This window comes from Radiobacillus sp. PE A8.2 (genome assembly GCF_045635475.1).
In the GTDB taxonomy this organism is placed as follows: Bacteria; Bacillota; Bacilli; order Bacillales; family Amphibacillaceae; genus JBJGXI01.
This window is the reverse complement of the sequence record NZ_JBJGXI010000012.1, coordinates 57,672-110,487: the sequence shown is the minus strand read 5'-3', so window position 1 is coordinate 110,487 and position 52,816 is coordinate 57,672. Positions and strand designations below refer to the sequence as shown.

The following is a 52,816-nucleotide window of genomic DNA, read 5'->3' as shown; positions in this document are numbered from 1 at the left end:
GAATGAACGACACAATGGGCTCATTCGGAAGTTTATCAAGAAAGGGCAGCCTATCCATAAGTACGCTGATGAAAAAATTGACGATGCCGCCAACTGGATGAATACACTTCCCAGGAAAATATTAGACTATCAGACCCCATCTGAAGCGTTCGCAAAATTTGTTGGTGTTGGGGCCGAGGCCCCAACACCAACAAATTAAAGGAAAACCTTATATGGCGGTTTCACAAAGAGTGTTGCATTTACTATTGCAATTTAGGGATTTTATATTTTGTTCCGTACGGATATTCACCACAAGCTAACGCTTCATAATCAGAAGTAGCTATAGACTGTATTACTTTTGTCTTCGTTTCATTCGTAGTAATATCCCAATCACCGACATCATTTGTTAGTCCTAAGCTATATAATAGCCCACTTCCACCAAGTGCATAAGCTATATCATAGGTTTCAAGAGCTTGTACTACTTTTGTAACTTGTTTTAGTGCATCCATATTCTCCTCCAATTATCGGCAAAATAATTATAGTTTTATTTCAAAATCAGTATATCCTTTTATATCTTCTGAAGTTGTTACGCTTAAATCATGTACCATAATAAACTTGCTTGGCCCTTCTTTAACAGCCTCTATGAAATCTTCTACGTCTTCTGTTTCTCCTTCAACTTCAATTTCAACAGATCCGTCATTAAGGTTGCGAACCCAACCATTTACACCAATCTCAGTTGCAAGCTGCTGTGTATTAAAACGAAATCCTACACCTTGAACCATGCCGGTTACAATAATGTGTGCGTTTAACATAAAATCACCTCTATTCGTTATTTATCCGATATATATTAAGTCAAAACATAACCTTCAATGATTTAATTATACATCATATATAATTAGGTTTCCTCTAATGATGTAAATTGAGCATTTAGCAAAAACTGCATTCTTATTAATTTGGTAAACTAATGTAGCGTAGCGTTTTTTAAAACAATGAAGTGTAACCTGAACTAGTTACAACTGGAAGAGACGTAGGGGTTAAACTACTATGGAGTTAACAGAAAAAGATCAGTTTTTCGGTAAGTTAAATTCAATTCCGAAATATGAATTTTAGAAATATTGTATCGATGAGATACGCCGTCATAAGGTTTGCTATTTAATTTGAAACAAAAGATAAAACAGTACATGAAATTAGCGTTACTAGCAAAACCTAGATAAAAGTTCGTTTCTAGGAGGAATAGTTATGAGTAATGATAAAGATTTAGCACGTATGCCTGAGTTTCCAGAGTCTTATTGGCGAGAATCAGTAGAGATTCCGTCTTTTGAGTCATTGAAGGAAAATATACATGTGGATGTCGGGATTGTCGGTGGAGGGATCACCGGTATTACTACAGCATACTTATTAGTGAAGCAGGGACTAAAAGTGGCATTACTTGATTCTGGTAAGCTTTTAAATGGCACAACTGGACACACAACTGCGAAAATTACAGCCCAGCATGGATTAATTTATGATGAACTGATTCAACATCTTGGTGAAGAAAAAGCAAGCATGTATTATCAAACAAACAGCCAAGCGATTGAATTTATTAAAGATACGATAGATGAGCATAACATCGACTGTGATTTTACGAGGCAGGATGCATTTGTTTATACGAGCTCTGATAAATATGTTAAAAAAATGGATAAAGAAATGAAAGCCTATGAAAAGCTAGGTATTAAAGGAGAGTTATCGGATTCCGTTCCATTTGGGTTTGCAGTCAAATCTGTTATCTCCATGAAAGACCAGGCACAATTTCATCCACTACAATATTTAATGGCTCTAGTTAACTATATTACCGAAAACGGGGCTCAGATTTATGAAAATACTACTGCTGTCGATGTAGAAAATAGCGATCATCCTAACATTATTACGCGTGAAGGAAAACGAGTAATCTGTGATCGTGTCGTAGCAGCCTCTCACTTTCCATTTTACGGTGGCCAAGGGTATTATTTTTCTCGGATGTATCCGGAAAGATCTTATTTAATAGCTGTAAAAGGTGAAAAAGAATACCCTGGTGGAATGTATATAAGTGCAGAAGAGCCGACAAGATCGTTACGTTCTGCATCGTTTAACGGTGAACAGTTATGGTTAATTGCAGGAGAAAAGCATAAAACAGGCCAAGGTGAATCAACAGAAAAGCATTATCAGGCATTACAAGAGTTTGCGGAACAACACATAGGAATCAAACAATTTGTATCTCGATGGTCGGCACAAGATCTGACTACGTTAGATAAAGTGCCTTATATAGGACCAGTAACGCAGGATCAATCAGAGGTATTAATAGCTACCGGTTACCGAAAATGGGGTATGACTAATGGAACAGCGGCTGCTCAAATGATTGCAGCTTTAATAAAAGATGGAAAGCATCCTTATCAAGAGTTATTTTTGCCTTCTAGATTTCACGCAGATCCAGATTTGAAAAAATTTGCGCAAATCAATGCAGATGTATCGAAGCAGATGGTAAAAGGTAAATTGGAATTTACTTCATTAACGATTGACGATATTAAAGAGGATGAAGGGAACATTGTCCGTGTAAATGGTAATCGAACAGGTGTATATCGGGATAAAGATGGTGAAGTACATCTAGTTGATACGACTTGTACACATTTGGGATGTGAAGTGAATTGGAATCAAGGAGACCGAACTTGGGATTGCCCATGCCATGGATCTAGATTCAAAATTGATGGAGAGGTAATAGAAGGTCCTGCACAAACACCGTTAAAGAAATTTGCGTATAAACATGGAAAGGACGATGAATAACGTAATGAATCAGGTGCAAATTGATAACGGAACCATCTATTATGAACAAGAAGGGGAAGGCATCCCTATTATTTTCATTCATCCACCAGGAATGGGGAGAAGGGTGTTTGACAATCAAAAAAGACTTCGCCAGTATTTCCAAATTATTACGCCAGATTTAAGCGGCCACGGGGCATCCACTTCTCGTTTAGCAGAAGATATTGTTAGTATGTATGTGGAAGAAATAAGAAAAATCTTAAAACATGAAGCTATTGGTAAAGCTGTAATTTTTGGTTATTCTGCAGGGGGAGTGATCGCACAGTCGTTTTCTATTAAATATCCAGAAATGACAAGCGCACTCATATTATCAGGGGGATATCCGATCGTAAAATCGATCGGATTACATTTAGAATATAATTTAGGAATGCGTTTATTTGAACTAAATTCGGAAGCTTTAGCAAGAATTTTAGCAATCAGCCATTCCAATGATCAAGCGTACCGAGAAATTTTATTCGATCATATGAGGCAAAGTAATCATCACTACTGGTACCAATTTTATTTGCAAACGCTACACTTTAATTGCGTAGAAAAACTTCCGATGATTAAAGTGCCAATTTTATTACTGTATGGAGGGAATGCACATTGGATCCATTTCCATAAGCGCTATTATAAGGTGTGCCCAGATGTTAAAATTGCGATGATCGGAAACGCATTTCATCAGCTGCCTACGAAAGAATGGAGAGTCGTAAATCATCTAGTAAAAAAATTCATTGAAGAACGAATTGCTCAGTAAATTACATGTGATTATCGAATATTCATTAATTTAATATGTACTTACGGTAAAATTATGGTGTTTTTTCTGAATTTAAGGGGAATATATTTTTCAATTATGCAAAAATGTCTTATAATGAACAACGAATGTCTCACTAGTAAACATATTCTTTCTGGGAGAGGAACAAAAATAAAGATTAGAAACAAATGTTCAGCACGATCTCTTGGAAGTGAAAAAGGGGTTCTTAGTTTTGAAAATCGTAATGATCACGGAAACATTTTTGCCTTCTACAGATGGTGTTGTTACACGGCTAAAAGAAGCAATAAAATACTTAAGAAAACAAAATCATGAAGTGGTTGTCATTGCACCGGATCTAGGTGTGTATCAGTATGAAGGTGCTATAGTTGAAGGTGTCAAAGCAACAACCATGCCTTTTTACCGTTACCGTCCATTTGCATTACCACAAAGAAAAGTAAAAGAAATCCTGCAAAAGCATAACCCTGATCTAGTGCACGTTGTAAACCCAGCCTTGGTCGGTGCAACAGGGGTGTATTATGCAGAGAAATTAGGGTATCCATTACTCGCATCTTACCATACTCATGTACCGAAATACTTAGACTTTTATAAAATTTATAAGCCATTAAAGCCGATATTTTGGAGCTATTTTAGGAAACTTCATAACAAAGCTAGCTTAAACTTGTGTACGTCAGAAGCGATCCAGAAAGAGCTCGTTGCCAAGGATTTCTTTAATGTTCACGTATGGAAACGCGGTGTAGATATTGAGAAATATCATCCGAGTAAATACAGTGAAGCAATGAGAGAGCGATTGTCAAATGGTCAAAAAGATAAAAAATTACTCTTATTTGTAGGGAGATTAGCGATCGAAAAAGAAATCCATAAATTAAAGCCGCTGCTTGAGCAAAGAGACGATGTATGTCTTGCTATCGTAGGTGATGGGCCAGCCGGTGAGGAATTAAAGCGAGTATTTAAAGGTACAAACACGCTTTTTACAGGTTTTTTTCATGGAGAAGAACTAGCAGAAGCATTTGCATCGGCTGATGCACTAGTATTTCCGTCGGTTACAGAAACATTAGGGCTCGTGATCTTAGAGTCAATGGCGTCAGGATTACCAGTAATAGCAGCGAAAAGTGGTCCAACAATGGAGCAAATTGAAGATGGTAAAACTGGATTATTATTTGAAAACGAAAACACGCAAAGTATTGTTGATGCTGTAGATCAGTTAGGAAATCCAGAAACATTTAAACAGTTAAAAGAAAATGCACGTGAAGAAGCTGAAAAATTTAGCTGGACAAGACCATCACAGCAGCTGTTGGATTTTTATCAGCAAACATTACAATTAAATGATGTAGAAATTATAGCTATGGATAAAAGTGTTTAATCGTAAATTTTTTTGAATATCTCAATATCTCAAGTATACTTTGCATTTGAGATGTGAGATATTTTCATTTTACTAACTTCGGATAATATATATTATGTCTACTAGGAAAAACGTGAATAGAACAATAACAAATTGAGTTACTTCCGGTAATAATCATTATCAGGAAGTTCCGCTTCTCTCCTTGACGATTAATATATGGTGCCGTCCAAATAACTTCTGCTGTCGTTACGATAACTTCCTGGGTTGGGATGTAATTGCTTGGTTCGTCCAAATAATAAAACTTTTTGGAGGTCGTTACATGCAATTGCATACTGCAGCAGACGAATTTCTCATGTATTTGAAAATTGAACTAAATTATTCGGATCATACGCTTCGTGGCTATGATTATGATCTAACTGTATTCCGGCATTTTTTAACGCGCCACGATCGTTCTACCGATTTAGATGATCTGAACCGGTCTGTCGTGCGACGGTTTGTTCAGGATTTCTCGACAGATTGTTTTTCTTACATACCCACACCATCTTGTTCAGAAACGTCATTTGGATAAGCACCAGAAAAATCATTTTCAGAAACATATAGTGATCATTTAGGTAGTTGGTTTCAGTATAGAGGTAATGGAGTAACAACGAGTGTAGAAGCAGCTCCTAAGAAAAGTAAAGGTAAAAAGAGGTTGACGGGACACAGAAACAATCCATTGTACAGCTTGTTAAACAAGGCGTAGGCATTAGAAAGATAACAAGGCAATTAGATGTAGCTGCTGGTTCGGTGGCCTATTACAAGAAGAAAGCAGGATTATAAAAGGGATAGGTAAATTATTCTATCCCCTTAAAGTTCATATGGTGCTGTAGGTGGCTGGAATGGCTTCTCCTCAATACCTTTTAGTTTAAGAATAGTATTCCGTAATTCATTAAAATGTCCAGTTAACTTCCCCATTTTCTCTAATCTTACATAGCTTTTTCCACCATCAGCAGAAATATAATCTATAGTTATGTCATGAAAATAAGGTTTAGTCATGTATATGTGTCTAGGATTAGGGCTAGTTTTACGAATAAAAGTATGAACATGACTAACCTTTTCTATGTTCTCTAGGCGTATAGTAGCTAGATCATTAAAAGTAATCTTATCCTTATATAACTTTATTGTCACAGTTTGTTTCCACGGTATTCCCTCTACATGATCGGCAGAATTTGCGAATATTTTCATCAAGTACCCTTGTCTTTCCTGTTCCTTAGCTGTATAAATACGTCCACCAATAACTATTGCAGATAATAAAACAAGCACTATAACAAAGAATATCAATCCATTATCCCCCCCTTACCTTACCCCGCTTAACCATAGGAGTCTAAATAACACTATTGATGTGTCATATTATAGTCTATATTCTACGATTTCATTGTTAATTCCTTCTACGTACAGTGAAATGAGTAAGATGATTACCCCCACAAAGCAATAGTTAATTGCTTTGTATAAGACCGTATTATATAAACCTTTCTGGGATTGTTCCCAATTCTTTTATTATTTCTTGAATATTTTTCTCAGTATTGGGGGCAGCTCACATTTTCGGATATAAATAACCACCCTAATTAATGCTTGCTAGGCTTTAGGGTGGTTATTTCTTTTGATCTGACAGCACAATAACCATTAAGGTTCCAAATCAAATCATTATTAGGTAACTTCCGGGAAATTGGCCGGCCAGCTTAATAAAAGAAAACCACCCACAATATATGCTATATTACGGGTGGTTACTGCGCTATTTAACTTTAATCACAATTTTGCCTTTAGCATGATGTGTCTCACTTAATTCGTGTGCTTTTTGTAACTGTTCTGCTGAAAAACCAAACGTACTACCGACTTGAGGCTTAACAATGCCTTTTTCAAGTAAGTCTCCTATCTCAGCTAGCTGTTTACCATTTGGCGTTAACCAATAGGAACTTGCCGTTACTTGATGTTTTTCTGCTAATGCTGGATCAGGTTGTCCGGCTATAGTGACGAGTCTGCCACCAGGCTTTAATACTTGGAAGCCTTTATTTAAAATCTCGTCGCCCATTGTATCAATGACCACATCATAATCACTTAATTCTTCTTCAAATTGTTGTGTGCGGTAATTGATGAATACATCTGCACCTAACTCTTTTACATATGCCTCATTTTTTTCACTTGCTGTTGTAGCGACATAGGCTCCGAGGTGTTTTGCCATTTGAATAGCCAAACTCCCTACACCACCAGCTCCAGCTTGGATAAGTACTTTATCTCCCTGCTTGACCTGAGTATTATCTACTAGACACTGCCAAGCGGTTAAACCAGCTAATGGAATAGAAGCAGCTTCTTCAAATGTCAGGTTGCTCGGTTTTTTTGCTAGCAATTCCTGATCCACTGTCGTGAATTCCGCGTAAGTACCTTTAGCGGTAGTATCTGGTCGCGCAAAAACTTCATCTCCAACCTCGAAATTTTTCACGTCACTTCCAACTTCAACAATCTTACCCGCAACATCCCATCCAAGGATAATCGGGAATGACCAATCAAGCATTTGTTTCAAGTAACCTGCACGAAGTTTCCAATCAATCGGATTGATGGAAGTTGCATGAACTTCAACAAGTACTTGGTTTGCATTTATTTCTGGTTTCGGTAGCTCCTGTTCCACTAAAACATCTTTACTACCATATTCATTGATGACAACTGCACGCATGAATAGCACTCCCTTTTACATAATATATTTGCAAGCTCTAGTTTTTCTTCTAGTCAGAGCTTGTAAAAATCAAACTTACACGTATCTATTTGATACAAATATATCTTAGCTTCTAACAGCTTAGAATAAAATTAATATGCTCAGAAGCTGTAAACCCTTGCTTTTGTTTATCACAAACTAAAGTTCTCTAAACTTTGATCAACGATATCTTGGTTTATACCAATATATCTAAGTGTAATATCAGGCGATGTATGGTTAAAAATATCTTGCAACAATGCTACGTTTTTGTTGATGGTATAATGCCAAAAACCAAATGTTTTCCTTAAACTGTGCGTTCCAAATTCCGATATTCCCACATTAGTTGCAGCTTGATTTAGAATTTTATATGCTTGAACTCTCTGAATTGGCAAGTCTGTTTTATGTGATGGAAATAAATAGTCTTCTTCATCCTTGCCTTCTATGTATGCTGCAATAATGTTTCGTAATTCTAAATTGATCAAAAACCTTTTGCTCTTCCTTGTTTTGGTTTCTCTTAGAACAATATGCGTTTTATCGAGAACATTACTAACCTTAAGTGGTAGTAGGTCACTAATTCGCAATCCTGTGTTAATCCCCATAACAAATAAAAAATAGTTTCGGTAAGAAGACTTCTTTAATTCTTCTTTCATTGCATGAATCAGAAAGCGATCGCGTAATGGTTGAACGGTTTGCATCCCTTTACTAATGATTGCATGATAATCTGAGCTTATCGTTTCTCTTCGTTTTGAATCTTTCATTTTTGAGCGATTCAGTTCTTGTATTTTCCGATTTAGTTCATATTCCCCGTATTTTTCTAACAGATAACTGTATTGTCCTTTTGATAAAAACACATGCGCTGCATACGGCAACTTTTCCATATTTACTTCACACCCTTATAAAAACATATAAATTCATAGAATCGCTCTCAGACGAAATTAGAATGATTTTATGTACTGTCCTCCTTCTTAATTTCACTGTAGAAGCTTCTGATTTCGATTTGAAAAGCTCACACGATATAAGACAAAAATAACTATATTTTACATATTATTGATGAACGTTTTTACTCAATATGTATTATACCGTTATTTTACAACAGTTTGATCGCATTGGAAACCCTGATACGACTTGTTTTCATATAATTTCACAATGAAACATAATACACATTTTGTTTCTTTCAATATAATGTAAGTAAAATTGAGCGCGCATATTTAGATATTAGTTATTAGGAATTGATGTCCTGCTTCGAAAATGCTAACTCGCTATCTTTTTGTACAAAAAAACACACTTACTTCAAAGCAAGTGTGTGTTCCAAATTATGCTCTATTAATTTTTAAAACAAGTACAATACCAACTAATAACAACAAAGATATTCCGATTGATAATAGTACACTACCTGCTAATCCGAGCACCAAATATCCGATAGCTGATATGACAGCGGCGATGATGGCGTACGGTAATTGCGTGATTACGTGATCGATATGGTTACTTCCTGCACCAGTTGATGATAATATCGTTGTATCGCTTATTGGTGAACAATGGTCACCAAATACGGACCCTGCTAGTACGGCAGCTAATGCTGGAAGTAATAAAGAGATATCGGTTGCTCCAGCAATGTCACCCGCTATTGGAAGCATAATACCGAACGTTCCCCATGATGTTCCTGTTGCAAATGCCATAATGCCGGCAAGAATAAAGATAATGAGCGGTAAATAAGCCACATCCATATTGATATCTTTTACTAGTTGAGCTAAGAACTCTCCTGTTTGTAATCGTCCGATAATGTCAACAATCATCCAAGCAAAAATTAAAATAATGATAGCAGACAACATGGAGCGAATTCCTTCGAAAATACCTCTACCTAAAATATTCGGAGCAATACGCTGTTTGATTACCGTGACAAGCGTCACGATAACTCCTATCAAACCACCATAAACCAAAGAACCAGTTACGTCGGTGTTTTCAAAAATAGTTATTGCAGTGATTGCCCCATCTGTAGCTAATATTCCTGTAACAATCATGCTACCTACCGTTCCAACGATTAAAGATATGATTGGAATAATAAGATCACCAACGGTTCCTTTATTACTAACCGGCAAGCTATTTTTCAGCTCACCAGGAACCACTTTTCTTGGATCTGTGAGCTGATTATGCTCGATTGCAAGCTGTTCGTGCTTCTTCATTTGGCCTATATTGATATTATAAACAGATACTGCAAATACAAGGCCGATGGCGATGATCACGTACAAATTCATCGGGATCATTTGAATAAATGCAGATAGTGCTCCATATTCCGTGATACCTTGTGCTGCTAAGATAGGAACAAGTAACCCGATAATATAGGCGCCCCAACTGGAGACGGGTGACACAACACAAATCGGTGCCGAAGTCGAATCTATGAGATACGCTAATTTTGCTCGAGAGATTTTGTGGCGGTCTGTTAATGGTCGAGATACTTGACCAACGGCAAGACTATTAAAGTAATCATCAATGAAAATAAATAAACCTAAAAGTGTTGTAACAATATGGGCGCCCGCCCGTGTTTTTACTCGTTTAAGAGCCCATTCCCCAAACGCCCTGCTACCTCCAGTAATCGATACAAGCGCAGTAATGATTCCTAGTAATAATAAAAAGATAATAATATAAACATTCCATGTATTAAGCTCCCATGCATTCGTCTCTTCATTAACAGATCCGAAAATGATTCGAAAGCTTTCGAATACTTGACTGATTGCTCCTGTTACAGATAAATCCTTAAGTAACCATGCGCCTACGATAATACCGATACCTAGTGATAATAATACACGCCTCGTTAAAATAACTAATAATAGTGCTAGTAATGGCGGAATTAATGAATAAATCGTCGCTTCCATTTGCTCTGTACCTCCATAATTATGAAATTCTTGTTGTATACAAAAAAAGAGTGACAATAGGAAAAATAACCTATCATTACTCTTGTAATGGTAGTTATCCTCTATTAGATCAGTAGCGCACCGTTTTTATATAACGGCAGTATTACCCTTATTAAAAGTAATACCAGCAATGGCTTAGTTGACCTAAACCGTTACTTCGGCAATAAACCCTTTTATCCGTGGTCATTGTTGTCATCCTCCCACAGATTACTTATGTTTTATGCACCTCTACCTCATCATAATGATAAGGTAACTCTCTATTAAATTGTTGGCAACTTTTATATTATATTAATAGCTTTGTATTAGTTCAAGTGTTTTAGAAAACAATTTAATGTTCTTAGACAAGTTTGTACCAGAATAGACTTATTTAAAATGAAAGGAGAATGATCATGTTAAGAGGCATAGATTGGTCACTCGTTATGTTTGTCGGTACATCCATGTTGCAAGAATATTGGACAGTTTGGGGACTTCCAAAAATGTATTATTGGGAGGTTAAAAAACAACATATGAGTGAATTGAACGAAGATGATAATAATAACAAAGCAGCTTGAAAGAGAAAAGAATCTGAACCGTGATAAATTTTTGTTAAGGTTCAGACCCAGATAAAAAACATATTCCTTCCCCATAGCACGTGGTAACGAAAACTCAGACACTAATATTTGCTCAAGAATGGCCACAAACAAAATATACAATCTGAAATTCGATAGGGAAAATTGTGAATAGGTACAAATCGGATATAAACTTCCTTTATGTTCGTTTTCAATAATCCCCCTAATCTATTGCAAGATTAAGGGGAAGTTTATAAAGGTGCCTAATTATTTAAGGAGCCAACCTTTTCTCCATTTGGATTCCGTAAAATGATTTGTCCATCCTCTAAAATAACTTGTAATTTGTTCGTATCTTCAATGCCGATTGAATCTAAGTAATCTCTTGGGACTTGAATTCGTCCAGCACGATCAAGTACTGCTAACTCAACATGTGTATCATTTTGATCCTCGTCGTTATCTGTTTGTTCGGTACTTAGTAGCTCTGAATAGTGGGAACGTCGCAAAATCTCGCTGGAGGTTTTGCCATCTCTGATTGCAACAACGCGATCCATTTTTCTAGTAAGTAGCGTATCATGTGTTACGATAACAATTGTTACCCCTAGCTCGCGGTTCAGTTCTCTAAAAACATCTAAAATAATGTCAGCTGTTTTTGTATCAACACTACCGGTTGGCTCATCTGCTAATAACAAACTTGGATTATTTGCTAACGAGATGGCAATGGCTACTCGTTGCTGTTCACCACCGGAGAGCATGTTAAGCTTACTGTTGATCCTGTGTCCGAGACCAACTCTCTCTAGTAGCTCTTTTGCACGATCTCGTTTTAATTTCCCTTTTAACAGCATAGGTAGTTCCACATTTTCTACAGCAGTTAAATACGGAATCAAGTTTCTTGCGTTATTTTGCCAAATAAACCCGACCGTTTCTAGACGGTAGCGAACGAGATCCTTGTCGGTAAGACGAAGTAAATTTTGATCATTAATAATTAACTTTCCTGCTGACGGTCGATCTAATCCACCAAGCATATTTAACAAAGTGGATTTACCACTTCCGCTGTTGCCAATGATTCCCATCATTTCTCCGTCCTCTACTTGCAAATCGAGTCCTTGTAAAGCCATTACCTCATGGTCATCATCTATTGTATATATTTTAACTAAGTTTTCGCATGTAATCATTAATCTTCACCCAACTTTATCGCTTGATGTATCTTAATTTTTCGTAATAATATAACTAAAATAGATAAGCCAATCACTAACATAAATGCTACAAATAAATAAATCTTCATTTCATCCCTAGGATCAAACATTACCATGAATGGTGGTACGATTGACTGTGGATTAAATGACAATTGGAAAAGTGGAACGAATAGTCTGCTTGTTATCCCACCAATAGCGATACCTAACAGACAAGCAATCCCCGAGGTCATCACTTGTTCCCAAATCAATATAGCAATTAGTTTAGGCATTGGGATTCCCATTGCCCGGTAAATGCCATACTGTAAAGTGCGGGATTTAATCGTAAGAATCCAGTACAGTAAAAACCCGATAAACGTAATCATGAGTGAAATTATAAACCCGAGTGACATGGTCCCATTAAGTCCGAGTAAGAAGGCACTATTTTTTAATTCTATTAGTTTAGGCTGTACGTCATCCATGTTTGTTACAGGTAGGTTTAGTTGTTTCATGTTTTCGTAAAGGCCGTTTCTTTGGGTTCCAGTATCTGTCTGTAGCCAAATTTGGTATGGTTCAAGTCCCATTAAATTTTGAACATAAGAAAGATTTGCTACAATCAAAGTGGGATCACTCCCATCCTCACTTTTTAGCAAAGGATTAAACGACGGCCAATAATCGATGACACCGTATACAACAAATTCGGCATAATCAGATCCCTCCCACTCCATCGTCAAATAATCGCCTTCTTTAACACCTAAAGATGTTGAAACAGACTTCGATATGAGTACTGCACTAGGTTCACTAGCAATTAAGTTCAAGTAGTTGAACCAATGGTGTGGAAGCAAGGTTGATTTAAACCAAGCAGTCTCTCCAAATGCATTCGGTTCAATCGCCATAAGCTCAGCAGAAAAAATACTACTTCCCTTTGCTTCCACTTTTACTGGTGCTTTGTTAAATACTCTTGTAGCATGCTCGACGCCATCTAACTGAAGAAACGGGTCAAATGGTGGTTCTGTATAAACGATGCTTTTCCCTTGCTCTACCTCTGTTCCATCTTCTGTGTTGCTTGGTTCATTACCAACAGATGGAGATGTGGCAATTTCACTGCTTGCCCATCTAACATCTACCGTTATATCTGCCCCATTGTTGTAGCGGATTTGTTCTTCAAGGTTAGTGTTAATAGTTCTTGCTGCACTTGCGCTGTAAACACCGATCCCAATTGTCATCACTAAAAATAACATGAGAAATTGATATTGCTTCGCAGAACGACTTACTTGTACAAAGGTTGTATACAAGGAAATCGGCCAAATTTTCCTTCCAAGCAAGTAAATTCCCATCATTAGAATTGGATATAATCGCAAAATGAATAGTCCTAAGCCAATGATGAAAATAGCAGGTAAAAAAAACAAAACTGGATCCACATAGATACTATCTGCTTGTGGCGACGATGTATTTGATAACTCTTGTGTTTGAACAGAATATAACCCGTAGATAGCTAACCCGATTAAGCCGAGACTGAACAGTATTGAATACCATTTGTAGTTCGCCATATTTCTAGCCTGCTTTTGCTTATGATCAACAATACTTTGTTTGGAAGCAAAATAGACTGGTATCATCGTCATTACAATCGACGCGATAACGGCTATACATCCATATAAATAGGATTCTGGTCTTATATTGATTGGTAGGGCTGTTCGTTGCACAAATTCTAGAAATCCATTTGTTGCTCCTAGTAAGTTACATAAATAAGCTCCGATGAATGGACCGAATAGAAAAGCAATACTCCCTAATATAGAAACTTCAATAAAATAAATTAACATAATCTGTGTTCTTTTTGCACCACGACTTGCCAAAATAGCGATCTCATTTAATTGTCGATTAACGATTAATCGCGATACCATATAAAGATAAATACTTAACATAACTAGCACAGGTACATTTAATGACCACAGCATCGTCCGCAGTTGTTCTTCCTTTTGTCCATATGTAGAAAGAAGTGTCTGTGCAGGGAAATCAGTTAAAATGATCGTCTCCATCATCGAACTGACTGTCGCATTTACTTTCCTTTCCAAGCTAAGCAACGTCTGGATGTTTTCACTTGTAATCGATTGATAATCAAAGTTTGTAATGAATCTGCTCGTTTCTAACAGTTGCGGATTGTTTGGTAAGAATTCCTGTCTGTACAGTTGTTCAGCAATGATAAAATCGTTACGGTACACTTCAGGTGATAATGTCCAGTACGGATCATAGTTGTCTTTAGCCTTAAAAGTAGCAACTGGTTTAACCAGAAATTGTGATTCACCTTCCCCGACTAAAAATGTAGTACCTAGCACAATGTCTCTTTCCAATAATGCTCTTTCTGGAACGATTGCTTCATAAGCACCATCAACTAATTCGTCATTTGGCAATCTCCCATCAGTAATGTTAATATGCTGCTCGATTTCTGTGAAAGCAAGAAGCTTTCCGCTTTGCTGTGTTTGTGTCGATGCTGTGCTTTGTTCACGTGTAACCTGTAAAGGTATAGAACTTAAAATAGAAACATCTGTTTTTACAGGTATCGTTGTCGCTGAGATTAATTGTTTATTATACGTTTCAACCTCATCCAACATCGTTAACTGATTAATTTCATCGTCTTTAGTAAAATTCACGGAAAAAGAAAACATGCTTGGATATTGACTGTTTTCGAGTTGATAATTTTCTAAATCACTAACAAGCAACTTTTGTAAAACACTCGAGGTATAAGTTGGTATGCTGGAAACAAGTGCTACCGTAATCAATAATCCGAGGAACAAGCTACCAGTAAGCCAGCGATTGTTGAACATTTTTCTGATAATAATCTTTAACATTGCCATCGCTCATTCCTCCTACTTCAGAATAACTTGCTCTCCCTCGTTTAATCCTTTTAATATTTCGACTTCAGTTGAAGTAACGATACCGGTTTCGATGTCGATTTCTCTTTTACTGTTATCCTGAAGAATTTGCACATAATTTCTTCCAAATGAAGTTCTTAGACCGTTTTTAGGAATAATTAGTGTGTCTTCTTTTTTTGCTATAACCACTTCAATTTCAGCAGAACCTCCTATCGTTAAATTATCAGGAGGCGTGTCTATACTTATGATTAAGCTTGACTCATATAAATCTGGATTTTGTTGATGCATTTCATCTGGAACTGTATCCGGTGTTTGAGCTACTTTTCCTTTCAATTGTTCCTTGTTGATCGTGATTGCAACGTCCATCCCGAAAGTAATATCATCGAGATCACTTGCCGTCGGCGCAGAATAAATTAACTGTAAGTTAGACGTATCTGCGATTTGGACCATTGACTGAAATGGCTCTACGAACTCACCTGGTTTAACATCAGTTACAAAAGTTACGATGCCATCCATCGGTGACTTAATTTGAGAAGAAGCTAATTGTTCTTTCATATGGGTCAGACGAAGTTCCAATCCCTTTTTATCTAAATTTGCCATTTGAATAGAATAGCTGTCTGCCTGCTGTGCTTGTAACTGTTCGATCCGCAGTTTCGATTTTTCATATTCTAATTGTAATTGTTCCAAGTCAAAAGCTAAATTACCACTTTCTAACTCAACTAGCAGTTGTCCTTCCTCCACTACATCACCAGCTGCTATTAAAACCTGATCGAGACGTCCACCATCTTGCTTATAAGTTAAATTTTCACTTGTTGCTGGTACAAAATTTGCTATTCCAGTTAATTGGTGAATTATTTCGCCTTTTTGCACTTCAGCGATATTATAGTCGACTGTAGCAGGCTCTACCAAAGGTGGGGCGAGTACTTCCTCTTCTTTTGGCAAAAAAGAACATGCAGACAATAGTAGAGTAATTGAAGTTCCAAATATTATGAAGACCAGTTTAAATGCGGATTTTTTATTGATTTGCAATTTGTCCATCCTCCAATGTATACACATGATCTAGTATTTCCATAATGCCAGGGTCGTGCGTTGTCATAATAATCGTTGTTTGTTGATTGTTCGTAAGCGATTGAAATGCACGTATAATTTGAAAAGCCATATTCGAATCTAGTTCAGCTGTTGGTTCATCTGCTAATATTAATGCGGGTCTTGGAGCAAGTGCTCTTGCGATTGCAACTCGTTGCTGCTCCCCACCAGAAAGTTCTAAAGGACGGTGCTTGGCTCGTTTTTCAAGACCAACAATTGCAATCGATTCTCTAATTCTATCATTCCAATCGTTGCGAGGAACTCCTGCTATGCGTAAGCCAAATTCAATATTCTCTTCCACAGTCATTAAAGGGACTAATCCATAGGACTGAAAGATAATTCCGATCTTCACTCTCCGCAGTTCTGCACTTTGTTTTTCAGAATACGAACTAATTGGATTTCCATTAAAATAAATCTCTCCGCCCGATGGTTTATCGAGTGCACCGATTAAATTAAGTAATGTCGTTTTTCCAGAACCTGACCTTCCCCGCAGGGCCGTTAATTGATTTGTTGGGATTGTCATATTTATCTTTTTTAACACTTTTACTTCCTTGTTACCGTTTCCAAAGCTTTTCTCAACGTCTTCAATATGTATGAGTGATTGCATTCCTTTCACCTCTCTTTATGGTATCACAATAATCTATTAGAATTAAAACGCTTTCACATACAACTCTTTAATTCTACCAAAAGATTGTTGAATATTTAACCCTAATTGTAAAATTTTAGATTTTTAAAATAAACAACTACCCTCAGAACGTTCTGAGGGTAGTTGAGTCAGTTTCCTGCGCCTCTATATTTTGTCACGCCAATATTCCATAATAAAATTGAAATGCTAAAGAAACCTATACCCATTACAGGTGTTAAAAATGCATACATGTACCAATTCTCTCTACCAAGAAAATAAGCAGCTGGATACACACCTACAAACGCGAATGGTAATATCCAAGTTAAAACAAAGCGAATTATTTTATTGTAAATATCTACAGGATACCTTCCATAATTACCTATGTTGTAAATCATTGGCATAATACTCGTTGGGCTATCTGACCAAAAGCTAATACTAGCAAGCATCACAAAAATACCAGCATAAACTAACGCACCGCCAATTACCATTATGATAAATAAGACAGGATCATACCATGCAAAACTTAAACCGAGCCGGTTCCCTGCATAAATCATAACACCGATTCCTGTAAACATTCCGAATAAGGATTCTAACTCCATCCGTTCAAGAATGATTTGAAATAAGCTATGCACGGGTCGTGTTAAGATTCGGTCCATCTCGCCTTTGACAATATAACGTTCGTTAAAATCCCATATATTAAAAAAAGCTCCGAACAACGCATAAGGTACGAGGAAAAATCCGTATATAAAGATGATTTCATCTCTTGACCAGCCGCTTAAAAATTGGGTATGACCAAAAACAACAAGTATAAAAACCAAGTTAACAGCTTGAAATAGCAGGTCTGAAAATAACCCCATTACGAAATCAACGCGATATGTAAAGCGTGTTTTTATATATTGAGCAACATATTGAAAAAAGATAATACTATATTTCATACCTTATCCCCCCTGTACGATCAATCGTCTTTTCGCCAACGTCCAGAGCAAATAAATTGGAATAATTAACAAAATTGACCAAATGAATTGAGATAAAATTGCTTGATAAACTTCCTGTTGGGTAAAGCTATCTGTAAAGATCATACTTGGCACATAGCTAATTGCTTGAAACGGCAAAAAACCCATGATCTGTTGTGCCCATAACGGATAAAAGCTAATCGGCAGCAATAACCCAGAGAATAAGTCAATAACAACACGCTTTGCTTGAATTAAACCATCATTATTAAAAAAGAAAAAAGTTAACACACCGGTTAATAAATTGATTTGCGTATTAATAATAAAACTAAACACAATTGCAATGGCAAAAAACAACCAAGTATCCGGAGAAGCAGATAGAGAAATTGGAAAGATAAGTGAAACAATGATCATACCTGGCACAGAGAAGAAGCCTAAGCGAAATATACCTTCTCCAAGTCCTTGCATTGTTTTCATGAATAAATAGTTATAAGGACGAGTAAACTCTACCGCAACTTTTCCCTCTTTAATTTCAACTGCAATCTCACGATCAATATTATTAAAGTAAAAAGCTCTAGCCATCCATGCAACTGCGATATAGGTAGTCATCTGTAAAACAGACATACCTTCGATGGTGCCTTTATCGCCATAGATTGCCGACCATAAAAAATAATACGCCCCAATGTTAATGCTATAAATTAATATGCCTGTATAATAATTGGTTCGATAAGCAAGCATCATTAAAAAGCGAATACGAATCATCTCAACATATTTACCCATGGATAATGCCCTCTTCATAAATGTTCCGGATAATTTCTTCGATTGATATTTCATGCACTTTAAGATCAATAATTTTATGTGCAGCGACAACTCGTCCAATTACATCAGAAATAACTGATTCGTCATTAATAACATTCGCAACCCATACATTGCCACGGTCCCCTGCTGTCCATTCAGCCTCTAAACCGTCCAATAAGGGTACGAGCAATGATTTCGAGATTTGATTATTTGTAAATTGAAATTCAATTTGCTTCCCTTCACCCCAGCTTGATTTTAGATTTGTTAGTTTCCCATCATAAATAATCTGACCTTCGTCCAACATAATTACACGTTCACAAAGTGCCTCAATATCCGTTAAATCATGAGTTGTTAACAATACCGTTGTTTGGTACTTTTGATTTATCTCTTTTAGGAAATTACGTATTTTTAATTTAACGAGTACATCGAGCCCAATAGTAGGTTCATCTAAAAATAGCAAAGTAGGATTATGTAACAATGCAGCAGCAAGCTCACAACGCATCCGCTGTCCGAGTGACAGCTTTCTAACAGGTTTATCGAGCAATGGTGCGATATCAAGTGATTCAATCACATAACTCATGTGACTTTCATACAAATGATCAGGCACATTGTACACCTTTTTTAACAAGCGGAATGATTCTTGTACAGCAATATCCCACCACAACTGTGAGCGTTGACCAAATACTACACCAATCGACCGGACAAACTTCTCTCTTTCTCTATGTGGATCCATTCCCAAAACACGGACCGTACCAGAAGTTGGTGTAAGAATACCAGTTAACATCTTAATAGTAGTCGATTTTCCTGCACCATTTTCACCTATATATCCGACCATTTCCCCTTTGCTAACCGTAATATCAATATCTTTAACTGCAGGAATTACCTTATAATTGCGGGTAAACAGGTCGCGAAAAGCCCCTTGCAAACCAGAACGGCTTGAATAGGATTTAAACTCTTTTCGTAAAGCTTCAACTTGTATGATATTTTCCATCGTTGTATCCTCCCTAAATTGCACTAGTATAGTTTACCTAACTGTTAGGAAAGAAACAATTTTTATACTTGCTGTTCTGAATACTATGTCTGAGTTGGAGCATATCGTTCCGAATTTTTGTGATAGGAGTGAATGAGTGGAGGTTGGAATTAACAAGATTAAGCGGCCAGAAGCGCACTTTTTGTCCCAAATTACCGTTTTGATAATTTGCCCGTCCTGGAGAGACCCTATCTGCTAAAAACAACCCATTGAATTAAAGTAAAATAATAGTGATTGTTGTCCGCACGCAACGTATCGTAGGTATGTGGAATTACAAAAAAATAACAAAAAGCCAGTATGTACTGACTTTTTTGTTATCCACTCAATATTAAAACGGCCACTTTTCCAAACTATAGCCCATTTCCCAAAAACCATACTCGTACTGACTACTTATAATAAAGTGTTGTTTCATACGATCACGATCTTCATCGGTTACCGTTTCTGCAATTTCATCTAATCTTGCAATCTGTTCTTCCACTAATGTCCTAAACCATTCTCCGCCGTAAGCGGCGATCCATTCTTTATATATCGGTTCTTCGGGTGTATGTTCTTTTAATCGCTCACCAATTTCATAATAAATCCAATAGCAAGGTAAAATCGCAGCAATGATATCACCTAAATGACCATTATAGGCAGCGCGATACAAATGTGAAGTGTAAGCGTAAGCGGTTGGAGTGGCAACAAAGTTCTCTTGCTCCTCCTCCGTGATGCCAAGCAACTCCGAAAATTTTCTATGTAATCCTAGTTCGGCTTCATATGTGCCTTGAGCATGTGCAGCTAATCTGTTCGTTGTATGTAGATCTTTTGCCTTTGCTGCACCTAATGCTTGTACTCTTGCAAAATGGGATAAATAATAAGAATCTTGCATTACATAATGACGAAAACACTCAACCGCTAATGTGCCGTCACCGATTCCTTTTACAAACGGATGGTTAAAGCTTGCTTTCCAAATGTCCTTCGTTTCTTCTCTTAAAAGCTGTGAAAATTTCATTTTATTCATCTCCTTTTTTGTGTTTGTAATCATTTATTGACAAACAAAAACACTTCCTACTGAGATAGAAAGTGGAGACGTAATGAAACAGAGTCAAATAGACAGCTATTCCCTACTCCACTTCCCTACGCTGGTTTGACCAGATCAGGTTCTAAGGGTCTTAAAGTAACACTTTAATCTCAACCTTTAATTGCAATATGCTGCATAAGGCACCCCTAGCGGAAAATAGTACTATTAAATTGTGCTTTGAAGCTTATCATAACATGCGTACAAATGTTGTCAAACGGAACCGATAATAAAAAGCCTCTTGATCAGTATGTCAAAAGGCTCAATCAATTGGAGTGATTATTTATGAAAAGCTAACACTGCAGGTTGCACTTGCTTGTTGTTAGCACGAAATTTTTTCTTGCGCGTGAAGAATCTTTCAAGCTTTTCAACGAACGACAATACAAGAAACGTCAACAAAACAGTTAAGGATACCACGTAAAGTGAAAATAACATCTTTACTATCCCCTTTCTTCCAAAATTTCTTCATATATTAATGAATGCATCTATATAATACCAAATATAGCTAAAAAGTAAAGGTTAAATTAGAAATTCTTTAAAATTCATTTAGTTTCTTTAATAATTATCTATTTGCTCTAATTTTATCTTAATCATAAGAGGGGTGAATTGTTCTTTTTAAAAGAATTAAATCATAAAAAAATGAGCTCTCATCATTATTTGAGCTCAAAAATTTATCCGTCTTTAACTTGTACTTTTGCAACCAATAGTTTAATCAATAGTCCAATGCATAGACCGAGTACTAAGAACAACATTGGTAAGAAAACAGGACCAATCAAATGATCAAATATTTTTATCTTCGCAGAAAAAATTAATCCTACTGTTAAAAAATAAGCGCCAAATACAAAAGGAAGATAACTTAAACTGTTCATCTCTCCCTCAGCATCTCGATAAGCATCCCACATGGCAAACATATATAAACAAGGGTAAAACATCAGCCATTGATAATCAGTTACTTCAATGGCTTTGATTATTTCTCCTGTAAATGAGTATACAATTGCTAAGTTAAAATTGCTCTGCACGTTAACAAGAAATTCTAAAAAGATGAATACTATTCCCTTTAAAAACTGACCGTTTAGTATTTGACCAAAACCTGGTAAAGCAATACTCCACAATAAAGCTTCATGCTTTTTTGGTTTGTATTTTATCATCGTAAAGACCTTTCATCTGTCATTAACAATCAAACATTGATGACTGTTTTTTTATTTAGCTTTATCAAGTTTAGTATCCCACTTAATTGTAAAAAATATTACAGCGTTATCATTTTCCTATGGTAGTTCTAATTATTCATATTTTTCCCATAATAGATCTCGTCCATCTCTTTCGTTAGCCGCTCTGTAATTTGCTGTTGTTCTTCTTCACTTATTTTTTCTTTACTAGATCCGAATAAATATTGATCAAGCTCAAATTTCTTTAGTTTACATTTTGTGTGAAATATATTTTCTTGATAAATGTTGACATCGATCATGTCATAAAGTGCTTTAACCTCTTCAGGTATGTAATTTTGAATCGAGCTAATATCGTGATCAATAAATAATTTATTGCCATTAATATCTCTTGTAAACCCTCTGACACGATAGTCCATCGTCATTACATCCGTCTCAAAGGAATGGATTAAATAGTTCAGTGCTTTTAATGGAGAGATTTCACCACATGTTGACACATCGATGTCAGCTCTGAATGTACTTATTCCTTCATTCGGGTGATATTCGGGATACGTGTGAACAGTTATGTGGCTTTTATCAAGCTGCATTACTACAGAGTCTGGTAACGGTCCTGGTGATTCATCGAATGACTCCGTTGGTACTTCTACTACAGGGCCTTCCGACACTAACACAGTAACACTAGCACCTTGAGGCTCAAAATCTTGCTTGGCAACATTAAGCACATGTGCACCTATAATATCTGAAACGTTCTTTAAAATTTTGGTTAATCGTTCGGCATTATATTGTTCATCAATGTATTCAATATATGCTTCACGTTCCGCTTTTGTATTGGTATAACAAACATCATACATATTAAAACTTAAAGATTTTGTAAGATTATTAAATTCATGTAATTCGATTCGTTGTTCATGTGAAAGTGCCATCTTGTTCTCCCCTTTCCTCATAAATAAAAAGTATATATTGCTTTTAACCTTTTCTTCAAAAAACTAAACATTTCTACAGTTATTATTAACTATTACTACAGAACCATGCACGCATAAAAGAAAACGTACAGGGAAAATTAACTGTGGAGGTGAAACTATTGACTACTCAACCGTATCTTTGCCCTAACTGTAAAACCAATCGATCCCGCTTTAATATAATTGAGCAGGTTGCGAGAGCTGTGAAATTAGATCCACAATCAGGAGATGTAGTGAATGAATATACTAGTGACAATTTAGATCCATTTCACATTGCATACAAGGGGCCTTCTCAAAAGATTCAGTGTGCTGCATGTGGACTAGTTGAAAATGAAATAACTTTTATCAAACACGCAGAGAACCATCAAAGACCCTAACCAAGTACAGCTTTTCCGTGCTTGGTTTTTTACTGATTATTCTAGGGATTTAGTGATGATCTCCAGTGTTGATTTAACATCTCTATTTCGTCCTTATGTGAAATGCCAAATTCATCAGGAGTTTCCAATATAAGAGGAACTTCTTGAACAAATGGTGAAGTCATAATTTCATGCCATTGTGCTTCGTTAATATAACCGTGTTCGAAAATGTTGGCATGTCTGTCCTTACCAGAACCAGTAGGATAACGTGAATTATTCAAATGAATAGCTGCTAAATCATCAAAAAATCCAAGCTCTATTGCTTTTGTTTCTATTTCTGCCCAATTATCGCCATCCCATAGCCCACTAGCATACGCATGACACGTGTCTAAACAAAAACCGATTTTCTCAGGAGAATCACATAATTCTCTAATTTGGACTAATTCTTCTAATGTTGTTCCCATTGCTCCTGGTTTCCCAGCATTATTTTCAAGTAATAACTTACACGCTCCGTCCCAATGTTCAAGTACTTGGTTTAAAGTGTTTATCATGACTTGATAAGCGGCTAGTGGATCGTTTCCTTCTATTGATGATCCGAAATGGACGACTACGCCGATGGAGCCACATGCATCAGAAATAGCTAGGTCATTCAACAAGGAATCAATCACTTGTTGTTGCTTGTCTTTTTGTACAGTTAATTTTGTAGGATAAGGAGAATGGGAAATGGATAGTATATCGTTTTCTTGGCAATAGACCTTACAGGCGTATGCGTCATCCGTATCGAATGATTTTAAAGACAAGCTTCTAGGGTTTTTAGGAAAATACTGGAATGATTTAGCATTTAATTGAGCTGCGTGTTTTGCAGCTCCAAGATAGCCTTCTCGTATACTGACATGACAACCAAATCGCATAATATCCCTACCGTTCTGTTTACTTCTGGCATTCTGCACAAAAAAATGTTTTCCGTGATGATATTTTATCTTTGACAATATGATTACCGCATCTGCTACACGGATTACCTTCCTGGTCATACACTTTACAATGAGCTGTATATCCACCTGTTTTTACATCATTTTTGAATAATGGATTGCTCATGTAACCCCCAAGTTCGATTGCTTCTTGCAACACACTGCGCATTGAGTGATACAGCTGTATTTGCTCCTGTTCATTCATCTCATTCATTTGTCTCGTTGGCAACAGTTTCGCATGCCAACATATTTCATCAGAATAACAATTTCCAATGCCAGAGAGGAATTGTTGATTAAATAGGGTGGTTTTTAGTTTTCCACGTCTCTTAGAGGCTAGTTGAATGAATACTTCTTTTGTGAAGCTAGGCTCTAATGGTTCAGGACCAAGATCATTTAACTCTTCTAGTACTTCTTGTTCAGTAAATAGATGTAAATAACCTAATCTAAGTCCTATGAAATATAGATGATGATCACCAAAGGATAAGCGAATTTGAATCGTTCTGTCAGGTTTGTCCTGTTCTGTACCATAATACATCCAACCACCTAACATAAGATGAAGCAACAACACATTTCCGTTATCGAGATGAAATAACAAGTGTTTCGCTCGTCTTTCTATCTGATCAAGTTTCTGCGTGTTTACTTTTTCTTGAAACAATTCGGTACTAATATTTATAGATTTTTCGCGATTGACTTGGACGTTTGTGATCGTTTTCCCTCGTAGCCGTTCGTTTAATAGGTGCTTATAATTCTCCATTTCCGGTAATTCAGGCATCATTAATTCCTCCAATAAATGTTCCTTCACCCTTTATGATTACCCAAAGTGAATAGTTTATCGGTGAGATGCTTATTGCTTATCTAGTGATAGGCTCGTGTTCGATTTAATCGAATCAATAAAAGCATCCATGGTTGATTTTAAAACCGTTTCACGGTGATAAACAATGTAAAAATACCTGGACAATACTAAGTTTTCAATAGGATAGGTTTGCAACAAGTCGAGTTTTAATTCTTTTTTGATCGCATTTTTAGAAATAATCGATATCCCTAAACCAGCTTCCACAGCTGATTTAACGGCTTCTGTACTGCCTAGCTCAAAGGCGATATGTAATTTATCTATGTTTACTCCAGCTTTACGTAAGTGTTGCATCATTTCAGCACGTGTACCAGATCCTTTTTCCCTCAGAATCAATGGTAGCTGGATCACTTCATCCAAGGATAGGTAGTTTTTATCATGACTGAAATATCCGGGTTTGGCCACTAACATTAGCTCATCCCGTAAGAACGGTTCCAGAACTATATCGGGATCTGTTATGTTAGCTTCTATTAACCCTAAATCTAGAGAGTGGTCCTTGATTCGAGATAATATATGTGTGGTGTTTGAGATATCTACCGTCGTCTGTATAAGTGGAAAAGCTTCTTTAAAACGACCTAATAGCTGTGGTAAGATGTTTTCACCGATAGTCAAACTACACGCTAGCAACAGCTCTCCATACACATGACCAGCCATGCCCCGAATTTCTTTTTCTGCTATTTCACTAAGGCGAATAATATCTTTACCATATCCATATAAAATCGTTCCGGCTTTGGTTAACTGCACTTGTTTAGTCGTTCTCTCCAAAAGAGATGTGTTTAAGTGCTGTTCCAAAGCCTTTATATGTGCGGTTATCGTAGGCTGAGATAAAAATAATATTTTAGCTGCTTCTGAAAAACTTTTTTTATCCGCAACAGTGATGAATGTTTTTAATTTTTCTACGTTCAAGCAAATCCCCTTCTTCCTTTCTTTACTATATCAAAAATAATGCTATTTTCCATTTATAGAGGTGATCGTATTTTAACAAAAGGAGTAAGGAAAATTTGTGCATGTGTCTAGCTCCGAGAGCCAGAAACTACGCGACTTCACGAATCGCTACGTTTCTAAGCGGCGCTCTGCGCTTTTCTTATATAGGAATTCATAATAAATACTATTACAACAACGAATAATTGATACAAGCTTTCCTGTGATAAAGTAATTACATAACAGAATGAAGGTGTAATAAATTGAAAAAAATTAAGTTAAATCATTCACATTTGTTAAGGGGCATACTTTTAACCTTACTACTTGCGCTTATTTCAGGGCAGATTGCGTCGCTTCCTTTTTTTAATATTATGGGGATTATGATCATATCGATATTGTTAGGAATGAGTTGGAAACGTTTGTTCGGTGTCCGTGGCCAAGCCATAGCTGGTATTGATTTTAGTAGTAAAAAATTGTTACGTGTTGGAATCATACTGATGGGTTTAAGATTAAACTTGTCGCAAATAGCAGATGCGGGATTTTCGATGATCTTGATTGACGCTATCGTGATTATTTTTACATTAATTACAATCATATACTTAGGTAAATGGTTCGGTATCGAATCTCATCTCGCAACACTGATTGCCGTTGGAACTGCGGTATGTGGAGCGGCAGCGATTGTGGCAGTTGCTCCTTTAATAAAGGGTAAAAAGGAGTATACCGCTCTAGCAGTTGCGTGTATTGCAATCTTGGGAACAATCGGTGCAATTGGTTACATTTTTATTTATCCATTTTTACCAATCGATAACCAGGCTTATGGTCTACTTGTCGGTTCTACGCTTCACGAATTGGCACACGTGATTGCCGCGTCTGTTCCTGGTGGAAATGTTAGCAGTGAAACAGCTATTCTGGCGAAATTAGGAAGAGTTGCATTGTTGATTCCTGTAGCGATTGTCATGGAATACCTTTTCAATAAAAATAATAATCGTGATGAAACAGAGAAAGCAACGAAAAGAAAGCTTCCTATTCCATGGTTTATTGTAGGTTTTCTCGTTATGAGTTGCATCAATACGCTAGGATTTATACCGGATGCAATCATTAATATTCTACTAATCATAAGTGTGTATTGTTTATCCATGGCAATGGCTGGACTAGGTTTGAGTATTAATTTTAATGATTTTAAAAAGGTTGGCATCAAGCCAATTATTGTTGCCATCTTAGGTTTTATTGCTTTACTAGCGATTAGTCCATTGTTTTTATTACTCATATAAAGTACGTTATATAACAAAACGAGCTGATAGCAGTTCGTTTTGTTATTATTTTTGTCGAGAGGTGACGAGATGAAAAAACCTACTTTATCTTTATTAGAAGAACATACCATTTTACAAGTGATCACTGGCTCACAAGCTTATGGGTTAGCTAGTGAACATTCAGATATAGACCAGAAAGCAATCGTCATCCTTCCTGCTGTCTACATGCTACAGCTTGGAAAAGAGTGGGAAACGGAAACTTTCCATCAACCAGATGTAGAATACCATTCATTGAAGAAAGCAATGAATCTAATGGATGCACAAAACCCGACGATTATAGAAATGTTATTCGTTCCAACACAATATATTGTAAAACAAACTGAAATTGGAGACGCATTACGCCAAGAGCGTCAAGCATTCTTATCACAAAACTGTTATTATACTTTTGGCGGCTATGCCAAAGACCAATTGATGCGCATAAAAAATGGCCTAAATAAAGCAACAAAGAAAGATCATGACATACATTTACGATACACGTTAGAACGAATGCTCGAAGAAATGCCATCTCGGTATCCTGAGTTTGGGAGAGACAACATACATATTAAAGATATTTATCTAGATCACAACGAAAAACAAAATGTCGATGTATCTCTTCATATAAACCAAATGTCGCTGACTCAATTAAATGGTGTAATATCGGAGTTGTCGAATTCAACAAAAAATTATAACAAAGTCAATCACCGCAATAAAAAAGTGGAGGAAAAGCTCACGAAGCATGCGATGCATCTCGTTCGCTTATTAATTATGGGTATTGAAGTGCTGAAAACAGGGAAAATGACTGTGCACCACACAAAGGATAAGGAGTTGTTACTTGCTATTCGTAATGGCGCTTATACTTGGGATCAGTTATTTGAAATGGTCGAGGAACTATTTTTAGAATTGGATCATGCTAAACAAGTTAGTGAATTACCAGCTAAGACGGATAAAGAAAAAATAAACAAGCTTTACTTTGAATGGATAGGCACAAAATATCAAATGGATACAACCTGACAGGAACAATTTATGGTTAATCGGAATAGGTTAAAGAGATCTATTAACAAAAAAAGGAGCCTGTTTTCATGTCCGAATTCCTTCTTCCAGTTCCGTTTCAAACACTAGTCATACACTCTGAGAAAGTGTCCATCTATTACCCGTATGTAATGCTTCCAAATCAACAAATTCAACAGTCTATTAATCAAAAAATATATAGCGTTGTTCACCAATTAATCGCTCATCAACAATCCATACAAACAGGTGAACTACAAGAAATGTTAGGTCACTTTGAAATAAAAACGAATGAGCGTGGTCTCTTAAGTATTTTGTTTAGTAATTATGCCTATTCAGCTCCGATGGCACATGGAATGACGGTTGTACAATCACTCAATTTTAATGTGAAAACCGGTCAAGAATATCAGCTGCAAGATTTGTTCAAACCAAATTCGAATTATATACAAGTTCTTTCTAAGCAAATAGAAAAGCAAATTAAAGAAAGAGATATTCCGTTGTTAGGAAATTTTACAACGATTCGTCCTAATCAAGATTTTTATTTAAGTGATAAATGCCTGGTCATTTATTTTCGTTTGTATGAAATAACCCCTTACTATGTGGGTTTTCCGATGTTTCCGATTTCGGTGTATAGTCTTGAAGATATTATCAATCCAAATGGACCACTGTCTATCTTAAGTATTGCAGTTGTTTAGCATTAAGTTGACATAATTATAATATGGTTTACTAACAAACCGACCACTAGTATTAATAATGGTCGGTTTTTTATTTGCATAGGAAATTACAAAATATACTAAATGTGGATAACATTAAGCATTAGCCACGGCCAGCTCCGAGCGCCAGCGACTAGCGAGACTTCCCTCACCTCATGACACGATAAGTCAACATCGGTTCAGGTTTTATGGAAGGTCGACTAAATGCGGACTTGTCGTCCAACGTCGACATACCCCTTATGCAGGGGCATGTTTCCTTACTCCATCGAAAATATAGAACAATTCTCTTCGTGCGAGGTAAAGTTTCGAAGCCTACTCTGGTCCTACGGTTCAGTCCCAGTCCGTACGTCGCTAACCGGTGCACTGCGCTTTTGTTTTATTGCACAACGAATTTTGTTGTACTATAGCCTTCTTTTGTTTTTTCTACTTGAAGAATAGCTGGAATCGCTGCCTTTAGTTCTTGTACGTGTGAAATTACGCCAATCATGCGCCCAGATTGTTGCAAATCAATTAACGTGTCAATCGCCTTGTTCAAAGATTCTTCATCTAAAGATCCAAATCCTTCATCAATAAACATCGTTTCGATGGATACGCCGCCTTGGTGACTTTGGATAACGTCCGCCATACCTAATGCTAAACAAAGAGAGGTGTTAAATTTTTCTCCTCCAGATAATGTTTTTACATCGCGCGTAACCCCTGTATAGGCATCATATACATCAAGTCCTAATCCACTCTGCTTTCCTCGACTTTCGATACGATCGCTTCGTACTAAGTGAAATTGCCCGTTAGACAGTTGCTTTAATCTTTCGTTAGCCGCCAAAATGATTTGCTCTAAGTACTCAATTTGTAAATAACGCTCGAATGAGATTTTTAAGCTGTTTTGTCCACGAACGGCATCATATAAATCGATGATCTTATTTAACAACTGCTCTTGTTCTTCAACTTGTTGATTCGCTTCAATGATCGATATTTTTAGCTCTAGTGCCTCTTTACGATATTCTTTTGTTTGATTTAATACGTTCAATGCGGATTCATAGGCAGTTCTTAAAGCTTCTATTTCATTTTTATACTCTGTTAAATCAATTCTCTTTTGATCCTTTAACTCTGTTTTTAACTCCGTAATCTGATTTGTAACAAGTGTTAGTGATTGATTGAATTGTTCGATTGAAGTTTTTAGACTTTCACGAACGTTTTCCGTCAATTTTGCCTTTTGGTACACTTCCTCTGATTCAAAGGATGACTTTGTTAGAGCCTGTTTGAATGCCTGTTCTGCTTTTTCAGTTTTCGAGACAGATTCTTGAAGTTGATCTTTTGCATGTTGACTATTAGATGTTGCTTTTGTATATGTGTCTCTTGCATGCTGCAACTGCTTTTGCGCAGATTCCCATGCTTTTTCCATATCTAATTTGAGCTGTTTTGTTTGCGCAATTTGCTGCTCTAATTCTGATAAAGATCGTAATTCTTCAGGTATAACATCAATTTTTTCTTGATAAACTGCTTTCGTTTTTTCATACATGGCATGATTTTCATTATACGCTTGGTTCGTTTTTTGATAATGATCGTCTAGTTGATCAATTGAATTTTCTAGCTTTTCATAATCTGTTTTTAATTGTGTTAGTTGGGTGCGTTGATTATTTAATTCATCTACTTCTTTTTTCAATTGCTTACCTGCTTCTAATAAATCCTTCACAAGGTTATGCGCTTGCTTAGGATCAAGCTGAAAGGCCTCAAGTTCTTCTTGCTTATTGTTAATCTGAGAAGTTAAGGTTTCCTTTTTAGCAGCAATGGTATGAAATTCATTTTCTATTTTATTTAATTCCTGCTTACTAGCTTCAAGTTTATCTTTCGATGGGACCTCTGATGAAACTGTTGCTTTATTTGGATGACTAGCACTACCACATACGGGACATGCTTCCCCGTCATGGAGATGCTCTGCAAGCACACTTGCTTGGCCATTAATCCATGCTTGTTCAATTTTATAATGGCTGTCTTGCACCTTTTTTAATATAATTTGCTTTTGTTGCTGCTCGTTCATCAATGTATTCAAATCATTCGTAATTGTGTTGAAATCATTTATTACCTTGTATTTTTCTCTTGTATCGAAAAGCAGTTTTTGTTTATCGGTAATCTGATTTGTCGCACTTTCGAGTTCTTTTATTTGTGTGTTGAAATGCTTCTTTGCTTCTCTTTTTTCTCTAAGTTGTGCTTCTAAATTTTTTCTTTGATCGTCTAATTGTTTTACTTTTGTTAGTAAACTAGACAACGCTTGTTTTTTATCATTCAAATCACGAACAGTTGGTAAAAAATCGTTATAGCGATCAAGCTTTTTATTAATTGATTCGCGCACGCTTTTTTGATTTTCTTGTTGTTGGTATTGCTCTTCAGCCTTTTGCTCGGAATTTTTTGCTACTTTTTCTGTTTCTAATGCATCTTGCAATGCTTTTTCTTTTACTTTAACAGTATCTCGCCATTCTTTGACATGTTTTTCATGAGCATCAACGAGATTGGCTCGTTCTGCTTGCTCTAATTGTTTTTCCTTTTGTTTGAATTGTGGTACTTGCTCGTTTAATTTGTTATAGCTTGCTTTTTTTTCATCTAAGCTCTGGAATCGTTCATTAACAGCCTTCGCTTTGTGATATTCCGTCTGATTCTGATCATGTTTTTGATAAGCATCCTTATATTTTGTATCATTCGCTGTAATTTGTTGTTCGTAATAATGCACTTCTTCGTCAAGTCCAGCTACGACTTGATTGATATTATAATGTGCTTGCTCCATCACCTGAAACAAAGCAGAATCTTCTCGTTCTGGCAATGTAGCAACGACGCGCTTAACATAACTGTCCCTTTGCTGTAGCTCTTGCTGGAATGATTTCTCGGCTAGTTGTTTCTTTGTTTTTAGTTTTTCGCTAATATACTTGTAAGGCTCGGTTTTAAAAATTCTTCGCAAGATATCTTCTTTGTTTTCTGTTTCAGAGGTTAATAGTTTTCTAAACTCTCCTTGTGGAAGCATAACGATTTGACTAAATTGGTCACGCGTTAAGCCGATAATGATTTCTACTTTTTTGTTGATTTCAGAAACAATCTGGCGGTCGACACAAGGCACTTCTTTTCCGTTTATTTTTTCAAAAAATTCATAGCGTTCTCCTGTAGCGACTTTATTTCCTTGCTTTACATGACCAATTTGACGAAGGATGCGATATTGCCGGTCATGAAGCTCAAATTCTAGCTCTGCAGCTGTATGAACAGTATCATCAGCAAAATCACTACGTAATAACTTGGAATCGTTGCGGTCTTCCCCACTTGCCGAGCCATATAAGGCAAAACAAATACCATCGAATATCGTCGTCTTACCGGCACCAGTATTGCCTGACACTACGAATAATCGATTTGACTTTAATTCATCAAAATTTATTGTTTCTGTATGTTTATATGGACCAAATGCAGTTAGTTTTAGTATTAAAGGTTTCATTTGTTTGTCCTCCCCTCTTATTTGGATGTTGTTTGTTTTGTTGTTTGGACGCGATCATCTTCTAGTAGAAGTTCATCTAATACTTGTTTGAACAGGTTGGACGTATCTTCTGTAACTTCTGATCCTTTTACCTCTTTGTAAAAAGCTTTAAATAAGGAGAAATCATCCATCTTATGGCGTTCGATGTTATGCTTTTCTAGTACATTTCCACTACTACTAATTTGTACCTTTCTTTCTACATGCATGGCATTAGGGTATACTGACCGTACTTTTTCCATTGGGGAAAGTACAGGAGTTTCATCTAACAAACGGACGAACACATAATCCTCATCCGTCTCGTGCTGCAATAAATCATTGATTGTCGTCTCAACCGTAAGCATATCTCTTTTAGGTGATAACAATCGTTTCTCAACATGTGTATGGCCTTCAGTATCAAGCTCTACAATCAAATATCCTTTTTTATGATTTTCTTCTGAAATAGAATATTTTAATGGAGATCCTGCGTATTGAATGTTTTCTTGCATAACATAGTGTGCTTGGTGTAGATGGCCAAGTGCAGTATAGTTAAAATTCGTAAAAAGACGCGCATCTACATGTTCAGCGCCACCGATAGAAAGTGGTCGTTCTGAGTCACTCGTATTTTCTTCTTGTTCTCCAAACGGTGTAACAAAGGCATGTCCGACAAAAACATGGCGATTATCCATGCTAAAGTTGTTTTCGATATTTTCTACTATTTTACGCATCGCATCATGATGATTCTGAATCGTCTCATCATCAAATGCGTGTCGGATCATACTTGGGTCTGCATATGGAACGAGGTGAAAGTAAACATCGCCTGCATCATCCGTTAATTTCACAGGTAGCGTGTCTTTTGTATATTGGCCGACGATATGTAAACCGTTTTTCTTCAATATACTACTGCCAAAATGTAAACGTCCTGGGCTGTCATGATTACCAGCAACCGCGACTACAGGTATTTCTAAATCGAGCACGATTTTCTCTAAAACCTCATTTAGTAAATTAACTGCTTCTGTTGGTGGCACAGCTCGATCATATAAATCTCCGGCAATAATGACTACATCCGGCTGCTCACTTTTGATTGCTTCGATAAATTGCTCCAATATATAGCGTTGGTCTTCTGTCATATAAACACCTTGTACCAATTTCCCTAAGTGCCAGTCCGCTGTGTGGAAAATTTTCATTTTATATCTCCTCTCCCTTTGTCTAATCGACTCTACTTATCTTCTATTATACTAGATTGTGCAAGTTATGCTTTGGAAATTGATGGGCAACTTTGTGTTGCTATCACAAGCTTTATATTAAAAGGCTGATTTCTAATGTTTTTGTTGTTTCGCAAAACAGCTAGTATGAGTCGTAACGTAGTGCTTGTGATTTCCGCTCCAGGCAGTCGCTTTTCGCTAGTTTAAAGTGCTTTTCTTTAAACAGGCACGGCTTCAGCTAACTCAGAAGCATAGTGCGCTTCTCTAGTGGATCTTCAGCTCGCGCTGTCCCGCAGGAGTCGACTGCCTGGAGCTCCAATCACCGACGTAAAGAGCAATCCCGTTAGCAGCGTAGGAAATCCACTTCGACTCGTGCGGGACTAGTGGTGCAAGTGAGACCCCGCAGCGCGAACGCGCGAGGAGGCTCACTAGCACCACTAAGGTGCGCGAAGTGGATTTCCGGAGCGGTGCAAGCACTCTCCAAACTACGACGGATATCATTTCAATTATGAAACTTAAAAAGTAACAAACTTTTACTTGCAGAGCCTATAAAATAAAGATTGACGAACGAGCATGTTCCAACTTATAATTATCTAGTTTAAGACATCTTGCTTAAAGAGGCGATGAAAATGAAAATACTATCATTTAACCCGTTCCGCACGATTGGAATTCCGGGTGTTAAATATATTAAGCCAGATAAAAGCTTTCGTGAGTTAGAAGCAATTCGTGATGCGGATGTTATTTTGTTCCCTGAAAACTGGCAAACTACATTTCTCGTATATGGAATGAAAAAGTCTATCTTTCCTAGTATTGAGACGATCCAGTTAGGTCATAGTAAAATCGAAATGACACGTGCATTATGGACGGTTTGTCCAGAGCATGTGCCATACACAGAGATTTTAGCAAATACAGAATACAATCGTGCAGCAATCTTAGAAACATTTCCGTTTCCATTCGTGGGTAAAGAAGCGAGAAACTCTATGGGGAATGGTGTTTTCTTAATTACAAATGAACAGGAATTCTCAGCATATGCCGATAAAGTAGATGCGCTTTATGTGCAGGAATATCTACCAAATGATGATAAAGACTTGCGTGTTTGTATCGTCGGTGATGAGGTGGTTACTGCGTATTGGCGTGTAGGTTCAGAGGGTGCCTTTTTACACAATGTTGCACAAGGCGGAGATCTTTGTTTTGATTTCATTCCAAGTGAAGCTGTAGAGCTCGTACAAAATGTAGCGAAGCAATTAAATATTAACCATGCCGGGTTTGATGTAATCTTCTCGAATGGAAAAGCATATATACTAGAGTTTAACGTTTTGTTTGGCAATCAAGGAATTCGTGAACAAGGAATTTCCCTTGAACAAAAAATTTATGAGTACTTGTTAACAACTAACAGACCGTATCCAACCGCTCCATTAACACCATTGAGAGGTATCTCATAAGAAAATCGCAGAGCGTCGTCCGAGAACCGTAGCGACTGGAGCGATTTGATGATGACTTATCGTAGTGCGATTCTTGAATTCACCTAGTTTCTGGCGCATGGAGCTAGAAACTTGTACAAATTTATATGATCTCTAATCCAATAATTAAAATAAATCGCCTCATCTCTCCTAAATTAAGAAGAGAGATGAGGCGATTTATTGTTTAATTAACACTACTGCTTCAAAAGCCGGAATTGTTATTCCATCATGAAAAGCATCCTTATTTCCGACTAACATTACTGTATCTTCAGTGTGCCAGTCTTCCAGCTTGATATTTTTTTCTTGATCACTTCGATTGATTAAAACTAATGTCTGTACTGACTGTGTACTTCTTTTAAATCCATATAGATCTTCTAGTATGTGGAACGATTCAAAGTCCCCAGTTTGAAAAACATTATATTTCTTTTTAATTTTTAGTATATTTCTATACCAGTTTAGTAATTGACTATTCTCATTTCCCCATGGGTAAGTTCGACGATTTAAAGGCTCCTCTATCCCGGTTAATCCCGCTTCATCACCATAGTAAATACAAGGGTTGCCTGGAAGTAATAGCTGCCAAATAGAGATAAGTTGGACACGCTTTAATGCTGTGTCATCATCCACGTCTTGATTTACTAATGATAAAATTCGGGGTGTATCATGTGTGCCAACAATATTCATAAGACTATTAAAGTGTTCTGTTGGATAGTTCTCTAACATGCTATTCATTTTCAGATGTACTTCACCGGCATCAATGTGTCCCAGAATAAAGCGTATGATCATGTCTCTTAACAAATAATTTGTTACGGAATCGAGTTCATCACCAAGTAAATATTCCCGGCGTTCACTGTAGCTAATCTTATTAGATGCATCTTCCCATACTTCTCCTATTAACACCGAATCAGGATTATTTGTACGCAGCTGTCGTTTCATTCGTTTTATAAATTGATCCGGCAATTCATCAGCAACGTCCAAACGCCAACCAATAATGCCAAAGCGTTGCCAATAGTTAATGACACTATCCTTAGCATCGATAATGAATGATTGATAAGAAGAATCTAGTTCATTTACATTTGGCATTACATCAATACCCCACCATGATTCATAATCTTCTGGATGCTGATGAAATCGGTACCAGGAAAAGTAAGGAGAATCTTTGGATTGATAAGCACCGATAGAGTCATAACTTCCTTGTTTATTAAAATATTTACTGTCGCTTCCTGTGTGACTGAATACGCCGTCTAAGATAATAGAGATACCGTATTTTTTTGCTTCGTCACAAAGCTTTTGAAATATCTCCTCATTGCCAAACATTTCATCAATCTTATGGTAGTCACCAGTATCATATTTATGATTGCTAGGTGCTTGAAAGACCGGATTAAGGTAAATAATATCAACGCCGAGCTCTGACAAGTAGGCTAATTTTTTAATGACGCCTAATAAATTTCCTCCATAAAAATCCCAACGCAAAATATCTCCATTTTCTCCTCGGATATAGAGAGGATCATTTTCCCAATGTGAATGTATGACGCTATTTTTTTTAGCATGTAATATCTGGTTATCGGTATGACCATTGTAGAAACGGTCAACTAGTATTTGATAAATCACTTTACCTTGGAACCATGCTGGCGGTAAGTACACATCCTGATAGACAGTTATCTGGTATTTTGGTGGCTTTCCCGTTATTTCGATTCCAACTCCGCCATACCCATCTTGATTATTGCCATAATACATACTACCGTCCTGATTATGAATGGCAAAATAATACCAAACAAGGCCAGGATGTGCCGGTGCCATCCAAGTAACATCATAAGTGGAACATTCATCAGTTTCTGAATGAATTGCCATTAATTCTTGTTGCTCATCTTCCCCATCTAGATGCCAACAAAAATAGACAGCTGTGATATTTTCGATGCGCACATCTATGCGAATGGTGATCTCTGTCTTTGTAATTACCGCTCCAAACGGATATCGGTAGTAATTATCATGAGAATTGTGATGAATCTTGATTGCACAACCCCTCCATTCATTACGCTAAAGTTGCTAAATTTTCCATATGTCTTCCGTATATTCATTAATCGTTCGATCACTTGAAAAATAACCGGATTGAGCAATGTTTATGATTGATTTCCGCTGCCACTCTTGTTGGTTAGTATACGTATGTGCCACCTTATTTTGCGTTTCGACATAACAAGCAAAATCTTTTAACACAAAGTACTCGTCATGGTTTAACAGGCTATAGTAGATGGATTGGAAATCAGCTCTTTCTCTAGAAAACAATCCATACATTAGTTGATCCATAATATATTTCAAGCGGTTGTCTTCTTCATATACGTCCCTCACGTTATACTGTCCGTTCGCATAATAACGCAGTACTTCATCAGGCTTGAGACCAAATAGAAAGATGTTATCTTCTCCAATTTTTTCAGCCATTTCTATGTTAGCACCATCATGGGTTCCAATCGTTAATGCACCATTCATCATAAACTTCATGTTTCCTGTTCCAGATGCTTCTTTACTTGCTGTCGATATTTGCTCACTAACGTCTGCCGCTGGGATTATTTTTTCTGCAATAGATACACCGTAATTTTTTATAAAAATAACTTTTAGTTGATCATTAATCGATTTATCATGATTAATTACTTTTGCTAAAGCGTTAATCAACTTAATAATATTTTTTGCTAAATGATAGCTAGGCGCAGCTTTACCAGCAAAGATAAACGTTCGTGGAACACTGAGTGTCGTTGTGTTCTCTTTTAATCTATGATACAAATCAATAATATGAAATATATTTAATAGTTGGCGTTTATAAGCATGAATTCGTTTAACATGCACATCGAATAATGATGATGGGTCAACAGTAATTCCTGTTTCTTTTTGTATCCAAGAGGCTAATTTATGCTTGTTATGCTTTTTAACATCAGCTAGTAGATCTTGCAAACTATGATCATCTTTATAGGCCTTCAAGCTTCGAAGTTCATTTGGATTTGAAATCCACGAGGTGCCGATTGTTTCTGAGATTGATTCAGTAAGGCGCGGATTGGCCATTAAAAGCCACCGTCTATGGGATATGCCATTCGTCTTATTTGAAAACTTTTGTGGGAAGTAATTAGCAAAGTCTTTTAATAATTCTTTCTGCAAAATGTTGCTATGTAGCTTAGAAACACCATTCACATGGTGACTACCTACAACAGCTAAGTTGACCATTTTCACTTGATGATCAGCTACAATTGCCAGATTTCTAATTTTATCCCAATCGTCAGGATAGCGGATCCAGAGCTGTTTGCAAAAGCGTTCATTTATTTCTTCGGTTATTAAATAGATCCTTGGCAATAAAGATTGAAACAAATCGATCGACCATGTTTCTAAAGCTTCTGCTAAAATCGTATGATTCGTAAAGGAAATCGTGTTCGTGGTAATCTCCCACGCTTCCTCCCATCCAAGGTGCTCTTCATCCATTAATATACGCATCAGTTCAGGAATCGCGAGTACAGGGTGTGTATCATTCGTATGAATAGCAATGTATTCTGGCAAAGATTTCATGTCATCATGCAGCCGCTTAAATCGCGCCACAATACTTTGCAAGCTTGCCGAAACTAAAAAGTATTGTTGCTTTAATCGCAGTGCTTTTCCTTCTGGTGTAGAATCATCAGGATACAAGAATTCAGAAATTGCTTCTGTTCGGCGTTTATACTCCATCGCATGATGATATCCTTGTTTGGATAGCTCTGTAAGATTCATGTCTTTAACCATCGACTCAGCGTTCCATAACCTTAATGTATTGATTGTTGAATTTTGATAACCGACCATCGGCATATCATAGGCAACGGCTAGGACAGGTTCATAATCAACGTGCTCCACGATGATTTCACCAGCTTGTTCCGTTATGTTAACTTTACCGCCAAAACGAATTTGAAAAGATCGGTCTGATTTTCGAACTTCCCATGCATTTCCTTCCTGTAACCAATAGTCTGGGACTTCTACTTGATAGCCATCGACAATCTTTTGCTCGAATAGCCCATATTTGTATCTGATCCCACAACCATGACCAGCAAAGTTTAAAGAAGCTAAAGAATCCATAAAATCAGCTGCAAGCCGCCCAAGGCCACCATTTCCAAGGGCGGGATCAGACTCTTGTTCTTCTAATTCATGTATATCAATACCGAGCTCAGATAAGGCTTCACTACATAAACTATATTTTCCTACATACATTAAATTTTGCTTTAAAAGCTTGCCTAGCAGAAATTCCATCGACAAATAATATACTTGCTTTGCTCCATTTTCTTTATAATAGTCATTGGTTTCTACCCAGGTAGTACTAATATATTCTCTAACCATGGAACTAAGTGTATAATAGCGGTCTGATAGAGTCGACTGCTGCACACCTTTACCATGCATGGATACTAGGCGCTCAAGAAATGCCTGTTTAAAAGCTTCTTTGTTTGTGAACATGCTCGTCATTCACTCCTTAATTTTGCCAACAAGCTCTTGATATAGTTCGTCATACATGGTTGCTGATTTAGCCCAACCAACTGAACTGGACCGAGCATTCGTGTGGATCTGTGCCCACTTTACCTTATCGTGATAAAAGAGAAGCGCTCGTCTGATCGTAAATAACAAATCATGGGCATTATAGTTCTTAAATGTGAAGCCATTACCACTATTCAATTCTTCGTTAAATGAAAGAATGGTATCGTTCAACCCACCTGTTTCACGAACAATCGGAATCGTACCATAACGCAATGCAATGAGCTGGCTTAGCCCACACGGTTCAAATAAGGAAGGCATCAATAAGAAGTCTGAACCAGCATACAGGTTTCTTGACAACTCCTCATTATACGTTCGGTGTAAATGAAATTTTTCTGGGTACCGCTTAGCAAATTCATTTAGTGTATGCTCGTATTTATGCTCTCCAGTACCTAATACGACAAATTGTATATCCTCCTGCAATAACTCATCTAGCACATGGATGACTAAATCTAAGCCCTTTTGTTCCACTAGTCTACTTATGATCGTAATCATAGGGGCATCTGTTACAGGAAGGTATAATTGCTCTTGTACAGCTTTCTTATTTATTGCTTTCCCCTCTTGGTCATAATAACGTTTATATAAATACGGATCTGTAGTAGTGTCATATTCAAGTAATGATAGCCCATTTATAATGCCAGAAAGTTGATCTTTTCTCGTCCGAAGTAAACCATCTAATCCTTCACCAAAAAATGGTGTCTGAATTTCTTCTGCATACGTTGGGCTTACAGTTGTTATAGCATCGGCGTAGGCAATGCCACCTTTCAATAGATTGACCTTTCCATAATATTCAATTCCACCAGCATGAAACCAATCATGAGGTAATTCAATGATATCTCCTACTAGTTCGTTAGAAAAAATGCCTTGATATTTCAGATTATGGATTGTGAAAACTGTTTTCACTTTTTCGTAATAAGGTTGATTACCGTAGTGATTACGAATAAGCAGCGGAATTAAGGCAGTTTGCCAATCGTGTACATGGATAACATCTGGTTCCATAATTAATTTTGGCATCATTTCTAGGATAGCTTTACAAAAAAATATGAACCGTTCTGCTTCATCAATATCGTCAGAATATCCGTAGACACCTTCTCTTCCGAAGTAATAAAGATTATCTATAAAGTAATAATTAATTCCTGCATGCCTAAGTGCCTCAACTCCACAATACTGGTTACGCCATCCTAACTTGATTTCGTCTTTTACAACGGTATGCATCTGCTCTTGAAAGTGACTCGGGATAGATTTATATTTTGGTAGGAAAACTTGAACACGATGTCCTTCTGCTTGAAGTGCTTCGGGCAACGAACCAATCACATCAGCCAATCCACCTGTTTTGACGAAAGGAACGGATTCAGAAGCAATAAAGACTATGTTCATTAATCATCAACCTTAACGTGTGTATTCTTTTCTATTACATATGGACTATTATTCGTTGTAGTTAATGAAACATTACGATCAAGGATGACTTCCTTATCCAAAATAATGCCATCTATATATACGTTCTCATTAATTTCACAACGTTGCATGACGATACTATTTTTTACAACCGCACCTTTTTTCACATGCACACCTCTAAACACAATGCTATTCTCTACTTCCCCTTCAATGATGCAGCCATTAGCAATAAGTGAGTTTGTCACAACTGTATTTTCACCATATACGGTTGGTGGTTCATCTTTAAGCTTTGTGTAAATTTCATGTGGCGCATGTAGCATTTTCCTAGTACTTCTGTTATTTAACAGATCCATACTACTATCATAATAATCTTTCATTGTTGTTACTTTGGTAACATAACCGTCGTATTGATAACCTTGAACAACCCCACAAAGCGCTGTGTTTTTCAACAAATCTGTAAACTTACTATATTGATTTGCATAGTTCTCAACTAGGTGTATGAGAAGTGATTTTTTTATAATATATAAGTCCAATAACCCGTGTTTACTATTGTTTTCATCAGATATCGTCATCTGTTTTTCGTCGATATGGATATCCATGTATGTTTTATCGTCCAACTGTTTCGTTTTGTAAAGGACTGTGATATCAGCATCAGAATGGATATGATCGTTAAGAATAGGCTGAAAATCAATGTTTACAATTAAACAAGAGAAAGATAAAAGTACATGCTGTTGTTTGGATTTTTTTAAATACTCTAGTTGCTGGTGGAGAACAGCTAAGTCCCCTTGGTCAGCTTCATATTTTGTAGCTAAAGGAATGACGAATAAACCATCCTGTCTTCGATCAAGGTCCCAGTCACGACCATCTCCGAGATGATCCATGAGTGAGCGATAATGCGTAGATGTAAGTATGCTAACATTGGTAATAGAAGAATGAACCATGCTTGATAATATAAAATCAATCATACGATATCTGCTCCCGAAAGGAATGGAGGCCTGACAACGGTTGTTTGTCAAAGGCCGTAAAGCTTGGTTGTTATGTGGTAAAACAATGATTGCTAGTACGTCGTTCATTATTGGTATCCCCTTTCTGGCCATGTTAGATGTCTAGATTGGGTGTATAAGGTCAATTGATCCTTCTATTTGTCCAACTGTTGCACCATCAGGAATGATCGTTCCTTCAGCAATAATAGTGCGGTTAATTGAAACATTTTTCCCAACTTTCACATCGGGCATAAGGACTGAATCAGTAATGTTTGCCCCTTCTTTCACCTCAACACCATAAAAAAGTACAGAGTTACTAATTTTGCCGTTCACGATACATCCTTCATTTATTAACGAGTTCGAAATTTGTGCATCAGATCCAATGTGATGTGGTGGTATATTTTGCGTGCGTGAACGAATTCGCCAATTGCGGTCATTTAAGTTCAGCCTGCAATTTTTATCTAACATATCAAGATTTGCTTGCCACAGACTTTCAATTGTTCCAACATCTTTCCAATAGCCTTCAAATGGATAAGCATACAAGGGCAGATTATCTTGTAACATAGCCGGAATAATATCTTTACCAAAATCATGGTCTGATTTTTCGATATGTTCATCGTCTAATAAATATTTTTTTAAGAGTTTCCAGTTAAAGATATACACACCCATCGATGCCAGATTGCTCTGTGGCTGTGGAGGTTTCTCTTCAAAATTATCAATTCGTGAATCTTCATCAGTCTTAATGATCCCGAAACGACTTGCTTCTTCAGGGGGTACTTCAATGACAGATATGGTTGCTGCAGCTTTATTATTTAAGTGAAAGGTTAATAACTTCTGGTAATCCATCGTATAAATATGATCGCCGGAAATAACTAATACATGCTCTGGTTGATAAGCCTCGATAAATGATATGTTTTCATATAATGCATTAGCTGTTCCTTTGTACCATCTACCACCCTCTTTTTGCACATAAGGAGGTAGTATTGTTAAGCCACCCTGTTTCCGATTTAGATCCCAGGCTTCGCCAACACCTAAATATGAATTTAGTAATAATGGTTGATATTGTGTTAATACACCAACAGTGTCAATACCCGAATTAGCACAATTACTAAGTGTAAAATCGATAATTCGGTATTTACCTGCAAATGGAATGGCAGGCTTTGCAATCCATTTTGTTAATTGACCAAGCCGCTTTCCTTCGCCACCTGCTAATAACATCGCTACGATTTGTTTTCTTGGAATGGCAATTCACCTCTTTCACTTTCTTTAAATATTGTTATGGCTAGTGGAGGTATATTGATTTTGATGCTATAACGTTGCTGGTGCCATTCTATTTGTTCAGAAGCTACAGCATCGTGATTTAGTACACCAGATCCACCATAGTGATGATGATCACTATTAAAAATCTCCTTATAGACATTGGACGTTGGAATTCCAATCCGATAGTTCGTGTACGTCATCGGTGTGAAGTTACAGACGACCATCACTTCGCTATCCGCTGAAAAACGTCTAAATATAAGAATGCTTTGGTCGGAATTGTCCGCTTCTATCCAGGAGAAACCATCAGGTTTGAAGTCTAACTCATGTAAACTTGCTTCTCGTTTATATATATGATTTAAATCGCGTATATAGCATTGAAAATTTTTATGCATGTCATAATCTAGTAAACTCCAATCAAGTTGCTCCTCATCCTTCCACTCATCAAACTGAGCTAGCTCTGCTCCCATAAACAGTGTCTTTTTACCTGGGTGTGTCATCATGTACCCTAGTAGTACACGTAAATTAGCAAATTTTTGCCAATAGTCCCCCGGCATTTTCCGTAACAATGATTTTTTTCCATGCACGACTTCATCATGGGATAGCGCCAACACATAATTTTCACTAAATGCATAGAAGAACGAAAAAGTTAACAAGTGATGATGATATTTTCTGTAAAGTGGATCTAGTTCCATATACCGGAGAACATCATTCATCCAACCCATATTCCATTTTAAATTAAATCCGAGACCATCTTGAAATGTAGGAGCGGTTACGAGCGGCCATGCTGTCGACTCTTCCGCGATCATGAGGGTATTGGGATAATTTTGGAAAACTGTCTCATTTAGTTTTCTTAAGAAAGAAATTGCTTCTATATTTTCCCTGCCACCATATTGATTAAGTGTCCATTCACCGTCTTTTTTACCGAAATCCCGGTAGAGCATACTAGACACCGCGTCGACTCGGAATCCATCTATGTGAAATAAATCGAGCCAAAATAAAGCATTGGAGATAAGAAAACTGATAACCTCATTTTTACCTAGGTCGAAATAAAGGGATCCCCACTCCGATTCCGCTCGTCTAGCATCTTCATATTCGTAAACTGATGTACCATCAAATTGTCTGAGACCATGTGCATCTTTTGTAAAATGGCTCGGAACCCAATCGAGAATCACTCCAATATTTTTTTGATGGCATTGATTAACAAAATACATAAAATCTTTAGGTGTACCAAATCTACTATTTGCGGAAAAAAATCCTGTAATTTGGTATCCCCAAGAACGATCGTAAGGATGCTCCATAATTGGTAAAATTTCAATATGTGTATAGCCGAGATCGACAACATAATCTATCAAATCTGCTGCCAGCTCTCGATAAGTTAGCGACTGACCATTGTTCTTTTTCCAGGAGCCGAGGTGAAGCTCGTAAACATTTAAGGGCTGATCGTATACAGAATTTGATTCCTTTTCCTTTATCCAACTAGCATCATCCCATGAAAAATCATCCAAATCATAAACAATAGAAGCAGTTTGCGGTCTTATTTCAGAATAAAATGCAAAAGGGTCGGCTCGAAGATAGGATGTATTATTTGCATCAAATATTTGATATTTGTATACTTCTCTTTCCGTAATTCCTGGAATGAATAAATTCCATATTCCTTGAAAAGAAACTTTTTTCATTTCGTGAGATGTGCCTGTCCAGTTATTAAAATTACCTACAACACAAACACGATCTGCGTTTGGGGCCCATACAGTAAAGCGAACACCAGATTGTTGCTCATCATTAATTAGATGTGCACCGAACATTTGATAGCTTTTAAATAGATTTCCTTCATGATACAAAAATAGCTCAAAGTCACTGGGAATAATGGTAGGAATTTTGGTTGCCCCCCTTCATTAGAATCATCACTAATATTTATGCTGAAACTAGGAAAAAATGATTAGTTTTACAAATCATTCTATTTTTTTGGGTGATTATTTTGATTTTCAATAGATTGGGCAGAATTACTTACTTATCTTTTTGAACTTTTTCCTCAACTTGCATTGCATGGGTAGATTATGTCTGTTATAGTGTAGGTACAATTACATTTGCTTTACTTCAATATAATTTTGAAGTGAGGATAGAGGTGCAAAGACCATGAATAGGTATCAATGAGGAGAATGAGCTCCATTGATTGATACTGAAAGGGGGATTTGCCGAAGTGGGTAGAAACTCATGATTCTACTACACTGGTTCTGTGTTAAATAAACACAGTGCTGTCATATAGTGATATCGCTATATGGAGGGCTATCTCACGCATCATAATAGAGATTCTAATGATGCAACAGCGATAGCTTCGCTGTTGTTTTTTGCTTCTTAAAGAAAACTTCGTTGTGATGAGATAGCCTCTATTCATAAGATGTCGTTATGGTTTTTAGTCTGAATGTGTGTAAAAACTATGAATAGAGGTGGTTGAAATGAACTTTGGTCGAGTATTAACTGCTATGGTCACTCCTTTTGACCTTGATGGCAACATTGATTATGGCAAAACTGAAATACTGATTAATCATTTACTAGCAAATGGTACGGATGGACTAGTAGTTAACGGTACTACAGGTGAGTCCCCTACGCTATCGAAGGAAGAAAAGCTTAATTTTATCAAATTTGTCGTAAAAACAGTGAAACACCGCGTGCCGGTAATCGCTGGTACTGGAACAAACGACACACGAGCATCAATAGAAATGACAAAACAAGCAGAACTTATTGGGGTTGATGGTGCAATGCTTGTGACCCCTTATTACAATAAACCGTCACAAGAAGGTATGTATCAGCACTTTAAAGCAATTGCGGAGTCAACAAGTCTACCAGTTATGCTTTATAACATTCCTGGCCGAAGTGCTGTTGGTATGACACCTGAAACTGTTATTCGTCTTGCAGATGTGTCTAATATTGTTTCAATCAAAGAAGCAAGTGCTAATCTTGATGCAATGACTGAAATTATTCGAGAAACAGACGATTCATTTACTTTATACAGTGGAGACGATGGATTGACCCTACCCGTTTTAGCAATCGGTGGCCATGGAGTCGTGTCTGTTGCATCACATATTATCGGAAACGATATGCAAGAAATGGTACGTAGTTATTTAAGAGGGGAAGTTCAGGAAGCAGCTGCCATTCATCAAACGATTTTACCTGTCGTTAAGGCATTATTTATGGCACCTAATCCGGTAGCGGTTAAAGAAGCACTAGCATTAACTAGTGTAAACGTAGGTTCTGTCCGCTTACCATTGATTCCGTTAAGTAAGGAAGAGAAACAAGTACTAGAACATACACTGCGTTATTGTGTGAAGAATTATTATGTAAGCTAATGGAAGCCTGAGCATTTATTGCTCAGGCTTTTCCTTTATGTGTTCAAGCTTAGGTGTCCTCCTGCGCCGAGATGCTGCGCTTTTGTTCTTAATACAATAGTTCATATACTTCATGAAGCTGATAGCCACGTTCATGGTCGCCAGATTCATTGGCATGGTGCATTTCTTTCGTCAATATTTGTTCAAGCATATGCATCTGTTCTTGATTAAGATTATTTACAAAATCTTCTTCTGAAGAATATGAGCCAATCCATTGATCTAAATCTTTTATCGAGCTATTTTCTGAGACATAATTAGACAATACTTCATGTAAGTAGGCTAATGACTGGTCCATTTAAAAAACATCCCTTCCATTTATAGTTGAATCTTTAATGGATAGGATGTTTTTATTTGTTAAGTTTATACATCATAGCTAATTAACGTTCTGCAAGTCTCTGAATAATCGATGCTAACAACAAGGTACGAGGTACTAAGGATGAAATCTCCAAATATTCTTTATCACTATGCGGATATCCACCAACAGGGCCAAGCCCATCTATTGTTGCAATTCCTAATGCAGCAGTAAAAGCGGCATCAGATCCACCACCGGTTGCTGTATCATCTATATCAATGCCGATTGAGTCGCCAACTTCTTCAATAATGTGTAGTAATTGTTCTGTCTTATTTGTTTTTTCCATTGGTGGTCGGTTAATTTCACCTTCAATTGTAACTTTTGTTCCCGACACATCTGTTGTTGTACAAATTTTCTCAAGAACCTCTTCCATCAGTTCTACTTGATCGATTTCTCTAATTCGAACATCGATTTGCGCTACGGCATGATCTGAAATTGTGTTCACTGATGATCCACCTTCTATGAGACCCACGTTCACACTTATTCCTTTTTTTATATCATTGAGCTGGTGTAATTGAATGATTTTGTGTGCTAGTGCTTCAATCGCACTTCTTCCTTTTTCGGGTTCAATACCAGAGTGTGCTGCCCGCCCTTCCACATGAAGTGTAAAGTTTCCCTTCCCTCGTCGGGATGATACCAACTTTCCATTTCTCCGGGCTGGCTCCATGACTAATGCATAACGTTTACCGATTGCTAGCTTTTCAATTAGTGGTCGAGAAGTTATTGATCCGATTTCTTCATCACTATTTAGCACAATTTGGATATCTTTATAGCCTTCATGGCCAGCTACCATCAATGCTTTTATTGCATAATAAAGTGTAACCAAGCTAGCTTTCATGTCGATTACACCTGGACCATAGGCATGATCGTCTTTATAATGAAAGGATCGCTCTTCTACTGTTCCTTCTGGGAAGACTGTATCCATATGAGCAAGAATGATAATTTTTGGATTATTAGCATTTTTATGCTGTATCACTAAGTGATTACCATATTCTTGTTGCTGTATCACGTTAACTTCAAAGCCCAGTTCTTGATAGTACTTTGACAATATATTCCCTACTTCGTCTACTCCTTGTTTAACATAAGATCCACTATCGATATTCACCAATCGCTCAATCAATGTAAGGATTTGCTGAATATTTTTTTCTAAATACCGTTCCATTGTGTTTTCCCCTGTCTGTTGTTGACTAAGTCAATTTCAGCCACTTTACACCGTGGTATTGCAATGACATAGAATTATAATTATGAAATTGTTTAGACTACCTTTCTTTTTATATTTTACCTAGCTAATACGGTAAATACCAGTAGAAGTTATTTAATTTCGTAACAATATGTAGTAAGGTTAAAAGAAAGACGAAAGATATAAGGTGATATTATGAAAATTTATGTTGATGCAGATGCTTGTCCGGTCAAAGATATTATTATAGAAGAATCAAGCAAAATAGAGATCCCAGTTACGCTAGTAAAAAGTTATTCCCATTTCTCCACCGCGGAAGATCCACTAGGTGTTACATCAATTTATGTTGATCCTGGTGCGGATGCTGCAGATTATCGAATCATGCGTTTGGCACAACAAAACGATCTTGTCATTACACAAGACTATGGACTCGCTTCACTGGCAATTGCAAAAGGTTGTACCGTCCTTCATCATAAAGGTTTTATGTATACAGATCAAAATATTGATCAGTTATTAGAAACACGTTACGCACATGCTAAAGCAAGACGAAGTGGAAAAAAAACCAAAGGTCCAAAAGCATTTACAAATGAAGACCGTGAAAAATTCCGTCATTTATTAGTTAAAGTAATTCAACAAAATTAAAAAAACCAGCTCACAAAAGAACTGGTTAAAATGATCGAAATTGAGAGCCACAATTGCCGTACTAGAGTGAAGAAAGTTTTAAACCACCACTCCTCTAAGTGGGTGTTTGCAGAAGCATGTTTGTCTTCCACACCATGGAGGCATGACATCCGTACTTCAATGTAAAACTCCCTTTTTCAGTATAAAGGTTAAAACTTACTATCAATACGAACAACGTAGCTTGTATTTATATAATATACAAAAGCGAGCTAATAAGCAATGGTATTTTTGACCAAATCTATTTCTTGCCCGTATATATTTTATATCCTACGGTAAATGTTAAATATCCAACCACTGCTCCTGTAGTATTTAAAATCATGTCATCGACATCAAATGCACCAAGACGGAAAAGGAATTGTAAGCATTCTACTAAAAAAGAAAACGTAAAGGCAATCCCAGTCATACTAAATACGTTTCTCAGCCTTTTTATGAGAACCGGAAGCAACAATCCCATTGGATAAAAAGCTAACATATTACCGAAAAAGTTATCAGTCATAAGTCGAAAGGAAAATCCATTGAAATTATCCAGGTATCTAGAAATCGATTGAAATGGAATAATGTTATAAGCAACAATTCCTTGAACACTGTTCCGATACTGTGAAAAAAACAACAAATAAGCTAGTACCATTACATAGCCTATAAACGCGAGCAAGATTATAATTTTAAGTGATTTTTTAATATGTTTATTCAATTGCACGTAAAGCCTCTTTTCTCGTCCGTACTATACCCTACTACTCAACAATCGTTGCGATTCCGCTTGCGTGCCAGCGTTTAGCGGTATCTTCATTAACTTCATATATTTTTCCTTCTCTTAGTAGTTCGTTGTTATATGCTGTTTGTACATTCATTTTTACTTTCACCATCGTTTTTTTAATCCCTTTCTGATCTGTAATCTATTTCACTCTTTATTTATCATAACATTTTCTTTTAAAAATTAAGAATATAATCATCAAATAAGTAAAACTGGGTATGTGTCCCTTTCAACAGCGGGCTTTGGGCATAAGCTAAATAGGCATAAACCTTTAGATTAATTTCTTAAATGGGGAGAGGAGAAACTTATATGTATCCAAATTATCATCACACAGGTATGCCACCTGTTCAACATCAGCAACAGATGCACGATCAAAGATTTGGAATCGGCCCTGTGGGTGCAGGCTTACTAGGATTTGGTTTAGGTTATTTCGGAGGAGAACTCATTAATGGTCCTGGCTACGGTCCAGGTTTTGGTGGCCCCGGATATGGTCCTGGTTTTGGCGGTCCTGGTTTTGGTGGCCCAGGATTTGGTCCTGGTTTTGGTCCAGGCTTCGGTCCAGGCTTTGGTGGCCCAGGATTTGGTCCAGGTTTCGGTCCGGGCTTTGGCGGCCCAGGGCATGGAGCTGGCTTCGGTCCAGGCTTTGGTGGCCCAGGTCCATTTTAATTTAGTTAAAACAAAATACGTACCGCTCTCTTATCAAAGAGCGGTACGTATATATCATTTGTTTTGATAGGCCGAATTCATGAGACGTTGACTAAATAATTTGCATTTTTCAAAATCCTCATGCTGTGGAGACAATTCTACTCTTAATGTGACTGCCAGCTTCGTATGCACATAAAGCATATCTCTAAAACTGTCTACAGCACCACAAAAATAAGGATAAAAGCTGTCACCTGTTCCGAATACTCCGGTAATTAAGTGACTAACATCTTTATCTTCAAATGCTTCAAATAACTCTTCCATTTCTATTGGAATTTGTCCGTTCTCCCACGAATAAGTGCCAACAGCTACAACATCATACGTAGGTAATTGTTTCGTATCGAATGCTTCAATTGGAAATAAATCGATTGAACCATATTCATGCTTACAGAAACGATAGATGCACTGTACTAATTCTTCTGTGTTTCCGGTGATCGATGTATAAATGATCGCTGTTTTCATGTTTTCCTACAACTCGTCAAAACCATTCGATGAAGATACTTTTGTATAAGTGCGTGATTTTTGTTCAAAGAAGTCTGATTTTGTTTCATTTAGCATGTCATCACTGAATACGTGTATCCATTGCATCGGATTTGTTCTTTCTGGATAAAGGTTATCTAAACCAACCTGACGCAACCGTTTATTTGCTAGATATTCTACGTAAAAGTGGAATTCTTCCTGATCTATTCCATTAATATCCTTTAAAATATAATCGGCCCACTCTTTTTCCAATTTTACTGCACGGTCCATCGTTTCATAGATAAATTGAATATTTGCGTCTGTATTAAGCTCAGGATTTTCAGTTAAAAGTATTCTTACAAATTGCGAAACAAAATAAGCATGCTGCATCTCATCACGTTGTATATAACTAATCATCGTACTCGTTTTCAGCATTTTTTGTTGTCTTGCAAGATGATAGAAAAAGGCAAACCCAGCATAAAAATATATGCCTTCTAAGTTAATTGAATTAATTGCCAGTTCGAATAAATGTTGTGGTGTTGGCTTATTATGAAATTTATCATAACTGTCTAAAATTAATTGATTTCTCTTTCGTACGATTGGGTCATCTTTTGCTTGATCAAAACGTATGTTTTGTTCTTTTAAAGGAATTAGAGAACTCAGTATATACGAATACGATTCATTGTGCACCGCTTCTTGTTGTGCAATAACAGCAAATATAGCTTTAAAGCTAGAATCGGTTACATAATCCATAACTTGATACATGGTTGGTGTTTGTAAGCTATCTAAGGATGCCAATTGCGTGTTGATACGCAAGAATACATCACGTTCAGTTTCCGTTAGGAACTCCCATTGCTTAATGTCATCCTGCATATTGATTTCTTGAGCTTTCCAAAAATTTGATAAAAGCGTTTGGTAGTAATCATACATTTGTGGATAAGCTATATCATTCCAGTTGAGTAACCCAGAATTTTCGCCATTAATGATACCTGTTGATTTGTTTGGATATGTCGGATTTAGCAGTTTAATTTTAGATAACTGCTCGTTTGGCTGTGACATTGAATTACCTCCTGTTTTTAACTATGACACGCTTCACACTCTGCAATTTCTGCTTGAGAGGTACTTCTCACATAATAAGTTGTCTTAAGTCGGTTTCGCCAAGCTTCCATATGCAGGCGTAACAGGTCTTTTGCTTTAATGTCATGTCGAACATAGAAATTAAAGCTAATCGACTGATCAATATGCTTTTGGCGTGCTGCATTTTGCTTAATACTCCATACTTGGTCAAGCTCATGCCGTGCTCTCCGGTAATAGTCATAAGTTATATGATTTAAATCTGGCGCGGTTACTTTAAATTTAAAGTTTTTCTTTTCTTCCGCATATTCAACCGCATAGATTGGATCAATTCCATCCGTCGAACCACCGATTTTGGCTGTTGAGGAATTTGGAGCAACGGCCATTAACCAACCATTACGAATACCATGAGTTTGAACATCTTGTTGTAATTGCTGCCAACGCGGTTCCGTGTAGTTTCTTCTTTCAAAATACTTTCCTGTATGCCATTCAGAGCCATGATATTGGCTAAAAGCTCCCTTTTCTTTAGCTATATTCATGCTAGCGCGAATCGTATAGTAGGCAATATCTTCGTACAGCTGATCAGCATAGGTAACAGCTTCTTCGGATTCCCAGAACAATTTTTCCACTGCTAGTAGATGATGCCAACCAAACGTACCTAAGCCAACGGCACGATATTTTTTATTGGTCATTTCCGCTTGACCAACGGAAATTGTATTCAAATCAATCACATTGTCGAGCATACGTACTTGAATATGAATCAAACGTTCTAAAACATCCGCTTGTACAGCACTTGGTAAGTTGATACTAGACAGATTACAAACTACAAAATCACCTGGTTTACGAACAATTACAATGTTACCATCTTCGTCTTGATATTCTTTTACAATGTTCGTTGCAGACATGTTTTGAGCAATTTCTGTGCATAAATTACTACAATAAATTGATGTTCTACCAACACCGTTTATATGTTTGTTTGGATTTTGACGGTTTACTTCGTCACGATAAAACATATATGGAGTTCCGGT

48 protein-coding genes, 1 other RNA gene, 1 pseudogene and 3 riboswitches (1 of these 53 running past the window's edge) are annotated in these 52,816 nt (G+C 36.9%); of the genes and pseudogenes, 14 read left to right on the top strand and 36 right to left on the bottom strand.

The features are described from left to right. Positions 1-199: pseudogene (locus tag ACI6MV_RS08840) on the top strand (hypothetical protein); the annotation flags it as partial. A gap of 43 nt (positions 200-242) precedes the next feature. Here ACI6MV_RS08840 and ACI6MV_RS08835 read toward each other — a convergent pair. Continuing rightward, entirely contained in the window at positions 243-488 is a 246-nt protein-coding gene (locus ACI6MV_RS08835; RefSeq protein ID WP_407269916.1) for a hypothetical protein, read from the bottom strand. A 27-nt stretch (positions 489-515) separates the two neighbouring features. Beyond that, the gene (locus ACI6MV_RS08830; RefSeq protein ID WP_407269915.1) at positions 516-791 is read right to left on the bottom strand and encodes an acylphosphatase; all 276 of its coding nucleotides are present in this window, start codon (positions 789-791) and stop codon (positions 516-518) included. A gap of 427 nt (positions 792-1,218) precedes the next feature. Between ACI6MV_RS08830 and ACI6MV_RS08825 the strand changes: the two genes are divergently transcribed. The 4 genes from ACI6MV_RS08825 (at position 1,219) to ACI6MV_RS08810 (ending at position 5,472) form a co-directional block, all read left to right on the top strand. After that, entirely contained in the window at positions 1,219-2,775 is a 1,557-nt protein-coding gene (locus ACI6MV_RS08825; protein WP_407269914.1) for an FAD-dependent oxidoreductase, read from the top strand. Beyond that, positions 2,768-3,547 (top strand): alpha/beta fold hydrolase, encoded by a 780-nt coding sequence (locus tag ACI6MV_RS08820; RefSeq protein ID WP_407269913.1) that lies wholly within the window; start codon positions 2,768-2,770, stop codon positions 3,545-3,547. Before ACI6MV_RS08825 ends, ACI6MV_RS08820 begins: the two co-directional genes overlap by 8 nt. A gap of 229 nt (positions 3,548-3,776) precedes the next feature. Next, complete coding sequence (locus ACI6MV_RS08815; protein WP_407269912.1) at positions 3,777-4,925, top strand: glycosyltransferase family 4 protein; 1,149 nt, start codon at positions 3,777-3,779, stop codon at positions 4,923-4,925. Positions 4,926-5,223: 298 nt separating this feature from the next. Further along, complete coding sequence (locus ACI6MV_RS08810; RefSeq protein WP_407269911.1) at positions 5,224-5,472, top strand: site-specific integrase; 249 nt, start codon at positions 5,224-5,226, stop codon at positions 5,470-5,472. Between the two features lie 278 nt (positions 5,473-5,750). On the opposite strand, the gene ACI6MV_RS08805 is transcribed toward ACI6MV_RS08810, so the two are convergent. The 4 genes from ACI6MV_RS08805 to ACI6MV_RS08790 form a co-directional block, all read right to left on the bottom strand. Continuing rightward, positions 5,751-6,224: a hypothetical protein gene (locus ACI6MV_RS08805; RefSeq protein WP_407269910.1), complete on the bottom strand. Its 474-nt coding sequence runs from the start codon at positions 6,222-6,224 to the stop codon at positions 5,751-5,753. Between the two features lie 451 nt (positions 6,225-6,675). Continuing rightward, entirely contained in the window at positions 6,676-7,611 is a 936-nt protein-coding gene (locus ACI6MV_RS08800) for an NADP-dependent oxidoreductase (protein WP_407269909.1), read from the bottom strand. Positions 7,612-7,781: 170 nt separating this feature from the next. After that, positions 7,782-8,324 (bottom strand): site-specific integrase, encoded by a 543-nt coding sequence (locus ACI6MV_RS08795; protein ID WP_407269921.1) that lies wholly within the window; start codon positions 8,322-8,324, stop codon positions 7,782-7,784. A 618-nt stretch (positions 8,325-8,942) separates the two neighbouring features. Further along, entirely contained in the window at positions 8,943-10,499 is a 1,557-nt protein-coding gene (locus tag ACI6MV_RS08790; RefSeq protein ID WP_407269908.1) for a Na+/H+ antiporter NhaC family protein, read from the bottom strand. Between the two features lie 105 nt (positions 10,500-10,604). After that, a riboswitch (Lysine riboswitch) is annotated at positions 10,605-10,777 on the bottom strand. 150 nt (positions 10,778-10,927) lie between these two features. On the opposite strand from ACI6MV_RS08790, the gene ACI6MV_RS08785 reads away from it, so the two are divergent. Next, entirely contained in the window at positions 10,928-11,089 is a 162-nt protein-coding gene (locus ACI6MV_RS08785; protein ID WP_407269907.1) for a hypothetical protein, read from the top strand. 260 nt (positions 11,090-11,349) lie between these two features. On the opposite strand, the gene ACI6MV_RS08780 is transcribed toward ACI6MV_RS08785, so the two are convergent. The 11 genes from ACI6MV_RS08780 to speD all read right to left on the bottom strand — a co-directional run bounded on the left by ACI6MV_RS08780 (position 11,350) and on the right by speD (position 22,757). Next, positions 11,350-12,258 (bottom strand): ABC transporter ATP-binding protein, encoded by a 909-nt coding sequence (locus tag ACI6MV_RS08780; RefSeq protein WP_407269906.1) that lies wholly within the window; start codon positions 12,256-12,258, stop codon positions 11,350-11,352. Next, positions 12,258-15,107, bottom strand: coding sequence for an FtsX-like permease family protein (locus ACI6MV_RS08775; RefSeq protein ID WP_407269905.1), 2,850 nt, complete (start codon positions 15,105-15,107; stop codon positions 12,258-12,260). The genes ACI6MV_RS08780 and ACI6MV_RS08775 overlap by 1 nt, the downstream gene beginning before the upstream one ends. Before the next feature lie 12 nt (positions 15,108-15,119). Then, on the bottom strand, positions 15,120-16,154 hold the full coding sequence (locus tag ACI6MV_RS08770; RefSeq protein WP_407269904.1) for an efflux RND transporter periplasmic adaptor subunit: 1,035 nt from the start codon (positions 16,152-16,154) through the stop codon (positions 15,120-15,122). Continuing rightward, positions 16,141-16,818 (bottom strand): ABC transporter ATP-binding protein, encoded by a 678-nt coding sequence (locus ACI6MV_RS08765; RefSeq protein ID WP_407269903.1) that lies wholly within the window; start codon positions 16,816-16,818, stop codon positions 16,141-16,143. The genes ACI6MV_RS08770 and ACI6MV_RS08765 overlap by 14 nt, the downstream gene beginning before the upstream one ends. 167 nt (positions 16,819-16,985) lie before the next feature. After that, the gene (locus ACI6MV_RS08760; protein WP_407269902.1) at positions 16,986-17,771 is read right to left on the bottom strand and encodes an ABC transporter permease; all 786 of its coding nucleotides are present in this window, start codon (positions 17,769-17,771) and stop codon (positions 16,986-16,988) included. 3 nt (positions 17,772-17,774) lie between these two features. Next, a complete protein-coding gene (locus ACI6MV_RS08755; RefSeq protein WP_407269901.1) occupies positions 17,775-18,566 on the bottom strand; it encodes an ABC transporter permease in 792 nt (263 codons plus the stop codon). Continuing rightward, entirely contained in the window at positions 18,559-19,575 is a 1,017-nt protein-coding gene (locus ACI6MV_RS08750) for an ABC transporter ATP-binding protein (RefSeq protein WP_407269900.1), read from the bottom strand. Before ACI6MV_RS08750 ends, ACI6MV_RS08755 begins: the two co-directional genes overlap by 8 nt. Before the next feature lie 367 nt (positions 19,576-19,942). After that, entirely contained in the window at positions 19,943-20,605 is a 663-nt protein-coding gene (gene tenA / locus ACI6MV_RS08745; protein ID WP_407269899.1) for a thiaminase II, read from the bottom strand. Between the two features lie 105 nt (positions 20,606-20,710). Further along, positions 20,711-20,832: riboswitch (TPP riboswitch) on the bottom strand. A gap of 118 nt (positions 20,833-20,950) precedes the next feature. After that, positions 20,951-21,106, bottom strand: coding sequence for a hypothetical protein (locus tag ACI6MV_RS08740; protein WP_407269898.1), 156 nt, complete (start codon positions 21,104-21,106; stop codon positions 20,951-20,953). A gap of 236 nt (positions 21,107-21,342) precedes the next feature. After that, positions 21,343-21,819 (bottom strand): hypothetical protein, encoded by a 477-nt coding sequence (locus ACI6MV_RS08735; RefSeq protein ID WP_407269897.1) that lies wholly within the window; start codon positions 21,817-21,819, stop codon positions 21,343-21,345. Positions 21,820-21,947: 128 nt separating this feature from the next. Next, on the bottom strand, positions 21,948-22,757 hold the full coding sequence (speD, locus tag ACI6MV_RS08730; protein ID WP_407269896.1) for an adenosylmethionine decarboxylase: 810 nt from the start codon (positions 22,755-22,757) through the stop codon (positions 21,948-21,950). A gap of 158 nt (positions 22,758-22,915) precedes the next feature. Here speD and ACI6MV_RS08725 point away from each other — a divergent pair, with 158 nt between their 5' ends. After that, positions 22,916-23,170 (top strand): DNA alkylation repair protein, encoded by a 255-nt coding sequence (locus ACI6MV_RS08725; protein ID WP_407269895.1) that lies wholly within the window; start codon positions 22,916-22,918, stop codon positions 23,168-23,170. Between the two features lie 41 nt (positions 23,171-23,211). On the opposite strand, the gene ACI6MV_RS08720 is transcribed toward ACI6MV_RS08725, so the two are convergent. From ACI6MV_RS08720 to ACI6MV_RS08710, 3 genes are all read right to left on the bottom strand, one after another. Further along, positions 23,212-24,060, bottom strand: a complete 849-nt coding sequence (locus ACI6MV_RS08720; RefSeq protein ID WP_407269894.1) for a deoxyribonuclease IV — start codon at positions 24,058-24,060, stop codon at positions 23,212-23,214. A gap of 19 nt (positions 24,061-24,079) precedes the next feature. Continuing rightward, the gene (gene mutM / locus ACI6MV_RS08715) at positions 24,080-24,889 is read right to left on the bottom strand and encodes a bifunctional DNA-formamidopyrimidine glycosylase/DNA-(apurinic or apyrimidinic site) lyase (protein WP_407269893.1); all 810 of its coding nucleotides are present in this window, start codon (positions 24,887-24,889) and stop codon (positions 24,080-24,082) included. A gap of 72 nt (positions 24,890-24,961) precedes the next feature. Beyond that, positions 24,962-25,873: a selenium metabolism-associated LysR family transcriptional regulator gene (locus ACI6MV_RS08710; RefSeq protein ID WP_407269892.1), complete on the bottom strand. Its 912-nt coding sequence runs from the start codon at positions 25,871-25,873 to the stop codon at positions 24,962-24,964. Between the two features lie 278 nt (positions 25,874-26,151). Here ACI6MV_RS08710 and ACI6MV_RS08705 point away from each other — a divergent pair, with 278 nt between their 5' ends. From ACI6MV_RS08705 to ACI6MV_RS08695, 3 genes are all read left to right on the top strand, one after another. Further along, entirely contained in the window at positions 26,152-27,159 is a 1,008-nt protein-coding gene (locus ACI6MV_RS08705; protein ID WP_407269891.1) for a YeiH family protein, read from the top strand. 69 nt (positions 27,160-27,228) lie between these two features. After that, positions 27,229-28,188: a nucleotidyltransferase domain-containing protein gene (locus ACI6MV_RS08700; protein ID WP_407269890.1), complete on the top strand. Its 960-nt coding sequence runs from the start codon at positions 27,229-27,231 to the stop codon at positions 28,186-28,188. Positions 28,189-28,256: 68 nt separating this feature from the next. Then, positions 28,257-28,877 (top strand): RsiV family protein, encoded by a 621-nt coding sequence (locus ACI6MV_RS08695; protein ID WP_407269889.1) that lies wholly within the window; start codon positions 28,257-28,259, stop codon positions 28,875-28,877. A 394-nt stretch (positions 28,878-29,271) separates the two neighbouring features. On the opposite strand, the gene ACI6MV_RS08690 is transcribed toward ACI6MV_RS08695, so the two are convergent. Together ACI6MV_RS08690 and ACI6MV_RS08685 are read right to left on the bottom strand one after the other, a co-directional pair. After that, the gene (locus tag ACI6MV_RS08690; protein WP_407269888.1) at positions 29,272-32,364 is read right to left on the bottom strand and encodes an AAA family ATPase; all 3,093 of its coding nucleotides are present in this window, start codon (positions 32,362-32,364) and stop codon (positions 29,272-29,274) included. Positions 32,365-32,381: 17 nt separating this feature from the next. Beyond that, positions 32,382-33,566: an exonuclease SbcCD subunit D gene (locus tag ACI6MV_RS08685; protein ID WP_407269887.1), complete on the bottom strand. Its 1,185-nt coding sequence runs from the start codon at positions 33,564-33,566 to the stop codon at positions 32,382-32,384. Positions 33,567-34,213: 647 nt separating this feature from the next. Here ACI6MV_RS08685 and ACI6MV_RS08680 point away from each other — a divergent pair. Then, on the top strand, positions 34,214-35,026 hold the full coding sequence (locus tag ACI6MV_RS08680) for an ATP-grasp domain-containing protein (protein WP_407269886.1): 813 nt from the start codon (positions 34,214-34,216) through the stop codon (positions 35,024-35,026). 195 nt (positions 35,027-35,221) lie between these two features. Here ACI6MV_RS08680 and ACI6MV_RS08675 read toward each other — a convergent pair whose 3' ends face one another. The 6 genes from ACI6MV_RS08675 to glgB all read right to left on the bottom strand — a co-directional run bounded on the left by ACI6MV_RS08675 (position 35,222) and on the right by glgB (position 45,071). Then, positions 35,222-36,964, bottom strand: a complete 1,743-nt coding sequence (locus tag ACI6MV_RS08675; RefSeq protein ID WP_407269885.1) for a glycoside hydrolase family 13 protein — start codon at positions 36,962-36,964, stop codon at positions 35,222-35,224. Between the two features lie 123 nt (positions 36,965-37,087). Beyond that, a complete protein-coding gene (locus ACI6MV_RS08670; RefSeq protein ID WP_407269884.1) occupies positions 37,088-39,496 on the bottom strand; it encodes a glycogen/starch/alpha-glucan phosphorylase in 2,409 nt (802 codons plus the stop codon). Positions 39,497-39,505: 9 nt separating this feature from the next. After that, positions 39,506-40,948 carry a glycogen synthase GlgA gene (gene glgA / locus ACI6MV_RS08665; RefSeq protein WP_407269883.1) on the bottom strand — a complete coding sequence of 481 codons (1,443 nt, stop codon included), beginning with the start codon at positions 40,946-40,948 and terminating at the stop codon, positions 39,506-39,508. After that, on the bottom strand, positions 40,948-42,039 hold the full coding sequence (gene glgD, locus ACI6MV_RS08660) for a glucose-1-phosphate adenylyltransferase subunit GlgD (protein ID WP_407269882.1): 1,092 nt from the start codon (positions 42,037-42,039) through the stop codon (positions 40,948-40,950). The genes glgA and glgD overlap by 1 nt, the downstream gene beginning before the upstream one ends. Positions 42,040-42,072: 33 nt before the next feature. After that, on the bottom strand, positions 42,073-43,191 hold the full coding sequence (locus ACI6MV_RS08655; protein WP_407269920.1) for a glucose-1-phosphate adenylyltransferase: 1,119 nt from the start codon (positions 43,189-43,191) through the stop codon (positions 42,073-42,075). Beyond that, the gene (gene glgB, locus ACI6MV_RS08650; protein WP_407269919.1) at positions 43,170-45,071 is read right to left on the bottom strand and encodes a 1,4-alpha-glucan branching protein GlgB; all 1,902 of its coding nucleotides are present in this window, start codon (positions 45,069-45,071) and stop codon (positions 43,170-43,172) included. Before glgB ends, ACI6MV_RS08655 begins: the two co-directional genes overlap by 22 nt. A 247-nt stretch (positions 45,072-45,318) precedes the next feature. Beyond that, a riboswitch (Lysine riboswitch) is annotated at positions 45,319-45,503 on the top strand. Between the two features lie 159 nt (positions 45,504-45,662). On the opposite strand from glgB, the gene dapA reads away from it, so the two are divergent. Further along, positions 45,663-46,553: a 4-hydroxy-tetrahydrodipicolinate synthase gene (gene dapA, locus ACI6MV_RS08645; RefSeq protein WP_407269881.1), complete on the top strand. Its 891-nt coding sequence runs from the start codon at positions 45,663-45,665 to the stop codon at positions 46,551-46,553. An 88-nt stretch (positions 46,554-46,641) separates the two neighbouring features. Here dapA and ACI6MV_RS08640 read toward each other — a convergent pair whose 3' ends face one another. Then, positions 46,642-46,887: a sporulation protein gene (locus ACI6MV_RS08640; protein WP_407269880.1), complete on the bottom strand. Its 246-nt coding sequence runs from the start codon at positions 46,885-46,887 to the stop codon at positions 46,642-46,644. A gap of 82 nt (positions 46,888-46,969) precedes the next feature. Continuing rightward, positions 46,970-48,106 (bottom strand): M20 family metallopeptidase, encoded by a 1,137-nt coding sequence (locus ACI6MV_RS08635; protein ID WP_407269879.1) that lies wholly within the window; start codon positions 48,104-48,106, stop codon positions 46,970-46,972. 213 nt (positions 48,107-48,319) lie between these two features. On the opposite strand from ACI6MV_RS08635, the gene ACI6MV_RS08630 reads away from it, so the two are divergent. After that, positions 48,320-48,763, top strand: coding sequence for a YaiI/YqxD family protein (locus ACI6MV_RS08630; protein ID WP_407269878.1), 444 nt, complete (start codon positions 48,320-48,322; stop codon positions 48,761-48,763). A 40-nt stretch (positions 48,764-48,803) separates the two neighbouring features. Here the strand turns inward: ACI6MV_RS08630 and ssrS are convergent. The 3 genes from ssrS to ACI6MV_RS08615 form a co-directional block, all read right to left on the bottom strand. Beyond that, a non-coding RNA gene (ssrS, locus tag ACI6MV_RS08625) (6S RNA) lies at positions 48,804-48,988 on the bottom strand. Positions 48,989-49,040: 52 nt separating this feature from the next. Beyond that, a complete protein-coding gene (locus ACI6MV_RS08620; RefSeq protein ID WP_407269877.1) occupies positions 49,041-49,499 on the bottom strand; it encodes a VanZ family protein in 459 nt (152 codons plus the stop codon). A 34-nt stretch (positions 49,500-49,533) separates the two neighbouring features. Next, positions 49,534-49,665 (bottom strand): hypothetical protein, encoded by a 132-nt coding sequence (locus ACI6MV_RS08615; RefSeq protein WP_407269876.1) that lies wholly within the window; start codon positions 49,663-49,665, stop codon positions 49,534-49,536. 197 nt (positions 49,666-49,862) lie between these two features. Between ACI6MV_RS08615 and ACI6MV_RS08610 the strand changes: the two genes are divergently transcribed. After that, positions 49,863-50,219, top strand: a complete 357-nt coding sequence (locus ACI6MV_RS08610) for a hypothetical protein (protein WP_407269875.1) — start codon at positions 49,863-49,865, stop codon at positions 50,217-50,219. A gap of 54 nt (positions 50,220-50,273) precedes the next feature. Here ACI6MV_RS08610 and ACI6MV_RS08605 read toward each other — a convergent pair whose 3' ends face one another. The 3 genes in view from ACI6MV_RS08605 to ACI6MV_RS08595 are tightly spaced (at most 17 nt apart) and all read right to left on the bottom strand, a layout consistent with a single transcriptional unit that may run on beyond the window. Next, positions 50,274-50,717 carry a flavodoxin domain-containing protein gene (locus tag ACI6MV_RS08605; RefSeq protein WP_407269874.1) on the bottom strand — a complete coding sequence of 148 codons (444 nt, stop codon included), beginning with the start codon at positions 50,715-50,717 and terminating at the stop codon, positions 50,274-50,276. Positions 50,718-50,723: 6 nt separating this feature from the next. After that, on the bottom strand, positions 50,724-51,773 hold the full coding sequence (locus ACI6MV_RS08600; RefSeq protein ID WP_407269873.1) for a ribonucleotide-diphosphate reductase subunit beta: 1,050 nt from the start codon (positions 51,771-51,773) through the stop codon (positions 50,724-50,726). 17 nt (positions 51,774-51,790) lie between these two features. After that, positions 51,791-52,816: the final stretch of a ribonucleoside-diphosphate reductase subunit alpha gene (locus ACI6MV_RS08595; RefSeq protein WP_407269872.1), read on the bottom strand. 1,278 nt of this gene lie beyond the right edge of the window; the window shows 1,026 of its 2,304 coding nt (coding positions 1,279-2,304); its start codon lies off the right edge, out of view — the gene reads right to left on this strand; the stop codon is at positions 51,791-51,793.

Coding starts and splice junctions, on each gene's coding strand:
- ACI6MV_RS08695 (WP_407269889.1), top strand. CDS start 28,257: ATGTCCGAATTCCTTCTTCCAGTTCCGTTTCAAACACTAGTCATACAC.
- ACI6MV_RS08700 (WP_407269890.1), top strand. CDS start 27,229: ATGAAAAAACCTACTTTATCTTTATTAGAAGAACATACCATTTTACAA.
- ACI6MV_RS08810 (WP_407269911.1), top strand. CDS start 5,224: ATGCAATTGCATACTGCAGCAGACGAATTTCTCATGTATTTGAAAATT.
- ACI6MV_RS08640 (WP_407269880.1), bottom strand. CDS start 46,887: ATGGACCAGTCATTAGCCTACTTACATGAAGTATTGTCTAATTATGTC.
- ACI6MV_RS08760 (WP_407269902.1), bottom strand. CDS start 17,771: ATGAAATATAGTATTATCTTTTTTCAATATGTTGCTCAATATATAAAA.
- ACI6MV_RS08835 (WP_407269916.1), bottom strand. CDS start 488: ATGGATGCACTAAAACAAGTTACAAAAGTAGTACAAGCTCTTGAAACC.
- dapA (WP_407269881.1), top strand. CDS start 45,663: ATGAACTTTGGTCGAGTATTAACTGCTATGGTCACTCCTTTTGACCTT.
- mutM (WP_407269893.1), bottom strand. CDS start 24,889: ATGCCTGAATTACCGGAAATGGAGAATTATAAGCACCTATTAAACGAA.
- glgA (WP_407269883.1), bottom strand. CDS start 40,948: ATGAACATAGTCTTTATTGCTTCTGAATCCGTTCCTTTCGTCAAAACA.
- ACI6MV_RS08775 (WP_407269905.1), bottom strand. CDS start 15,107: ATGGCAATGTTAAAGATTATTATCAGAAAAATGTTCAACAATCGCTGG.
- ACI6MV_RS08820 (WP_407269913.1), top strand. CDS start 2,768: ATGAATAACGTAATGAATCAGGTGCAAATTGATAACGGAACCATCTAT.
- speD (WP_407269896.1), bottom strand. CDS start 22,757: ATGGCACTTTCACATGAACAACGAATCGAATTACATGAATTTAATAAT.
- ACI6MV_RS08720 (WP_407269894.1), bottom strand. CDS start 24,060: ATGCGATTTGGTTGTCATGTCAGTATACGAGAAGGCTATCTTGGAGCT.
- ACI6MV_RS08635 (WP_407269879.1), bottom strand. CDS start 48,106: ATGGAACGGTATTTAGAAAAAAATATTCAGCAAATCCTTACATTGATT.
- ACI6MV_RS08615 (WP_407269876.1), bottom strand. CDS start 49,665: ATGGTGAAAGTAAAAATGAATGTACAAACAGCATATAACAACGAACTA.
- ACI6MV_RS08690 (WP_407269888.1), bottom strand. CDS start 32,364: ATGAAACCTTTAATACTAAAACTAACTGCATTTGGTCCATATAAACAT.
- ACI6MV_RS08765 (WP_407269903.1), bottom strand. CDS start 16,818: ATGCAATCACTCATACATATTGAAGACGTTGAGAAAAGCTTTGGAAAC.
- ACI6MV_RS08755 (WP_407269901.1), bottom strand. CDS start 18,566: ATGGGTAAATATGTTGAGATGATTCGTATTCGCTTTTTAATGATGCTT.
- ACI6MV_RS08785 (WP_407269907.1), top strand. CDS start 10,928: ATGTTAAGAGGCATAGATTGGTCACTCGTTATGTTTGTCGGTACATCC.
- ACI6MV_RS08795 (WP_407269921.1), bottom strand. CDS start 8,324: ATGCAAACCGTTCAACCATTACGCGATCGCTTTCTGATTCATGCAATG.
- tenA (WP_407269899.1), bottom strand. CDS start 20,605: ATGAAATTTTCACAGCTTTTAAGAGAAGAAACGAAGGACATTTGGAAA.
- ACI6MV_RS08750 (WP_407269900.1), bottom strand. CDS start 19,575: ATGGAAAATATCATACAAGTTGAAGCTTTACGAAAAGAGTTTAAATCC.
- ACI6MV_RS08680 (WP_407269886.1), top strand. CDS start 34,214: ATGAAAATACTATCATTTAACCCGTTCCGCACGATTGGAATTCCGGGT.
- ACI6MV_RS08605 (WP_407269874.1), bottom strand. CDS start 50,717: ATGAAAACAGCGATCATTTATACATCGATCACCGGAAACACAGAAGAA.
- glgD (WP_407269882.1), bottom strand. CDS start 42,039: ATGAACGACGTACTAGCAATCATTGTTTTACCACATAACAACCAAGCT.
- ACI6MV_RS08600 (WP_407269873.1), bottom strand. CDS start 51,773: ATGTCACAGCCAAACGAGCAGTTATCTAAAATTAAACTGCTAAATCCG.
- ACI6MV_RS08830 (WP_407269915.1), bottom strand. CDS start 791: ATGTTAAACGCACACATTATTGTAACCGGCATGGTTCAAGGTGTAGGA.
- ACI6MV_RS08825 (WP_407269914.1), top strand. CDS start 1,219: ATGAGTAATGATAAAGATTTAGCACGTATGCCTGAGTTTCCAGAGTCT.
- ACI6MV_RS08685 (WP_407269887.1), bottom strand. CDS start 33,566: ATGAAAATTTTCCACACAGCGGACTGGCACTTAGGGAAATTGGTACAA.
- ACI6MV_RS08800 (WP_407269909.1), bottom strand. CDS start 7,611: ATGCGTGCAGTTGTCATCAATGAATATGGTAGTAAAGATGTTTTAGTG.
- ACI6MV_RS08790 (WP_407269908.1), bottom strand. CDS start 10,499: ATGGAAGCGACGATTTATTCATTAATTCCGCCATTACTAGCACTATTA.
- ACI6MV_RS08780 (WP_407269906.1), bottom strand. CDS start 12,258: ATGATTACATGCGAAAACTTAGTTAAAATATATACAATAGATGATGAC.
- ACI6MV_RS08670 (WP_407269884.1), bottom strand. CDS start 39,496: ATGTTCACAAACAAAGAAGCTTTTAAACAGGCATTTCTTGAGCGCCTA.
- ACI6MV_RS08740 (WP_407269898.1), bottom strand. CDS start 21,106: ATGTTATTTTCACTTTACGTGGTATCCTTAACTGTTTTGTTGACGTTT.
- ACI6MV_RS08630 (WP_407269878.1), top strand. CDS start 48,320: ATGAAAATTTATGTTGATGCAGATGCTTGTCCGGTCAAAGATATTATT.
- ACI6MV_RS08610 (WP_407269875.1), top strand. CDS start 49,863: ATGTATCCAAATTATCATCACACAGGTATGCCACCTGTTCAACATCAG.
- ACI6MV_RS08735 (WP_407269897.1), bottom strand. CDS start 21,819: ATGATAAAATACAAACCAAAAAAGCATGAAGCTTTATTGTGGAGTATT.